This window comes from Phocaeicola acetigenes (assembly GCF_027529745.1).
Taxonomy (GTDB): Bacteria; Bacteroidota; Bacteroidia; order Bacteroidales; family Bacteroidaceae; genus Phocaeicola; species Phocaeicola acetigenes.
In genome coordinates this window covers 115344-173014 of record NZ_JAPZVM010000005.1, presented here as the reverse complement: position 1 = coordinate 173014, position 57671 = coordinate 115344, and the positions used below count along the sequence as shown (strand labels likewise).

Genomic DNA, 57671 nt, shown 5'->3' with positions numbered 1-57671 from the left:
TGCAGACATTTCAGTCAGACCAATGAGTATCTGAAAAGTCATCATCTGGCTGAGATTGATTGGTAACTTTAATATAATTTTCTTTTACAATGACAGAAAAACAGTTATTCGAACAGGTTCGATTTGACGAGGTAATGCTCGATACGGAATACAGCCAATGTACATTCCATGCATGCGACTTCTCTAAAACGAATCTTCAACGCAGCAGTTTTGATACATGTCGCTTTGAATCGTGCGACTTTAGTCTCACTAAGTTTGGACACGTGTTAAGAGATGTAGTATTCACAGACTGCCGCATGACTGGAGCCGAATTTACAGAATTAAACAAGTTTTCCAACGGACTGGTATTTGAGAAGAGCATGCTGAATTATGCCAACTTTGTGGGTATCAAGATACATAAAACCGTCTTTCGCGACTGCCTTCTACACGAAGCCTACTTCGACGACAGCGACCTGACCGCTTCATGCTTCGATCTGTGCGATTTGACTCGTGCTTCTTTTCATCGCACCAATCTGGAAAAGGTAGATTTCTTCTCATCTTTTCACTTCACCATTGATCCTACCCAATGTAAACTGAAAAAGACTATCTTTCCGGAAAGCGAATTAAGAGGATTGGTAGCTCATCTGAATATCATTATTAAATAATGAATCAGATTTCCTTTTCCATCATAATTACCGAAAAAAATCTATCATAGAGAATGCTCCTGCTAACTTATTCCATTTACCTGCATATCAAATAGTTCTTTTGTTGATATATTTATTTTGATACTCCAGTGGTTACTTCCACCGTCAAAAATAGATATTATATCTTCCGACAATTCGTTTTTATCTATTTCAATACCTTTACTTAAGTAAATATGAATGATAATTTTACCGTCTTCCGTTATATATCCAATATACTGACGTACATATTTTTTTAGTGTATTTTTATTAATAGGTGGTTTACAATGCGCTCTCTGATTGGATTTCACATAATCACTTCCGATACTGTCTTTCAAAATCTTTTCTGCTTGCGCAACATCCTCTAAACATGGTGTATAGCGGTTTGGTTCGGGTGGAAATCCCAGAACCGAATACTCTTTTGGAAATATATAACCCTTATATCCTTTTCCTTTCACATAAGCCACTTCCTGCGAGTAGATGTAACTGCATATAAATAAAGCTGTTACAATTACAAATATCTTTTTCATTGTCATAATGGTAATTAATTAGTAAAATCGCAGAACTACCACCCATATGATACATATACCCAGTACAAGTTCAACTATCATCTCCCAATAAAGGTCTGTAATTTAAAAATAATCATAATTTTCAAAAGCTCCGCATACTACTATCATTTTAAATGTATTATTTACGATTATTTATCCAATAATAAAACAATGGGATAACTATTATTTCAGCCAACACAGCAGGAAGAAAAATAAAATAAGACATTACATCAGTCTCGAAGTTCCATATTGCAAAAATAAAAAAAGACAATATGATGGTAATAAGATTATGTAAGATACAATATACAATTCTTTTTTGTTTCTTTCTTGGCTTCAATAAGTAATACAACAATACATCACTCACAATAAAGACAAAAGAACCTAAGAAACAAACTAATATAATTATATCAACAATTGTTTTCATAATTTATACCCTAAATACAGGAGAATTTCTGCCGCCATTCGGTAGCTTACCGACTGCCATACATAAAAATAATATAACCGCCTATCAAGGGTCGGACAACCCTCTGATAGGCGGCACAAGAGTCGTCCTACTCTGATTATTTACCAATACGACACAATGTAAAGCAGTCGATGTCCGGTGCCCAGCAGTACGCACTACCCATACGTACTACATTATATCCCGCATTCAGTGTTACAGGAAGGGTGATTCGGGAAATCCCTTTCTCCGTATCAGTTTCCAAATCAGTCAGTAAGGTCTTCTTTCCGTTTACTTCTACTTCCAGTTTACGATATTTTCCAGGCACATAAGAAACAGTCATTTCGTATTGTCCCCCCCTTTCACTATACACCTCACTCCATTCGGCATAATTTTCCGTACTACCTCCCACGTAGCTCACCGTCATACCCTCCGAAGCACCTTCTACCGGAGTATAAGCTACAGTTTTAGGATGCTTGGCCAAATCGTTAAAGCAAGGCAGATAAGCCCATTCAGCCTCATATACAGTAGGCTCAAGACGTGTTTCACCTTCTACCCGCAAAATCTTCACACTATGTGCCGGCAAAGTATAGACCAGTGCCCCTTTCAGTGTTCCTTCCGAACGGCGCTTCACCAAATCTCGTACTTTCAACTTCCCTCCTAATTCGAGAACCGAAGCAGGCACCGAAAAATGACACAACGTATCCGAAGGATTATAAAGCGCCACCGCACGCGCTGTTCCCCGCTTTTGTTCAATGTCTTTTACCAGTACATATCCATTCCCCTCATGCTGAACCACATAGGCTTGCAGGCCCAGCGGATCTTGATTCAAGGCGATAAGTTCCTTATTTTTCAGAAGTTCTAATGATGCTGCCGGAATAGTAGTCATGTCACACCCTATCAGCAATGGAGAACTCATGATACACCACATCCCGAAATGCACCTCTTCTTCTTCAGGCTTCAACCCACGCCCTATCTCCAGCATGTCCATATCGTTGTAATGTCCTCCTCCCGCATAAGCAGAAAGATACAGATTCTTACGTATAATATCGCGTACCGACCACCAGTTTGGAGTAATATCCGAACTGATACGCCATGAGCGGGCTATCTCTTTCACCCAGGTACCCGGATAAGCCCAACGGCAAATATTAACCGATACTTTGTGGCGGGCCACTTCTTCAATGGCCTTACAGATTTCTGTATAACGCTTCTGCTCTTCCAGTGCCAACTCCTGTCCGGCTCCGCAATAATCAATCTTGATAAAGTCGAATTCCCATTCATTGAACATCAGATCCGCATCCTGACGCTCGTGTCCATAAAGTCCTACATTGATACCGTTCACATCATTGTCCCAGATAGAGCCACAGGTATTACTACCGGCATCCGAATAGGTCCCTGCCTTGAAGCCCAGCGAATGAATATAATCCACTATACCTTTCATTCCATTGGGAAAACGCTGCGGATGTGTATGCAAGCGTCCCGTTTCATCGCGATAGCCAAAGAAGCCATCATCTATATTGATAAAACGGTAACCCACTTCCTTCAGTCCCGAAGCAGCCATGGCATCGGCCTGTTTACGTATAAGTTCCTCGTTAATATTGACACGATATGTATTCCACGAACTCCATCCCATAAGCGGAGTCTCTACCTGTTGTGCTTGAACAAGAACCGGCATAAAAGCCAGTCCTATCCCACAAACTGCCCGACAGCAACTGCTGATAAGTCTTATTTTTTTCATAGTATTACTCTTTCTTCCGGCAAATATACGACTATATCTGTTTTATCGCTATATTTGTCCCTATAAAATAAAAAACAGAAGATGGCAACAAGCGACAGTATAGTAATTATTCCTACTTACAACGAAAAGGAAAACATTGAGAACATCATCCGTGCAGTGTTCGGACTGGAAAAAGTATTTCACATTCTGATTATAGAAGACAACTCACCGGACGGAACCGCCGATATTGTCCGCCGTCTGCAAAAAGAATTTCCCGAACGTCTGTTCATGGTAGAGCGTAAAGGCAAACAAGGTTTGGGCACCGCATATATTGCCGGATTCAAATGGGCTATTGCACACGATTATGCATACATTTTCGAAATGGATGCTGATTTCAGTCATAACCCCAACGACCTGCCGCGTTTGTACAAGGCTTGCCACGACGAAGGTGGTGATGTAGCCATCGGCTCCCGCTATGTGAGTGGAGTGAATGTGGTAAACTGGCCGATGGGCCGTGTGCTGATGTCGTACTTTGCCTCAAAATATGTACGCATCGTCACAGGTATTCCCATTCACGATACCACTGCAGGATTCAAATGCTACCGTCGCGAAGTGCTTGAAACAATTCCATTGGACAAGATACGCTTTAAAGGCTATGCCTTCCAGATTGAGATGAAGTTTACTGCCTACAAGTGCGGATTTAAAATTATCGAAGTACCAGTGATCTTCATCAATCGCGAGTTAGGTACATCCAAGATGAACAGCAGCATTTTCGGAGAAGCCGTATTCGGTGTCATCCGCCTGAAATGGAACAGTTGGTTTAAGAAATATCCTCAAAAGAAAAATTCATAATGAAACGTACCCTCATACATCACGCCATTATTGTAAACGAAGGCAAGAAGTTTGCCGGTTCTGTAGTAATAGAAGGAGAACAGATAGCCGAAGTAATTGCAGGTGATGCACGTCCTGCACAGGCCTGCGACGAAGAAATCGACGCCAAAGGCTGTTACCTGATACCGGGTGTCATAGACGACCATGTACACTTTCGCGATCCGGGCCTGACGCATAAGGCAGATATGTCGACCGAAACAGCGGCAGCAGCGGCCGGAGGCGTCACCTCGTTTATGGATATGCCCAACTGCAACCCACAGACAACTACGCTGGAAGCCTTGAATGCCAAGTTTGCCGATGCCGCTCACAAGTGTATCGTAAACTACTCTTTCTACTTTGGGGCAACCAACAACAATGCCGACCAGTTGTCTCAGTTGGATAAGACGCATGTATGTGGAGTGAAGCTGTTCATGGGAGCCAGTACAGGAAATATGCTGGTAGACCGCATGGAGTCGCTGCGAAAGATTTTCTCCGAAGCAGGTATGCTGATTGCGACTCATTGTGAAGACCAGAATATCATCCGCCAGAACACGGAATATTATAAAGAGAAATACGGTGAAGATCTCGATATTACTTATCACCCGCTGATTCGCAGTGAAGAAGCCTGCTATCATTCTTCTGCACTGGCCGTACAATTGGCCAAGGAAACAAATGCACGCTTACATATTCTGCACATCAGTACTGCCAGAGAACTGGAACTTTTCGAAGACAAACCGATTGCAGAAAAACGCATCACAGCCGAAGCCTGCGTATCGCACCTGTTCTTCTGCGATGAAGACTACAAAACATTGGGAGCACGCATCAAATGCAATCCCAGCATCAAAACTGCACACGACCGTGATGCACTCCGCCAGGCATTGACAACCAACCGTATCGATGTCATCGGCACCGACCATGCCCCACATCTGCTCCGTGAAAAAGAAGGAGGAGCCTTGAAAGCTGTATCCGGTATGCCTACATTACAGTTCTCATTGGTCAGCATCTTCGAACTGGTACATCAAGGTGTACTCACTGTAGAACAACTGGTACAAAAGATGTGTCATGCCCCAGCCGAACTGTATCAGATAGCCGGACGTGGATACATCCGCCCTGGTTATAAGGCCGATCTGGTACTAGTCAATCCGGAAAGTGAATGGACAGTAACCCCGGAGTGTATCCTTAGCAAATGTGCATGGAGCCCGATGGAAGGACAATGTTTCCATGCACAGGTAGAGAAAACATTCGTCAACGGTACTGTTGTATACGAGAATGGAAAAGTAAATACAGCACACCGTGGACAAGCATTGACGTTCGACCGATAAGCCATCATAATTTATGCAGACAGATATCACTGTAGTAACATACGATATTCACGACCTTACCGAATACATCAACTGGATTTATTTTTTCCATGCATGGGGATTCCAGCCACGCTTTGCAGCTATTGCTGATATCCACGGATGTGACTCCTGCCGTGCCGGATGGCTGGCTTCTTTTCCCGAGAATGAACGTGCCAAGGCTGCAGAAGCCATGCAACTGCATAAGGAAGCCAACCGAATGCTGAATGCAGTAGACGGACGTTTCAAGGTATATGCGGTATATCGTCTGATGGATGCCAATGCCGACGGTGACAATCTGCTCCTGAATGGTACACGCTTCCCGTTGCTGCGCCAGCAGACACGCATTAAGCCGGAAGACCCGTTCCTGTGTCTGAGCGATTTTGTACGCCCGCTTGCATCGGGTATCACTGATACAGTGGGAGGATTTGCCACAACCATAGACGAGTGCATGGAAGAGGAGTTCAAGGAAGACGACTACAAGCATCTTCTTATCAAGACACTGGGCGAACGACTGGCAGAAGCAGCAGCCGAAAAGATACACGAAACCATACGCAAAGAAGTTTGGGGATATGCCAAAGACGAACAACTTACCATGAAACAATTGCTCAACGAAGACTATCAGGGTATCCGTCCGGCAGTGGGTTATCCCTCACTTCCCGATATATCCGTCAGCTATCTGCTTGATGAATTGATTGACATGAAACGAATTGGTATTCGTCTTACGGAAAACGGTATGATGCAACCGCACGCTTCGGTATGCGGACTGATGTTTGCACATCCGGCCTCCCGTTATTTTGCCGTGGGGAAAATTGACGAAGACCAACTGGCAGACTATGCAAAACGGAGAAATATTCCCATCGGACAAATCAGAAAATATCTGACCGCAAACCTACAATATTAACCTTGTATAAAGACCAAACATGATACTGCTAAGAGTTACCATATTCTTCCTTTTGTTACTGCTTCTGCCAGACTGGTACATTTATAAAACATACCTGAAACCGCTTGGCCGTAAAAGCTGGAACCGCTTGTGGTGGACTCCTACTGTTCTGTTGCTGGCAGCTTTAGCGGCATTCCTTATCGGAGGTGAAGCGTTGCACAGTTATCTGGGAATTTATCTGGTAACAGTAATCTGCATCAGTGTACCCAAAGCATTTTTTGCCCTTCTGGCCTGGCCGGTACGATTGCTTCGGAAACGCTTTACAAGCTCTCCCATAGAAATCCCCGGACTTTGCATTCCCAGCTTACTGCTGTTTGGCTATCTGCTGTTTGGTGCCATCAAAGGAAAAGAACATTTCCAGGTAAGGGAGGTTACATTCTCCTCTCCCGATTTGCCTGAAGCATTCGACGGATACCGCGTTCTACAGATTTCCGACTTGCATGTAGGAAGCTGGAAAGGAAATGCGACAGCCATGCAGCGTGCCATCGACTTGTGCAATGCACAACAGGCAGACCTTGCTGTATTTACCGGAGATTTGGTCAACAGCCGTGCCAGTGAAATGGAAGAGTTCATACCGGTTCTTTCCCAACTTCACGCCAAAGATGGCGTGTATTCTGTGTTGGGAAACCATGACTATGCGACCTATGTGAAATGGAACAGTGAAGCAGAACGACTGGCCAATATTGATACCTTGATAGCCAGACAGAACGGAATGGGATGGCAGATGCTGATGAATGAACATGTCAACTTATACCGCGGCAACGACTCGATAGCACTTGTAGGAGTAGAAAACAGTGGTAATCCGCCTTTTCCGAACAAAGGCGATCTGCCCAAAGCAATGAAAGGTACGGAGGGAATGTTCAAGGTACTGCTGAGCCATGATCCGACTCACTGGCGACGCGAGGTACTCCCTAAAACAGATATCCAACTGATGCTTGCCGGACATACACACGATATGCAATTCCGCATTTTCGGCTTTTCGGCTTCCCGTTTCTTCTATCCGGAGCATAACGGGCTATATCGGGAAGGAAACCGGGGATTGTATGTCAACATCGGATTGGGATACGTACTCTTCCCGATGCGCTTGGGAGCCTGGCCCGAAATAACTGTTCTTACGTTACGAAAAAAATAATCATTACATAAAAACATTATCGAATATGAGATTGCTATACATTATCTATCAAATCTGTATCGGACTGCCGATTTTCCTCGTGCTGACCATCCTGACTGCACTGACTACCATGGTGGGCTGCTGGTTAGGAAACGGACACTTCTGGGGATATTATCCCGGTAAAATATGGTCGCAACTGACCTGTTATCTGTTTTTACTTCCGGTAAAAGTAACCGGATGGGAACACATCGACCACAAGACTTCGTATGTATTCGTTGCAAACCATCAGGGAGCATTCGACATCTTTCTGGTGTATGGCTTCCTGAAACGTAACTTCAAGTGGATGATGAAAAAAAGTCTGCGGAAAATACCTTTCGTAGGAAAAGCATGCGAATCGGCCGGATTCATCTTTGTAGACAAATCCAGTCCACGCAAAGTGTACGAAACCATTAAACATGCACAAAGTGTGTTGCAGGGAGGTACTTCGCTGGTAGTATTCCCTGAAGGAGCACGAACCTTTACCGGACATATGGCCGACTTTAAAAAAGGAGCCTTCCAGCTGGCCGACCAGTTACAGCTTCCTGTAGTACCACTGACTATCGACGGTTCGTTCGAAATCCTGCCTCGCACAGGTAAACTGCTTTCCTGGCATCGGATGAAACTCACTATCCATAAACCGATATACCCTATCGGTAAAGGAAACGATAATCTGAAAATGCTGATGGAAGAATCGTACAAGGAAATAGAAAAGGATCTTCCTGAAAAATACAAAGGCAAAGTAAAGAATCCAGATCAATAAACACTGGATTTCCGGATAAAAACAAAGTCGTTAAAGAGAATTGAATGCTGTCGGCATGACATTTACACTCTCTTTAACGACTTTGCTGTTTCAGCAGGTTTCCGTCCCTCTCGCTCCGACTTATTCCGGATCCAATTCGTGAGCCGACGGCAATTGCTTCCATCCCTCTCCAAATGTATCGTACGCATCGGTCACTACCACAAACGCACGCGGATCGGCCTCTTTTATCTTCAATTTCAAACCGGCTACTTCCTTATAACTGACTACCATGAAAATCATCTCCTTATCCTCCCGTGTGTAAAGTCCACTACTTTTGATATAGGTAGCTGTACGGTCCAAGTCCTCCAGAATATACCGGCGAAGCTCTGGCAGATTCTTGTTGCTGATAATAAAAATCAATTTGTCGTTTTTCTCTCCATTAATGACATAAGCGATGACACGTGAAATCACGAATATGGATATCAGTGAGTAAAAAGACAAATGCCACGAAGGCTGGGTAGAATCATTGGCACTTCCTATTCCGAACCCTATGACCAACAACCCGAAACATACTACCGTAGCATCGACCAGCAGAATTGCCCGGGAAAAACGTATGTGGCAATATTTCTGAAGCAACATGCCAACAATATCACTGCCTCCTGTGGTAGCCTGATTGCGGATTACAATCCCCGTACCTATTCCAATTACCGTAGCTCCAATGATACTTGTCAGCATCAGGTGCTCGGACATATTCATTGTGCCACCCAAAAGCTGTGTCGGGTCCAGGCGTTCCAGTGCTTCCTGGGTAGGATAGACAAAACGCGACACAATATTCATCAGCAAAGGAGTAATCAGTGCCGCCGCTATGGTGCGTGTTCCCAGTTTTGCTCCCAGCAAAATAACCGAAAGAATGAGCAAGGGTATATCAAACATATAACCGAACGTACCGACCTGAATGGAAGGAAAGAGGTTGTGCAACACGATACTTGCCCCGTACACACCTCCCGGAACAATATTATAGGGATTAATAAAGAATACAAAACCTGCGGCCAGAATGGTACATCCTAAAAGGATACTTGCCCATGCATAGATTGTCTTTTTCATACTACTATCTTATTTTTATTCAGCAAATATACAAAATTTCAGTTAAACCAGCCTTGTTTCATGCCAAAATGTCGGTCTGTGTCAGTCTTTTTCCGCGTATAACAGTAAACAAAGTTTACAAAAGTTTAATATCTGCCTGCGATAGTTTAAGAAGGTTTTCAAAGGGTTAAATAGCTCCTTTCCCTATCTGACAAAAAGGCTTGCTGGTATACTCTTTGCTTACATGTAAGTGACCGCAGGTTGAAAGACCTACGGGAAGAAAAGATAAAAATAAACAACTTAATTATAGGAGATTACAACTATGATGCCGATTAGAAAGTACAACAATCAGAATTGGTTACCGAGTATTTTTAATGATTTCTTTGACAACGACTGGATGGTAAAAGCCAATGCTACCGCTCCTGCCATTAATGTGATAGAAAGCAATACGGATTACAAGGTAGAAGTAGCAGCTCCAGGTATGACTAAAGAAGATTTCAATATCCATCTCACCGACAATAATGAGTTGGTGATCAGCATGGAGAAGAAGAACGAAACCAAGGAAGAGGATAAAGAAAACAAGAAATACTTGCGGAGAGAATTCTCATACTCCAAATTCGAACAGGCTTTGGTTCTTCCGGACGATGTAGAAAAAGAAAAGATCTCAGCCAACGTCAACGACGGTGTATTGAGCATCGTTTTGCCGAAACAGACAGCCGAAGAAAAAGCAAAAGTAAACAGAGTCATTGAGATTCATTAAACAAATAGTAACCTAACTTTTAATCCTCTTTCCCTCTCTACCCAGACAGGAAAGGGGATTTTTTATTGAATTCATCCGAAAAAACAATATACATATGTCATTCATCGATTATTATAAAGTATTGGGTGTAGACAAAAATGCCACACAGGAGGAAATTAAAAAAGCCTTCCGTAAACTGGCACGTCAATACCATCCGGACCTGAATCCGAACGACGAATCCGCCAAGGATAAGTTCCAGCAAATCAATGAGGCGAATGAGGTATTAAGTGATCCGGAAAAACGAAAGAAATACGATGCTTACGGTGAAAACTGGAAGCATGCAGAAGAATTTGAAGCACAACAGCGCCAGTATCAGGCTCAGCAGGGAAACCGCAGCCAATATTGGTACAGTGGAAATGGAAGCGATTTTACTTCCGGATTCGGAAGGAATGCAAGTGGGTTCTCCGATTTTTTCGAAGAGCTGTTCGGACATGGCGCAGCTCATTTCAGCACTCATCCTATGCAAGGAGAGGACATCCATGCGCACATGCCATTAAGCCTTCGTGAAGCGGCTGTTACTCATAAACAGACTTTCAGTATCAACGGACAAAATATACGTATCACCGTTCCTGCCGGAGTAAAAGACGGACAGACTATCCGCTTGAAAGGATATGGAGAAAAAGGAGCCAACAACGCCCCGAACGGTGATTTGTACATCACGTTCCAGATAGCAGACGATCCGTCATTCCGACGGGAAGGAGATGATTTGTATACCGATGTACAGATAGATCTTTATACAGCCGTACTGGGAGGTGAAGTACTGGTTCACACACTGAACGGACAAGTCAGACTGAAAGTAAAACCGGGTACACAGAACAATACAAAGGTACGGTTACGTCAGCAAGGATTCCCGGTATACAAAGAGAACCGTTGTGGCGACCTGATTGTAAATTACCAGGTTACAATTCCTTCTCAGCTTACCGAAAAACAAAAAGACTTGTTCCGCCAGCTTCAAAACAGCTGACACGACAAGTCCTTTGCTTAAAGTTCTACATATTGCTATACAACCCGTACGATACTGGTTTTCCGGCGCAGCGTAACCTGTATCCTGTTTCATCCGACGACGTCGGCTGTACAATCGGCGGCGTTGACTCTACAATCGACGACAACGATTGTACAGCCGACGTCGCCGATTGTAGTATAATACAGTTTCTATCCCCTTCTATTGATTATTCTTTATCACGGTCTGGCGAAAAGCGGACAGGATCATTATATTGCTCCTGCAACTGAAGCAACTGTTGTTTCAAGTCGGCTACAACGGCTTCGTATTCTTTCTGCCCGTACAGATTATGGAGTTCTTGCGGGTCGTTCTGCAAATCGTACAATTCCCACACATCTATATCATTGTAGAAATGAATCAGTTTGTAACGGTCGGTACGTACACCGTAATGGCGTTTTACCATGTGTTCGGCCGGATATTCGTAGAAGTGATAGTAAAGGGCCTTCCGCCAGTCTTTGGGATGCTCACCCCGAAGCAACGGAAGCATAGACTGCCCGTGAATGTCCGACGGCACTTCTACTCCAGCCAGTTCGAGAAAGGTCGGTGCATAGTCGATGTTCTGTACCAGTTCTGTAACATCACCTCTGCGGTCGAAGCCGGCAGGCAGACGCATAATAAGTGGAGTATGCATGGATTCTTCGTACATAAAACGCTTGTCGAACCAGCCATGCTCACCCATATAGAATCCCTGGTCGGAAGTGTAGACTACCAGTGTATTATCCAACAAACCCTTTTCTTTCAAATAATCGAGCACACGGCCCACGTTCTCGTCAAGCGATTTCACAGTCTTCATATAGTCGCGCATATAACGCTGGAACTTCCATTCTGCAAGTTCTTTTCCCTGCGGATTTTTCTTGTAGAAATCTTCGATTACCGGACCATAGAACTTATCCCATGCCGCACGCTGGGCCTCATCCATACGACCGAGGAATCTTTCGTACATTGTCTTCAGACGGGACTGTTTGTCCGGACGCAGCATCTTGAGGTCGTAAATCATATCCATATCTTTCACAATACTCATTTCCTGGGCTGCAGCAGCCGGACGGCCTTCGTAATCGTCGAAGAAAGTTTCGGGCAGCGGGAAGGTCTTGTCTTCATACAGATTCAGATGACAGGTATCTGCCATCCAGTTGCGGTGAATCGCTTTATGATGGATGAGCAGACAGAAAGGTTTCGACTTGTCGCGTCCGTTTTCCATCCAGTCGATGGCATCATCGGTTATCAGGTTGGTAATATACCCGTGACGATGAACCGTATCGTTGTTTTGTGTAATGAAATCCGGATTGTAATAGTCGCCTTGTCCCGGCACAATCTCCCAATAATTGAAACCGGTAGGAAGACTTTCGAGATGCCATTTACCGACTAAGGCAGTCTGATAACCTGCCTTCTGCAACAGCTTCGGGAAAGTTTGCTGGGCAGAATCGAACACACAGGTCGTATTGTCGTAAAACTTATTGGCACACGAATGTTTGCCGGTAATCATACATGCACGACTCGGACCACTCAGTGAATTGGCTACAAAGCTATTGGTAAAACGGACTCCATCTGCCGCAATACGGTCCAGATTGGGGGTTTCCATATAGCGCGTGTCATAGCAACTCATCATCTGGGCCGTATGATCGTCGGTCATGATGTAAACGATATTATATTTTTTCTGTTCTTCCTGCTTCTGCTGACAGGAAGAAGCTACAGCACTCAACGCAGCAAATCCTGCCACTGAATAAAACAAACTTGTATTCTTCATCTTAAATCATTTATTATAGAAGGTATTTTTTTAATATAAAGGAAGTCCATAGCGTCCGTCTACGATATCTTCCAGCTTTTCACTCATCACTTTCAGTATTTCCGGATACTGAGTCGCCACATTGTGCTTCTCCTGAGGATCTTGCTTCAGATTATACAACTGAGGTTCTTTACTGTTTCCCAGTTCGATGTTTACATTATACTCATACGCTGCACCTCCACCCGGACGGATGTATTTCCACTCTCCGGAAAGTAAAGAAAGATTGTTGGCTGCATTTTGGGTAACCAGTGTTTCACGTCCAATTTTATCCTTGCCTGTCCATGCATCCAGCTGTGGCCGACTGTCGGGAGCTGCACCTTGGGGGATATCCGCTCCAACTACTTTTGCCAAAGTAGCCATCCAGTCTATCTGGCTGACCAAAGCATCGGAAACCTGTCCGGACTTAATCTGAGCCGGCCAGCTCCAGATACAGGGGACACGGGTTCCGGCTTCGTAGGCACTATACTTTCCTCCTCTGTATATTCCTCCCGGCTTATGATTGCCCAACAATTCTACCGCCTGGTCTTTATATCCATCGTCTACTACCGGACCATTGTCGCTCGAAAGAATGACCAAAGTGTTTTCATCCAGTCCCAAACGCTGTAAAGCATCGAGTACCTGCCCTACCGTCCAGTCGAATTCAAGCAGGCAGTCGCCACGAGGCCCCATTCCACTCTTACCGGCAAACTGCTCTCCCGGTACACGGGGAACATGGGCATCTTGTGTAGCCAGATAAAGAAAAAATGGTTTATCTTTCTGCTGTTCGATAAAGCGGATGGCCTTCTCGGTCAAGGTTTCTGCAATTTTCTCGTCTTTCCAAAGTGCTTTCTTTCCCCCTTTCATATAGCCGATACGGGAAATTCCGTTCACAATGGTCATATCGTGCCCGTGCGACGGATGCATACGCAACATTTCAGGGTGTTCTTTTCCGGTAGGTTCACCGGGGAAATTGGCTTCGTAACTGACTTCTATCGGATCCGAAGGGTCCAGATTGTCTACCCGGTCATTTTCTACAAACACACAAGGAACACGGTCGCCTGTAGCAGCCATAATATACGAATAATCGAATCCCAAATCGCGTACACCGGGAGTAAGGGTTTCATTCCAGTTTTGTGTACCTTGCTTATCTCCTAAGCCTAAATGCCATTTACCGACTACTCCGGTCGTATATCCTACACTTTTGAAAAGATCAGCCATCGTATAACGTTCCGGACGGATAATCATACCGGCATTACCGGCAGCAATTCCGGTCCCCTGCCGACGCCACGCATATTCCCCTGTCAGCATGGCATAGCGAGAAGGCGTACTGGTAGCTGCTGCAGCATGCGCATTGGTAAAACGGATACCGTTTGCAGCCAAACGTTCCACATGTGGAGTATGAATAGTAGTCGCTCCGTTACAGCTTAAATCACCGTAACCAATATCATCGGCATAAATAAATACCACATTCGGTCTGTCGGACCCTCGATTGGCTCCATATACATTGGCTACTGTAGCCATAATAGTCATAGGAAGTAAATAAGAATATTTCTTCATAGATTGTTTTTTAAAGTAAAACAAAGAGAATTGTATCACTAAACACAGATAGGGATACAATAATAGCTATCGGAAAATCCGCGCTAAAATACGAATTATTCCCGATAACAAAAGGATGTAGGTCTGTTTATTTATTCTTTCGGAATAGTGAGTTGGAGCAGCTCTTCCATATTTCCATTGAATACATTCAAGTCTACCGATTCATCGATTCCCGGCAATGTTCCCACATCGGTATGCTGCCAGAACTTCCACTGCCCTTTGTATTCCACTGAATCTACATAATAATGGGCTATCCAATATGGATATGAATCGAATATCGAATCGTTGAGATAACGGTTCTTGAACTTATAAGAAGTATAAAGAATAGGCTTTACATGATAATGTTTCTCAATCTTGTCAAGCCATATTTTCAAATCGCGACGTAGCTTGGGAACGTCCTTGCTGCGTGTTTCAATATCAAGAACAGGAGGTAAATCTCCGGGTTCAAGTTTTACCGAACGGATAAAGAAATCGGCCTGACGGGCTGCATCGGTCTTTGGATTATAAAAATGATAAGCACCGCGAATAAAGCCATACTGACGGGCCATATCGAAATTGCGTACGAAAGCTGTATCACTGAAATCGCCTCCTTCGGAAGCTTTCATAAAGACAAAACGAACGGGGAAAGGAGTTTGTTGGGTTTTATGTAATTCTTCCCAATCTATTTTCCCCTGATGATGTGATACATCGAACCCATGTACGCTATATCCTTGAGGCAAACATACACCATAGGCTTTCACACCATAACAAGGTTTCCACCGGTAAGTATAGGGACGAATGAAAAAGTAATAAAAGACAATCACAAACAAAGCAGCAGACACTCCCAGAATCACATACTTCAGCCACAAGGGAATAGAAGAATATTCAGAGTCTTTCTTCTTTTTCCGGTTTCCTGAAGCAGCAGATTTGGAGCGTACAGTCTTTGTGCGCTTTTGTTTCACTGTCTTACGCGTTTTATTTACCACCTGTATGGGCGGTTCTTTCACCATATCGTCTCTTTTTTTACATTTAAAAATGTCATCCCGAACAAGAGGAAATACATCCGGCACGCATCGCATGCCCTGTCTCCCCATGTTCAGAATGACATTACTTATTTATTTCGCTATCAGAAACAATTCTTATTTAGCTTGTTCCAACTGCAAAGTCTTAGTCGGCTGGTCGCAAACTTCTGTAGGACCGAAGTACTGGATAGGACCCGGATATACATAAGCAGTTTCCTTAGCCCAAGTTTCACGCTGTGCAGCGAAAGCCTTGAATGGAGCACCATCCAATTTAACCAATGCTTTCTGGATAACTGGTTTCATTTCGCCGTGACGACGTTCCATGTTCATCATCATTGTGATAGGCACACCACCTGCAATCCATTCTTCAGCAGGAGCAGTTGTGTTGCGTACAGATGACATATAACCAGTCTTACCAGCAGCCATCAACATAGAAGCTGTGTAACCCAATGCATAGCAGTAGTCAGCATCGAAGTTAGAAGGAGCAGCACAACGACCTTCGTAACCGAAGAAGTGGTGCTGAGCAGCAAACTTACCTACGTATTTACCTTCTTCTTTCCATGCAGCCAACTTAGTAGCAACCATTTCAGACAACAGTTTTTCAGTTTCGATCAAAGAAACCTGTACGTTTCCGTGTGGGTCACGATCCAAAGACAACTGACGAGCTACACCTTCTGGCAGAGAAGCGTAGATAGCAGAGTTAGCCGGAGACAACTTGCTGATGATGTATTCACGCTGTTTAGAACGTTTGATGTTGTTGAATTCTTCACCATTGTGAGCCAAGAAGTCGTTCAATTCAGCAATCAAGCTCTTCATAGCCGGAATGAATTCGATCAAACCTTCCGGAATCAATACTGTACCGAAGTTGTTGCCAGCAGCAGCACGGTCAGCTACTACCTGAGCGATGTAAGTCACTACATCGTCCAAAGACATATTCTTAGCTTCAACTTCTTCAGAGATGATACATACGTTAGGCTGAACCTGCAAAGCACATTCCAATGCAATGTGAGAAGCTGAACGACCCATCAACTTGATGAAGTGCCAGTATTTGCGTGCTGAGTTACAGTCGCGCTGGATGTTACCGATTACTTCAGCGTAAGTCTTACAAGCAGTATCGAAACCGAATGAAGTTTCAATCATATCGTTCTTCAAGTCACCGTCGATAGTCTTAGGACAACCGATTACCTGTACACCATAGTTCTTAGCTGCATAGTATTCAGCCAATACACAAGCGTTAGTATTAGAGTCGTCACCACCGATAATAACCAAAGCTTTGATACCCAGCTCTTTCAAGATTTCATAACCTTTTTCGAACTGTTCTTCTTTTTCCAATTTAGTACGGCCAGAACCAATGATATCGAAACCACCAGTGTTACGGTATTCATCGATAATGTCAGAAGTCAATTCAATATATTTGTGATCAACCAAACCGCCAGGACCCAAGATGAAACCGTACAGTTTGTTAGCTGGATTCAATTTCTTGATACCATCGAACAAACCAGAGATTACGTTGTGTCCGCCCGGAGCCTGACCACCAGACAAGATTACACCTACATTCATAGGAGCATGTTCAGTAGCTTCACCTTCTACAAACTTGATCAACGGCATACCGTAAGTATTCGGGAACAAAGCTTTAATAGCTTCCTGGTCAGCTACAGACTGAGTCGGTTCTCCTTCCTGTACCTTTACTGCACCTTTCAGCGCTTTAGGCAATTTAGGCTGATAAGCAGCTCTTGCAATTTGTAATGCACTTTTTGTCATAATTGTATTATTATATAATAAGATGTAAATAATTCTACGTCTGTGCAAATTTCGTGTTTTTTTCGGAAATATAAAAGAATCCGAAGAACTTTTCTTCAATTCAAAAAAGCCGTTACAAAGGTTTCCTGCCGAAGACATTTTATATCCTCTTTATCCCTACATCATACAAAATCAGAATAACAATCAGATTCTTTCCTGCTACATACCGTCTCCAATTATAAAAGCACATGGAAAATACAAGCATATAAAACTGTAATTAATAGGAATTGTCGAGCAAAAAGGTTATCTTTACCCCCGAAACAAACTTATTATAAACTTCTAAAAACTTACAACTATGGCTAATAGAAGAAACTTAAAGAAAAATGTTAACTATATCTCAGACCTGGTAGCAGGCTTATGTATCGTAGAAAGCATGAATGCAAAAGAAGAAAACAGAGAAGCAATCAGCCAGCTGTTTTTGCAAATCGTAAACTTAAGAAGAGATATCATCAGCCGTATCAGCCATACTGAACCGGGAAGTGTAAAGGTATTCTACAAGAAACTGAAAAGCGACTTCAATACAGAAGTGGAAGCAATATTCAAAAAATTAGAAGAATTGGGTAAATAATACGAATGAAACAAACTATTTGCCGGTTTATCTACCAAAAAGTGTTAGGCTGGAAAGCTGAAGTCAATGTTCCGGACTTCGACAAGTGTATTATCTGCGCAGCTCCTCATACCACCAATTGGGACTTGTTCATCGGCAAGCTTTTCATTAGCTCGATAGGGCGTGAATCCGGCTTTATGATGAAGAAAGAATGGTTTTTCTTTCCTTTGGGAATTCTGTTCCGATGGATGGGGGGAATACCTGTACACCGCAGCAAACGCACTTCGATGGTAGATCAGATTATCCAACAAATAAAAAAGAGCGAAAAGTTTCATTTAGCAATTACACCGGAAGGAACACGTTCTGCAAATCCAGAATGGAAAAAAGGCTTTTACTACATTGCATTAGGAGCTCAGATCCCCATTGTCCTGATTGGTATCGACTACGAGAAAAAATGTATTTCTGCTAATAAATACTTGATTCCAAGTGGAGATATTGAGAAAGACATGCGAGAAATAAAACTCTACTTCAAGCATTTTAAAGGTAAGCATCCGGAGAAATTTGCATTAGGTGAAATTTAACTTGTTCATCCGTACACTAACTTAAAAACTGAAAAGTCATGTACACAATACAAGCCAATCCATCGGGTACACGTTCCATCGAGGTATCGGATGCCCATCTGCAGACCATCGAGAAGTATTCTCTGTTCCAACAGTTGATAGACAGCAATGGTATTGTAGACGAAAGCGTGCTCGACAAATTAAAACTGAACATACGTTCTCTGATTTCATCAATGGAAGGAAACAGCAAGGATTTGCTGGACTTATGCATTGATGTAATTTACCATAACAATATGAAAGCATTCGGCTTACACCAACTGATTATGCTTTATATTAAATGGGAAGAAGAAAAGGAAGACAATAATACTGCTTCTGCCACAGAGTAAAAGAAATACAAAAAGATTAAGGAGTTAAGAAAAACAAGCAGTCAGAAAAGAAAAGAGAAACACACAGTGAGACCAATACATGGCACAAAGCAATGTATCGGGAAATCCAGTTGTTCACCTCCTTGCTTTTTGACTACTTCAAATTCTTAACTCCTTAATTGCTGAAAAGATATTCAGGATATTCATCAACCTTCAAACAATCAAAACATTGAAAGAGTATAAGCTAACCGACTGGTTGCCTACAACCAAAAAAGAAATAGAGCTAAGAGGATGGACAGAACTCGATGTCATCCTGTTCAGTGGAGATGCTTACGTAGACCATCCGTCGTTCGGAGCAGCAGTTATCGGAAGAATGCTGGAATCGCAGGGACTGCGTGTAGCCATTGTACCCCAACCTAACTGGCGAGACGATTTACGCGACTTCAAAAAGCTGGGACGCCCCCGTCTGTTTTTCGGTGTATCTGCCGGATGCATGGACAGCATGGTCAATAAATACACAGCCAACAAACGACTTCGAAGCGAAGATGCTTATACTCCCGACGGACGCCATGACATGCGTCCGGAATATCCGAGTATTGTCTATACCCAAATACTAAAGAAACTTTACCCGGACGTACCGGTTGTATTGGGAGGAATAGAAGCTTCCCTGCGCCGACTGACTCATTACGACTACTGGGAAGATAAAGTACGTCCTTCTATCTTGCTTGAATCGGGAGCAGACTTGCTGATTTATGGCATGGGAGAAAAACCACTTACCGACTTGTGCAAGCATCTGCACCATTCACCGGAATTACCGAAAGATTTACCGCAAACAGCTTATCTGTGTCCGAGCAAGGAATTCTCTCCACAAGAAGGAGACCTGCGTCTTTTCTCCCACGAAGATTGTTTGAAAGACAAGAAGAAACAGGCCGAAAACTTCCGACACATAGAAGAAGAGTCCAACAAATACGAAGCGGCTCGTATCTGGCAGGAAACCGGCAATCAGGTAGTGGTAGTGAACCCTCCTTACCCACCGATGACACAAGGTGAACTGGATATGTCATTCGACCTTCCTTACACCCGCTTGCCGCATCCAAAATACAAAGGAAAGCGGATTCCGGCTTTCGAAATGATTAAATTCTCCGTCAACATTCACCGTGGATGTTTCGGAGGATGTGCTTTTTGTACCATCTCTGCACATCAGGGTAAATTTATTGTCAGCCGCAGCAAGGAAAGTATCTTGCGCGAGGTAAAAGCTATCACCGAAATGCCCGACTTCAAAGGCTATTTGAGTGATTTAGGGGGACCGTCTGCCAATATGTACATGATGCGCGGACGAGACGAGAAGATGTGCCGGCGCTGCAAGCGTCCTTCGTGCATTCACCCGAAAGTATGCCCTAACCTGAATACAGACCACCGCCCGTTGCTCGACATTTACAAATCGGTAGATGCATTACCCGGTATCAAGAAGAGCTTTATCGGAAGCGGAGTACGCTACGACTTACTGCTTCACGAAAGCAAAGACCCCGCTGTAAACCAAAGCACTGCACAGTATACCCGAGAACTTATTGCCCGCCACGTGAGCGGACGACTGAAAGTGGCACCGGAACATACAAGCGACCGTGTTTTGTACCTCATGCGAAAACCGCCTTTCGAGCAGTTCCAGCGGTTCAAACGAATCTTCGACAAGCTGAACAAAGAATTAAATCTGCGCCAGCAGATTATTCCCTACTTCATCAGCAGTCATCCCGGATGCACGGAAGAAGACATGGCCGAACTGGCTGTAATTACCAAGCGGCTGGATTTCCATCTGGAACAAGTACAGGACTTTACTCCTACTCCGATGACCGTAGCCACCGAAGCATGGTATACCGGCTTCCATCCTTACACACTCGAACCGGTATTCTCTGCCAAGACTCCCAAAGAAAAGCTGGCACAGCGCATGTTCTTCTTCTGGTACAAGCCGGAAGAGAGAAGAGCCATTATCAGCGAACTTAAGCGCATTGGCAGAAGCGATCTGATAGACAAGCTGTACGGAAGATAAATATCCCCTAAATAGGGTATTTCCATTCCCGGCAAAGTAGTGTACCTTTGCGGCTAACAAAAAACAGATTTATGAATATAGCCGCACTTATTTCTGGAGGTGTAGACAGCGCCGTAGGGGTACACTTGCTTTGCGAACAAGGTTATAAGCCCGACCTTTTCTATATCAAGATAGGAATGGATACCGACGAGAGCTTAAGTTGCACAGCCGAAGAAGACATCGAACTGGCTTCGGCAACTGCAAGAAAATACGGGCTGAAATTCGACATCGTAGACCTCCAGAAAGAATATTGGGAAAATGTAGTTGCATACACTATCGATAAGGTAAAGCAAGGCTTTACCCCAAATCCGGATGTGATGTGCAACAAACTTATAAAATTCGGATGCTTTGAAAAGAAAGTGGGATATGCCTACGACCAAACCATGACCGGACACTATGCCACAACCTGTAGGATAGACGGGCGCACATGGCTGGCCACAGCAAAAGATCCGGTAAAAGACCAGACCGACTTTCTTGCACAGATAGACTACTTGCAGGTTTCCAAACTATTATTTCCTTTAGGAGAATATACCAAGCAAGAGATACGCCGCATAGCCCAACAGGTCAAACTGCCCAGTGCACAGCGAAAAGACAGCCAAGGCATCTGTTTCCTGGGAAAAATCAATTATAACGACTTTATCCGCCGTTTTTTAGGCGAACGTCAGGGAGATATCATTGAGTTGGAAACAGGAAAGAAACTGGGTACACACAAAGGATTTTGGTTTCATACCATCGGACAAAGAAAAGGACTGGGATTGAGTGGAGGACCTTATTTTGTAGTCGACAAAGATACCACCCAAAACATACTCTATGTATCGAAAGGATACGATACAGAAAAACAATACGGCCATCACTTCAAACTCCAGGACTTCCATTTTATTACCTGCAACCCGTTTACCCCCGACAAAGAAGAAAGAATCTGCTTCAAAATCCGGCACACGGATACATTCCACACCGGCAAGCTCATCAAGTCCGAACACGGCTACCTCGTAGAAAGCGACCAGAAACTTCAGGGTATTGCTCCCGGACAATTCGGAGTGGTATACGATGCACAGGCACACTTATGTATCGGCAGCGGAGAAATCAGATTATAATATCCGCAGCACACGACACAGGGAAAAAGCTTCAATCGCCACCGTCGGCTACACAGCCACCGTCGGCGAATCCAAATCCGACGACGTCGATTGTACAGCCAGCGTCGTTGATTACAGAACAAGAACAGCATTGCACATACTTCCCATTAAAGATACAATGCAAACACTTATTCCATAAAAAAAGTTGAAACAATAAAGATCCGGCTGTTCCAAAATCGCCAGCCTCAATCTTCATTGTTTCAACTCCTTACTATATTATCTATCGTTTATTCCTCTGAGAACGTTTTGATACGCTGCTCCTCGGTCAGACGGCAAATCAGCAAAGTATCATTTTTCTCTGCTACAATATATCCGTCTAATCCCTGAATGACAACTTTTTTCTCCTGAGTAGTATGCACAATACAGTTACGAGTTTCATGCAACTTGATATTCTCTCCTACACATACATTATTATGTGCATCCTTTTTGGAGTTCTCATGCAGCGAGCCCCAGGTTCCCAAATCACTCCATCCGAATGAAGCAGGAAAAACGAATATCTCATCAGCCTTTTCCATTACCGCATAGTCTATAGAGATATTCTCACACATCGGGAACAGTTCATTCACCATTTCCTGCTCTTTTTCTGTATGGTAATAAGGAATCATCCGTTCGAATATCTCTGCAATAGGTGGCTGATACACCCGCATTGCATTGACTATGGTATTCACATTCCATATAAAAATTCCGGCATTCCAGAAGAAATTGTTATGCTGCACATAACGGCGGGCAGTTTCCAAATCCGGCTTTTCCTTAAAGGCATCTACACGATAAATTTCTTTATTCGAAGGAGAAGCCATCGACATATCCGCTTCGATATATCCATATCCGGTTTCCGGTCGTGTAGCCTTCATTCCCAAAGTCACAATCGCATCCGAATCGGCAGTAAACTTCATGGCCGAAGTTATCACTCTTGCAAATTCTCTGGAATCCATTACGATATGATCGCTGGGAGTCACCACAATATTGGCTTTAGGATTCAAGGTTTTGATTTTCCAGCTGACATAAGCAATACAAGGAGCCGTATTTCTGCGGCAAGGCTCCAGCAAGACATGACCTTCCGGCATATCGGGCAACTGTTCCTTTACTATATCTTCGTATTGGGCAGAAGTGACTACCCATACATTTTCAGGTAAACAAATTCCTTTAAAACGGTCTACAGTAAGTTGAAGCAGAGTTTTTCCACATCCCAATATATCAATAAACTGCTTGGGAAGTTTTTCTGTACTCATCGGCCAAAACCGGCTGCCAACCCCTCCTGCCATTATTACCAAATGATTATTGTTCAAGTTCATATAAGCTATATTCTTTTGGTTTTTGCAAATATAGAGAATTATTGATTAGTTTTCCTTTTTTTTACATTTTTATTCGTGACTCTCACTCAAGATAAGGTTTACCTTGCAAAACTTACACATTCTTTTTACTTTTGTCTTTCAACTATAAAGAAAAAAACATGCTACATTATCCTTGTATATTAACAATTGCAGGTTCCGACTGTAGCGGCGGAGCCGGCATACAGGCCGATATCAAAGCCATTTCTGCGTTGGGAGCTTATGCTGCCAGTGCCATCACAGCCATTACCGTACAAAATACCTGTGGAGTATCCGACATACATCCCATTCCGGCACAATATGTAAAAGGACAAATCGATGCCGTCATGACCGACATTCGTCCGCAAGCTATCAAAATAGGAATGATTAATGATGTGGAAATTGTAAAGGTAATAGCCGATGCCATCCGCAAATATAAGCCTGCCCACGTGGTACTCGATCCGGTCATGGTATCGACAAGCGGCTGCAAACTCATCGAAGACAAAGCCATAGAGGCACTTACCCGCGAACTGATTCCACTGGCTACTCTTATCACCCCCAATCTGCGCGAAGCCGAAGTACTTGCCGGCTGTCCGATAAAAACAGTAGAAGATATGAAACAGACAGCAGACCGCCTGCTGGAATATCAATGTCAGGCCGTATTAATCAAAGGCGGACATCTGGAAGAAGGAGACATGTGCGATGTGCTTAAGACTAGTCAACAGCCAGAGCCGTATCTTTTTACAGCCCCTAAAGTAGAAAGTAAAAACACCCATGGCACCGGATGTACGTTATCGTCGGCCATTGCAACCTTCCTTGCTTTAGGAAATTCCACGGAAGAGGCTGTAAAGAAGGCAAAAGAATATGTGTATCAGGGAATTGTATCTGGAAAAGATATTCACATCGGCGAAGGACACGGTCCTCTGAATCATTTCCACTCCCCGGTGGCAATGCACATTTTAAGTCAAAATGAGTAATTATTCAAAAGAATCATTACCTTTGCAAGTAGTATAACTTTAATTAAAAACAAAAAACTTATGAAAGCATTTGTATTTCCCGGACAAGGTGCCCAGTTTGTAGGAATGGGAAAAGACTTGTACGAAAACTCACCTTTAGCTAAAGAATTATTTGAAAAGGCAAACGATATTTTAGGTTACCGCATTACTGATATCATGTTCGAAGGCACAGACGAGGACTTGCGCCAGACAAAAGTAACACAGCCTGCAGTATTCCTTCACTCAGTAATTTCTGCATTGTGCATGGGCGACAAGTTCCAGCCTGAAATGACAGCCGGCCACTCTTTAGGAGAATTTTCTGCATTGGTTGCAGCCGGAGCATTGTCATTCGAAGATGGGTTGAAACTGGTTTATGCTCGTGCAATGGCTATGCAAAAAGCATGCGAAGCACAACCATCTACAATGGCAGCTATCATCGCATTGCCTGATGAAAAAGTAGAAGAAATCTGTGCATCAGTAGCAGCAGAAGGTGAAGTTTGTGTTGCAGCCAACTACAACTGCCCGGGACAGATTGTTATTTCAGGTTCTATCGAGGGTATCAACAAAGCTTGCGAACTGATGAAAGCTGCCGGAGCAAAACGTGCACTTCCTCTGAAAGTAGGTGGTGCTTTCCACTCTCCATTGATGGAGCCTGCAAAAGTTGAGTTGGAAGCAGCAATCAATGCTACAGAATTCCACACTCCCAAATGCCCTGTTTACCAGAATGTAGATGCCAAACCTTATACAGACCCAGCTCAGATTAAAGCGAATCTGGTAGCTCAGCTGACCGCTTCTGTACGTTGGACACAGACTGTACAAAACATGATTGCCGACGGTGCAGATGAATTTACAGAATGCGGACCGGGTGCCGTACTGCAAGGTCTTATCAAGAAAATCAATAAAGAAGCTAACGCACACGGTATCGAATAAATTTAAGACATGCACTTATAATTTATAAGCATACAATCTTCAGAACTCCTCTTGTCTGTGAGTAAAATCCATTTTTCAAGCCCCAGACAAGAGGAGTTTTTTATTCCAATTTCAATTTGAAAGTATTGCTTTCTTGCATTAATTTACCTTTCATATACTCCTCTTCCACATCCTCCATTATCTTCTATACATATCTCCTTACTTCGCCATAGTTCTAACCGGTAAATCATTGTCTTTACAGACATACCTATACATTTTTCATACAAATGTGTATACAATACGCTTACATAGTTACATAAACAATCTTTCCAATTGCAACATTTCACCGGTATATACAAACATTTATAATACAATATATTACAATCATTGACTAAAATTATTTTCCAGTTTTCAGGAGGATTTTACCAGAAAAAATCATTTTAGTAAAAAATAAAACATACCTTTGTAAGGAAACAAACTAACGGTTTCATAACCATGAAAGAAAGATTGCAACAGCTCAAAACACTGATTAATGAAGGACAAACCGAAGCCGCCATCAGCGAGCTCAACCTACTGACAACTTCAGCTTCTGATACCATCGCTGCAGAGGCTTACTATCTGCTGGGAAATGCCTATCGAAAGCAAGGAAACTGGCAACAGGCTTTAAATCATTATCAGGAAGCAATTCATCTGAATCCGGAAAGTCCTGCTATGGAAGCACGCGCAATGGTTATGGACATCCTTAATTTCTATAATAAAGATATGTTTAATCAATAAGAAAGGTAATCTTATGGCTAAAATGAAAGGTGTGGTAGTAGTGAATACCGAACGCTGCAAAGGATGCAACTTGTGTGTTGTGGCATGTCCATTGCATGTATTATCACTCACCGCCAAAGTAAATCAGAAAGGATATAATTATGTTCAGCAGGTAGTAGAAGATACTTGCAACGGATGTACTTCATGTGCAATTGTATGCCCGGATGGCTGTCTGACGGTATACAGAGCAAAAAGTGAAGAATAGTTTTCTTACGTTTTACTTCCCTGTATGAATCTGCATAGAAATCGGATAGTCCCCATGAAATACAGGAACAGACCTAAGAATCCAATAACTTTAAAACTATAACTAATAAACTCAAAAATATGGCAGAAGAAGTAGTTCTAATGAAAGGTAACGAAGCCATTGCTCATGCAGCTATACGCATCGGTGTAGACGGCTATTTCGGTTACCCTATCACTCCCCAATCAGAAGTATTGGAAACTCTTGCCGAACAGAAGCCTTGGGAAACCACCGGAATGGTCGTTCTTCAGGCCGAAAGTGAAGTTGCAGCAATCAATATGGTATATGGAGGTGCAGGAAGCGGAAAAATGGTCATGACATCCTCTTCAAGCCCTGGTGTCAGTCTGAAACAAGAGGGTATCTCTTACATTGCTGGCGCCGAATTGCCTTGTCTTATCGTCAATGTCATGCGTGGAGGTCCCGGACTGGGAACCATTCAGCCCAGTCAAGCCGATTATTTTCAAACTACTAAAGGAGGAGGTCACGGCGACTATCATCTGATAGCACTGGCTCCGGCATCGGTACAGGAAATGGCAGACTTTGTAGGTCTGGCTTTCGACCTTGCTTTTAAATATCGTAATCCGGCAATGATTCTGGCCGATGGAGTAATCGGACAAATGATGGAAAAAGTAGTATTGCCAGCTCCCCGTCCACGCCGTACAGAAGCAGAAATCATCGAACAATGCCCATGGGCTACTACCGGATGCAACAACCGTAAACCGAATATCATCACTTCATTGGAACTTGATCCTGCTATCATGGAACAACGCAACCTCCATCTACAGGAAAAATACGCTGCTATCGAAGCTAATGAGGTTCGCTACGAAGAATTGAACTGCGAAGATGCCGAATACCTGATTGTGGCTTTTGGTTCATGTGCCCGTATTGCGCAGAAGTCTATGGAACACGCTCGTGAAGAAGGTATCAAAGTAGGTCTTTTCCGTCCCATCACTCTTTGGCCATTCCCAAGCAAAGCACTGCAAGAAAGAAGCAAACAGGTGAAAGGAATTCTTGTAGTAGAATTGAACAGCGGACAGATGATTGAAGATGTAGAACTGGCTGTAAGATGCAATGTTCCGGTTGCACACTTCGGACGTTTGGGTGGTATTGTACCCGATCCGGATGAAGTAATCGATGCACTAAAAGAAAAATTCATTAACAAGTAAGACCCATGAACAACATCGACAAAATCAGAAACGTTTTGAACATCTTGTTCATGATTGGAGCAGTTGCTTCCATTATACTCTATTTTTCCTTGGGAGACGACAAAAGCATCTTTTTCTACGTATGCGGTGCTTCTTTATTCCTAAAAATGATGGAATTTGTACTCCGTTTCTTACTACGATAACTCAGGAGGTAAAAGTATGACAAAAGAAGAAATAATGAAACCCGAGAATCTGGTTTACCAGAAGCCTCGCTTGTTAAACGATAATCCCATGCACTACTGCCCGGGATGTAGCCACGGCGTAGTACACAAACTTATAGCCGAAGTAATTGAAGAAATGGGTATGGCCGACAAAACTGTAGGTATCAGTCCTGTAGGTTGTGCCGTATTTATGTATAACTACTTGGATATCGACTGTCAGGAAGCAGCTCACGGACGTGCACCGGCTTTAGCTTCTGCCATCAAACGTCTGTGGCCGGACCGCCTTGTCTTCACTTATCAGGGAGACGGTGACTTGGCCTGCATCGGTACAGCAGAAACGATTCATGCACTGAACCGTGGAGAAAACATCACCATCATTTTCATCAACAATGCAATCTACGGAATGACCGGTGGACAGATGGCTCCTACTACACTATTAGGTATGAAGACTGCGACTTGTCCTTACGGACGTATTCCGGAAATTCATGGTTATCCGTTGAAAATGACAGAAATTGCTGCCACATTAGAAGGAACCTGCTATGTTACCCGCCAGTCTGTCCATACAGTTGCTGCTATCCGAAAAGCCAAAAAAGCCATTCGTAAAGCCTTCGAAAACTCCATGCAAGGCAAAGGCTCTAACTTGGTAGAAATCGTTTCAACTTGTAACTCAGGATGGAAGATGACTCCGGATGCAGCCAATAAATGGATGGAAGCAAATATGTTCCCATTCTATCCATTGGGCGACTTGAAAGATACAACTCTGTAAACTTGTATTTGACATAGACGCGCCAAGAACATAACCTAAAAAATCAAGAAGTATGAAAGAAGAAATTATCATAGCCGGCTTCGGAGGGCAAGGAGTCTTGTCGATGGGAAAGATACTGGCATACTCCGGACTGATGGAAAACAAAGAAGTAACCTGGATGCCTGCTTACGGCCCTGAACAACGAGGCGGAACCGCCAATGTAACAGTTATCGTAAGTGATGAACGCATCTCCTCTCCTATCCTCAGTAAATATGATACTGCCATTATCTTGAACCAGCCTTCACTGGCCAAGTTTGAAGACAAGGTTAAACCAGGCGGAGTACTGATCTACGACGGATACGGTATTATCAATCCTCCTACCCGTAAAGATATCCATGTATACCGCATTGACGCCATGGATGAAGCCAATGAACGTAAAATGGCCAAGACATTCAATATGATTGTGTTAGGCGGATTGCTGAAGATACGTCCAGTAGTATCTATTGAAAGTGTAATCAAAGCATTACATAAAACCTTACCGGAACGTCATCATCATCTGATTCCGATGAATGAAGAAGCCATTCACATTGGTATGGATATCATCAAAGAAGTGTAAAAAGACTTTATACAATCATTAAAAAGTGACCGTTTTATCATCACATAAGAGTGAGGAAACGGCCACTTTTCTTTTAAAAAGCACACACATCATTCTATCCTCCTTATCTTCTCTCCTGCTCACTCTTTGTGTTTTTTCATAGATAAAATACAATTATTTTGTCTACAACACAACAACTACATCTCTTCTCTTTCAGTTTCATTTGTTTTTTTATATTATTACTCTGCTATTCACCTATTTCTTTTCATTTTTATATTGTATCTTTGTCAACATTATGAGGAAGATACTTTTTATAACCCTATTGATATTGATTAGCGGAAAAATTGCCGCACAAGTTCCTGTCCAAAACCAATTCAGTCAGTTTGGTAGTTCTGCTTCAGGCATGGACGGAAATCTATATGACCGTAACGGAAATCCTATAGATACCACAGCTGTGATTGATGCCAGCACTATACCTATCGGACTTTCTTCGTGGACTATTGACGAGCGATTCGGAATCATCACAGAAGTTCCGGTAGATACTTTGTTGTATAACTTCCAGAATACAAACGATACTGGAGGTCCAACAGGACATTACACATACTTAGGAAACTTAGGTTCTCCACGCATCTCTCATGTCTTTTTTGAACGTAAAGACCCCAGCCAACTGTTCTTTACCGACCCGTATGACTTTACTGTACGGACTCCACAAGATGTAGTATATACAAACACAAAATCTCCTTTCTCCAATCTGACCTACTACAAGCAAGGAGGTGGAGAATATGGTGAAGAACGTTTCAAAGCTTATTTTGCAGTCAATGCCAACAAACGTTTGGGATTCGGCTTTAATATCGACTATACGTACGGACGAGGCAAATACCAACACCAGTCTACAGCTCTCTTCAACGGAAATCTTTTTGCATACTATAGAGGAGACAAGTATAATATGCACTTCAGTTTCATCAACGATAATCTGAAAGTGGCAGAAAACGGTGGTATTACAGACGACCATTACATCACCAAGCCGGAACAGATTGGAGATGGCCAAAAACTTGATGCTTCAGAAATTCCGGTCAATTTTGAAAGTATCTGGAACCACAACACAGGATATCATGGCTTTTTAACCCACCGCTACAACCTTGGGTTCTACCGTGACAATCCAGATAAGAACGATACAATCAACACTGAGATTTTTGTGCCTGTAACCAGCTTCATACATACATTGAAGGTGGACATGAATCGTCGTAAATACATTTCTCAAGACGAAACTAAAAATCAGTCGTATTTTGAAAACAACTTCCTCAGCCCGGACAACACAGATATCACCAAACAGCTGATTGTAAAAAACACATTAGGATTATCACTTCTAGAAGGCTTCAATAAATGGGCAAAAGCCGGACTAACAGCCTTCGTAAGTCACGAATACCGTCGTTTTACCATGACAGATACCATAGCAGACAATCCCGGACAGCGTATTCAAACCGATTACGTGGAAAATGTCGTATCTGTAGGAGGACAATTAATAAAAGAACAAGGAAAGACACTTCATTACAATGTAACCGGTGAAGTAGCTTTATTGGGTGAAGATATAGGACAATTCCAGATAGAAGGAACCGGAGACTTGAATTTCCGATTGTTCAATGATACAGTACGCCTGGAAGCCAATGCCTATATAAAAAATCTGAATCCGGTATTCTACTACCGACACTTCCACTCCAAACACTATTGGTGGGATCAGGATTTGTCGAAGATTATGCGTACACGTATTGAAGGTAAACTTAGCATAGACCACTGGAAAACCCAGTTACGTGCAGGTGTAGAAAACATCACCAACTATACCTATTTAGACAACACATCAGTAAAATATACAGCAACCACTGAAGAGAAAGAAACCGTGACATACAAAAATGACTTGGCTGTCCGTCAGCACTCTGGAAATATTCAGATTCTTAGTGCCAGCTTACGCCAAGACTTCAAATGGGGTATCCTGCATCTCGACAATGAAATTACTTATCAGAAATCGAGCAACCAAAATGTACTCCCTTTACCCGACCTGTCACTATACCATAACCTTTACCTCCGTTTTGGCCTTGCCAAAAAGGTATTAAAGGTAGAATTGGGTGCCGATGTACGCTATTTCACTAAATACTACGCACCCGATTATGCTCCGGCAATCGGACAGTTCTATCTGCAAAATCCGGAAACACGCTATAAAGTGGGGGGATATCCTTTGGTAAATGCCTATTTGAACCTGCACTTGAAGCGTACACGTATTTTCCTGAATATGTACAATTTGATACAAGGAGATATGGGTGGAGGCTATTTCACAGCTCCTCATTACCCATTGAATCCGCGCTCACTCAAATTTGGACTTTCATGGAATTTCTTCGACTAAGCAGTATGTACTATGAACAAAAAATTACTGAAATATATCCTGATAGGTATAACCATATCAATATGTATTATCTTGCTGGGTACGCGTAAAGAAAGAAAAGAAAATTCTCCAGCCCCACGAGATTATGCAGAAATTATAAAAGAAGGTGTACTCCGTGCCGTTACAGAATATAATTCGGTAAGCTATCATATTATAAACGATACGATAGAAGGATTTGACTATGCACTGCTTCATGCCTTTGCACAAGACAAAGGCATAAAGTTGGAGATTACTCCCGAAATGAGCTTTGAAAAAAGATTGCAAGGCATACTTGAAGGAAAATACGATCTACTTGCCACAGGTACATTAGTCAATACCCAGTCAAAAGACTCCCTGCTTTTTACCCAAACACTGATACTAAGCAAACAAGTGCTGGTACAACGGAAGAAAGAAACAGACAGTCTGTATATAGACAACCAACTGGAACTGGCACACAAGACTTTGCACGTGATCAAAAACTCTCCGGCTTTGCTTCGCATTCACAACCTGATGGAAGAAATAGCCGACACAATCTACATAGAAGAGGTTGAACTCTACGGTGCAGAACAACTGCTGGCTATGGTCTCCGAAGGTGACATCGATTATGCCGTATGCGATGAAAACATTGCGAAAAGTGCGCTTGCCGATTTTCCGAACCTCGACATCAGCACCTACATCAGTTTTACTCAATTTTATGCCTGGGGAGTAAACAAACATTCCCCCGTCTTACTCGACAGTTTAAACAGTTGGCTGAACAGCTATATGGAAACTAAAGAGTACCAAAAGCTTTACAAAAAGTATTTTCATTAAACATTCTTGTTACTATGATAAGTCTGAAAACCGTCAATTGGGGATTCATCGGATGTGGTGAAGTAACCGAGAAAAAAAGCGGCCCAGCCTTCAACATGATTGAGGGTTCCAAAGTAGTGGCTGTGATGAGTCGTGATGAAGAAAAAGTAAAATCATATGCACGCCGGCACAATATCCCCCGCTGGTATACCGATGCACAAGAACTGATAGGCGACGAAGATGTAAATGCCATTTATATCGCTACCCCTCCCTCCTCTCATGCAACATTCGCCATTATGGCCATGAAAGCAGGAAAACCGGTATATATAGAAAAACCGATGGCTGCCAGCTACGAAGACTGTGCACGCATCAACCGTATTTCGAAAGAGACAGGTGTACCTTGCTTTGTAGCCTATTACCGACGCTACCTCCCTTACTTCCAAAAAGTACGTGAACTGGTAGAAAGTGGAGAAATAGGCAATGTAATCAATATTCAGATTCGCTTTGCCCAACCTCCGCGCAACCTCGACTACAACAGTACCAACCTGCCCTGGCGTGTACAACCAGATATTGCCGGAGGAGGTTACTTTTACGATTTAGCACCACACCAGCTGGATATGCTGCAGGATATGTTCGGCTGTATTCTCGAAGCCGAAGGTTATAAAAGCAACCGTGGCGGATTGTATCCTGCAGAAGATACCATCAGCGCCTGTTTCAAGTTTGAATCCGGATTGCCTGGTTCCGGTTCATGGTGCTTTGTAGCTCATGATTCGGCCAAAGAAGACAGAATTGAAATCATAGGAGACAAAGGTATGATTTGTTTCTCGGTATTTACCTACGAACCAATAGCACTACATACCCAGCGAGGAAGGGAAGAAATTCTTCCTCCCAACCCACCGCATGTACAGCTTCCGCTTATCAAAGCAGTAGTAGAACATCTGCAAGGAAAAGCCATCTGCACTTGCGACGGTATCAGTGCGACTCCTACCAACTGGGTAATGGACCGTATTTTGAATAAACTGTAAAACATGAAACTGTTTTTCCGATACATTGGAATTTTTCTGTTTCTCTGTCAAAGCCTTCATGCTCAGACAGAGAAACGGAAGAGTTTTGCACAATGGCTCGAAAAAACATTCAGCGAAACAGATACAACCTATATTTCGCCCAATAAATACAACCTGACATTCATGGTGGAACAAAGTTTCTGGCACGAACGGTACAGTCTGAAAGGCGATATAGGAGATGGTAAACAAAGCATCAGTTTCGCCCCTAATGCGACCCCTAAAATCGGAGCATATTTTGGCTGGAGATGGATCTTTTTAGGATTTTCATTCAGTATCCCGGATTTAATAAAAAAGAATAAAAACGGAAAATCGAAGGAAGAATACGTCTTCAACCTGTACAGTTCGCGCATAGGACTGGATCTGTACTACCGAAAAACAGGAAACGACTTTCACATTACTTCTTACTCCAATTTCGATATTCCTTCCGACTACATCGGACAAGACTTTGGAGGATTTCAAAGCAAAATTGTAGGACTCAACACATACTGGATATTCAACAATAAACATTTTTCCTACCCGGCAGCATACAGCCAGTCCACCAACCAACGCCGCAGTTGCGGCTCGTTTATGGCCGGATTCTCATACTCACACCACCAGATTTCGTTCGATTATACCCAACTTCCGGACGAAATGATTACCCACATAGCACCTTCTCTTATCTTTAACCGGCTGCAATACCACGACTACAATTTAAGTGCAGGATATGGATATAACTGGGTATTTGCAAAAAACTGTCTGCTGAATGTTTCTCTCATGCCGGCAATTTCTTACAAACGGGCTAAGATAAACGGAAAGCCTGCCAATCTGGATGACAGCTGGACCGGATGGATGAAGGATTTGAACTTCGATTTAATAACCCGTGCCGGTATTACCTGGAACAACAGCAAATATTATGTAGGAGCTTCACTCATTGTCAATACATACGACTACCGCCGTACCCGCTTTGCCATGACCAACTCCTTTGGTAGCTTGCGCATCTATGCCGGATTCAACTTCTGGAAACGAAGGGAATACAGAGAAAAATAGAACTTTACCACGATATACAGTTGCTCTTCTCCGAACCCAAATCTCATGCTACCAATAAAACCGTTCCCTTCTATCTGTCTTTTTCTATATCCGACGACGTCGGCTGCATAATCGGCGTCGCTAACTATACAACCGGCGACGCTGACTGTATAAACGACGACGGCGGTTACACCACATTCTATGTTGTAATACGCTACAATACCCTCATACAACAGAAACAAGAACAATGCTTTTCCGATAAAGCCGTCAAAACATAAAATTAGGGCTGACTTCGTTTTTACAAAGCCAGCCCTAAACAGAAATATCTCTTTTCTACTTTTTATCAGACAGTAAGAATCAGAAATGTACTCCCAATGTCATCAGCAACTGATGGCGTTTATTGTCTACCTTTGTTGCAGTCAGCGAAGTATCACTGAATGCATAGAAATCGGATTTATACATATCATATTTATAAGCCAGATCGGCATAAAAGCGATTGCCGCGATATCCAAGCCCTACAGTAACCGTATTACGGCCAAAGTCGTTAAAATACTCCGTATCGGTACGCATATCACTTGCTCCCAAAGCTTTATAAGCCGATTCTTTAAAAACAGAAGAACTGAAATTATATCCGGCACGTACGCTTAATGAAGGTAAAATACGAGCTTCTGCTCCTACACGTACAGTATGTACCCCCTTCAAATCGTCCTTTGCATAACTGTTTTGTTCCTCCATATCGTAACCGTCAGAATATTTCAACTTGGCAGAAGCATAATTCATAAATTCATATTCGGCTCCTAATGCAATGTTTCCGGCCACGACTGTTCCCATACTTACATTGAAACGCCATGGAGTCACCATCTGATAGTCGCGAAGTACATCTCCATCGGTATAATATTGAGGAGATTCCTTAAAATCCACATGAATAGGCTTTCCTGTACTACTTTCTCCATCCAAACGTGTATACATCATAGAAGAATAAATATCGGTCAGTGCATACCAGATAGGTGTATGAACAGCTATTCCAAAACGGAAAGGCGATTCTTCAAAAGGACGGAATATCGCTCCAAATTTAAAGTCAAATCCCGTACCGTCTGTACTGAAAGTATTATTAATTTCGTAATAACCGCTTGCGTTCTTATCCGTTACGTCTTCCGTATAATACGAAGTACGACGGTAGCTCACATCATGTACACCTATAGTGGCTCCAAAATACATGCGGTCTTCCACATTGAATGATACGTTGAAATCGTAATCGCTAATACCTCCTTCTTCCACACTACGATAACCATTGGCAATACCATTCATATAAGCAAGATAATCACCCTGCTCGTCTGTTCCCACATAAACCAGCTCACTGCGTACTCCCATCACGCCCAGATACGGATAAGGAGACTGAGTAGGATGATATGGATTAGGAAGATCGTACCCTTGCATTCCGTAATTGTATATATCACCAATTTGCTTATCCAAGGTAGATGGACCATCTATCCAGGCATTTATCATATTAGCCATCTGTCCGGTTTGTGAGATTCCCCCCAACATACCTCCCGAAGCAAACTGCCGGTTAAAGTTTTTACTCTTATGATAATTGAATCCAAAGTTTACATAACGCAGTTTGGTACGGTTTCCTATCTTACTGGTATATACAAACCCAATCTGGTCGAACGAAGCACGGTTGCGTTTTTCGTTCATTGTATTTCCTCCGAAATCGCTTGCAGTCTTCGTTGCATTAAATCCGAAGGAAGCCGTAAAATCATGCCCTCTGAACAGACCGATACCAGCCGGATTCGAGCCAATCACAGAGATATCTGCCCCCAATGCACTCATGGCACCTCCTATTCCCACAAAACGGGCTGTTCCATTCAGTTCATTACCACTAAAACGAGCTGCATCATAGGGTGTCTGTGCCGTTGCCCCTATGAATGACAACAGCAGAGAAGCAGTTGCTATAGTCTTTATATTTTTCATATCCATTTCTATTTTTATTATCTTCTATGTGAACCGCTACGTACGTTTCCACCTCCACCGGAAGCACCTCCGGAAGAGTAATTTCCGCGGCTTGAACCACTACTGTAGCTCCGGTTTGAACCAGAATTACGCATACGTTCGTATGCATTGGTATTGCGGTAAGAGTTACTGTTCGATGCAGGACGAGTGGTAGTAGTAGGACGAGTGGTAGTAGGACGGGTATAACTGTTTCCTACTCTGTTACCTCCAGTACTTGGACGAGTATATACTGCATTATCTCTGCCTACACGTACCCCATTACTGCGTACCGATGTGTTTGCATCGCGGCTTCCAGCCACCACACGTCCTCCCGTACGTCCTCTATTATCAAGAGCCCGACGGTATGAGGAAGAAGAAGGGCGAGCATAGCGTACACTTTCGCGACGGTTATTGTAATTATAAGAAGGACCAGCCCAGCCATGATAAGGATAGTGATGGTGATGATGCCATCCCGGTCCCCAATAACCTGGTCCCCAGTAACCACCCCAATATCCACCATACCAATATGGAGAATACCAGCTGCTATACCAGGGTGAACCCCATCCGAAACTCCAGTTAGGTCCATAGAACCCGAATCCCCAACTTGGTCCGTAGAATCCCCAGTTCCAACGCCAGTTCCACCACATCGGATTGCTGTAGGTAGGAAATACATAAGCATACATTCCGTCATCGTATACATTCCAATCCCATGACGGGTAAACTCCCGAAACTACTTCCCAATACAACGGACTGCTTACAGGAATAGCATAACGGGGACTCCGGAAACGTACGATACGCATGGCATATTCATAATCGTCCTGCGAACCTTCAAATCCATTCACCCACTCTCCACGTTCGCTGTAAGGTTTTTCCTCTATGTAGAGTGTATCATTTTCTACCGAAAAGGTATTGTCGCGTGAAGTATACCGACGATTATACTCATCTACATCCCTCACTTGTCCGGTCACATCTTTTACCACTATCTTTGTAGGAGTGGTTGCTGCATACATAGCCACAGTATCTGTGCTTTGTACTTTCTTTACCTCCTCTTTTTGTTCTACTTTCTTTTTCTTCTTAGGAACAAAGTACAAGTCATCATGACTCTGCGCCATAGCCAACGCCGGTAAGACGGCAATCAGCAATAAAGTAATAAATCGTCCTTTCATAGGCGTCTTATTTTTAAATTTTCTTCTTTATCCAATTGTTCTTACTTACAAAAATAAACAGATATTTTCTTCCTGCAAGTGGAAATACGCAATTTCGGCCTCAGGTTTTTCCTATTTTACTTATATTTGTAGAAATTAAAGATTCCTATATATGAAATACTTTGAAATTACTTTTACTGCACAGCCTTGCAATGAAATTGTTACGGATGTGCTATCTGCCCTGATTGCGGAGATAGGCTTTGAAAGTTTTGTAGAATGTGAAGGAGGTATACAGGCATATATTCAGCAAAGCCTTTTCGATGAAGAGGCACTAAAAAATGTATTGGCCGACTTCCCCCTGCCCGACACAAATATAACTTACAGTATTTTTGAACCGGAAGATAAAGACTGGAACGAAGAATGGGAAAAGAACTTTTTCCAGCCTATAGTAATAGACAACCGTTGTGTAATACACAGCACGTTCCATAAAGATTATCCGAAAGCTGAATATGATATTGTAATCAATCCTCAGATGGCTTTCGGTACCGGACATCACGAAACAACCAGTTCCATTTTAGGCGAACTGCTGGATGCGGATCTGAAAGGTAAATCTGTCCTTGACATGGGATGTGGTACATCTATTCTTGCCATTCTGGCAAGTATGCGTGGCGCCGACCCGGTAACAGCCATCGATATTGACGACTGGTGTGTAAACAACTCACGTGACAACATTGCACTGAACAACATTCATAATATTACAGTAGAGCTGGGAGATGCTTCCTTACTTGAAGGACGCCAACCATTCGATGTGATTATTGCCAATATCAACCGCAACATTCTGATGAACGATATGGCAGCTTATACAAACTGCATGCATAGTGGTTCGGAGATTTACATGAGCGGATTCTACGTTGAAGATATACCTGTTCTGAGAGAAAAAGCAGAAAGTTTGGGCTTGGAATTTGTACATCACCGCGAAAAGAACAACTGGGCAGCAGTGAAGTTTATAATGAAATAAGCTACATGTGATATAAAAAACGTTACTTGTATCGTGTATTCACGTTATTAGTAACGAACCACAACGATGCTTGTATCGGAAACCAACGATACAAGCATCGTTGTTTTATACCATACCACAAAAAAAATCCCTATCCGGAAGTGAAATATCACTCTTCGGACAGGGATTTTCCAAAACTATAAACTAATATTATTTACTTGAAATCTCCGGTTCACCGGCCTGTTCAAACTGACCTCCACCCAAGCTCTTGAACTTGAATGTATAAACGAAGTAACCGCCATCGTATACAGTGGTTGATACAACATAGTGTACATCGGCTCCGTTCATTTGAGCATCAGCATTCGGATATTTCAATTCCAAAAGCTTCTTGGCACCCTCAGCAACCATGTTTGCAAGGTATACTTCAGCCTCCTCGTCACTCTTGTCTGTCAGTACACCATCCGGGTCGTTAGAACGACGTTTCGGCAAACTAACGTTGAAGTTTGAATAGTTTACACTAGCACCAAACCAATATTCAGAGTCTTTGTATTTAGCATCAATGTATCCCGGATGATTTTCTGCCACCCAGTCTACCAGAATCTGATAGTCATCTTTGGTCATTGACACATTTACAATCGGGCTAAAGATCCACTGGCCACTTACCACGATATAAGTCTCCTTGCTCTTGGTCACAATGTTCTTATTAAGTGTCCAAGCAGTATCGTACTTATATTCGTCGCCAATCATAGTGGTAGTCTTATTGGTACTGTCATAATATTTATAAAGAACTACCTTGCTATCGCCTTGCTGTGCATAAGGATATTTACCTGCCAGGAATTGTGGCAAATAGTTTTCAGGCTTATCAGAAGAGCTGAAATTGTCGTGAGAACCCGGAGCACCCATCGCATCATAATCTGCCGGAGCTACCAATATAGCCTCACTACCCTTATAAGCTTTCCACTGAGCGCCATCGAACTGATACAACGCATTGTATGGTTTTTCGTTTGTTTCAGACATGCGTGATGTAGTCACTTTTACATTGTCAATCTGTATGGTAGTAGTTGCTACACCGTCTTCGCCACGATAACGGAATGCAAAATAAACGGTCTTTCCATTGTATGCAGCCAACGAGTAAGTTCCCACATTTGCTTCATCTGTATATCCACCAGAATTTCCTTCCGGAAAATTCAAAGATGAAGTAATTTCTGTCCAGTTGGCTTCAGAGAAAGCATCTCCACCATCATATGAATCCGATACATAAACAGACAAACAATCGCCTTTGTAATATCCCATCGCCAAGTCGAAAGTAAAACCGGCATCAGCACTTGTAATAGCTACAGCAGGAGTAACCAAACAACGGTCCAATTTACCACCAGCTTTATAAGCTGACAGTTCGAAACATCCGTCTTCCTTGTATACATTAGCCTGCCATCCTTTTGTACCTTCCACAATTAAATCTTTCCAACCGGGCAATGCATCTACATAAGCATCATTTTCCAATGAATTGAAATCTTCAGAGAACAAGTCTTGACCCTGTACGTATTCCGGATCCTTTTCATCGTACTTATAGTCTACTGCAACAAAACTACCTGCAGAAGCATCCGACATACTAGCCTTCAACACTTCCGGTAATACTGTTTCGGGAGCATGTTTAGGACTCAGGAAAGACATTGTTTCTTCTTCACCCCAAACTTTTGCATAGTCATCGTCTGTCAACTCATAGATAGCAACATTAGCAAACTGTTTTACTTCCTCTGAAATTTCTTCCTGGAAATTATATGTAACCCCTACAGTAGAACCTTCTCCCCACGAAGGATATAAAGATTTCAATATAGCAGGCACATACTTATCTGCAGTAGCAAACGAGTTCAAAGCCAAATCAGTCTTTACCTTATTAGCCAAAGCCTTATTGGTTTCATCTTCTCCTGCATCAGCCAACGCTGCTTTTGCGATGCTTTCATAATCGGCCTTTGTCAAGACATATTCTTCTTTGCTTTTGGTTACATCAGAACCCTGAGCATCTATTTCCTGATAAATGTCGCCTAAGGGATCGCACGAAACCATCATGGTTCCCAATAACGACATAGCAATTAAATTATATTTGAATTTCATATTAATCATTCTTTTATCGATTAAAACATTACTTTAAAACCGGTTGACCAAGTAGTACCAAATCCGTAATATACCAATGCTGTATCCCAGTTATGGTTTGCTCCATCTTTGGCATCAGCAATATAGCATGTATTTGTTACGTTGTACACATTACTATATACTACAGCTTTCAAGCCCTTGCATAATTCGAAGCGATAGCTCAAGCCCAAATCGATTGTATAGAAATCAGGCAACTGCCATGCGTCTATACCTGCATCAGATTTACTGGTACGGTTTGCCGGATCGAAATCAGCGTAGTTCTTACCAGCATAGTTATAATCGACATTCAACTTAAATCCTTTGAACATTTCCCAAGATGCAGATAAGGCACCTGTCATCTGTGCAGAATTTCCTACATGTACATCTTTTACATATGCATTGTAAGTACCTATAGGCTTATCCATATCATCGTATAAAGTAAAGCTTACATCATCAGCCCATCTCCAGTCACCATAAGAGAACATACCTTTCAGTTCCAGGTTCTGTACCGGTTTGTAAGTAGCTTCCAATTCAACTCCCATATGTACGGCATCCAAACCGGTAATATTAGCAGATTCACCAGCTGTAATCTGTCGGCGTAAACTCTTATCGTTCCAACGAGTATAATAACCGTTTAAAGCCAAGTTGAAATTTTCAGTGCTGAAACCATAACCTAACTCGAAAGTCATAATCTTTTCGTACGGAGCATCTGCATTTGCTTCAATGGTATTATTGGGGAATACAGAATTGAAGAATGGAGCACGTGTAAAGTAACCAGCATTAAAGAATGCATTATGATTTTCTGTAAACTTATAGTTAAATCCACCTTTCACACTCCAAGGCAAGAAGTGATAGAAGTCTGAGATTTTCTTTCCGTCAATAGGCTTTCCACCACGATCGTGATAACGATAAGCTTCTTCAGTCAATGAAGCAGAAGCGAAAGCAGACCATTTTTCTACAGAATATTCTGCCTGAGCAAACAAACCTGCCCAAACAATTTCACCTATGCTATAATACTGTACATAATCACCTTCTTTCAGTTTCTGGTTAGGTGACTGGAAATCCAAAGCCTTACTTCCCGGATAATAATATTCTCCACCCAGCAAATTATCAATCTTTTCAGCGTGATAACCTCTATAGTAACGTCCGTCGAAACCACCAGTGAAAGTAAAATGCTCAGTAAAGCGATTCTTATAAGAACTCAATATTCCATACCACTTATGGTCGTTAATGGCATTGGTAAAGATAGCCTGAGAACCATTTTCAGATTCAGCATTAGCCTTCATAGCCGAATCGTAATCAATCAGTCCATTAGCTGTCATCATCGCTTCTTCTTCCGGACGACCTGTATTATAATTAATGGTCAACCAGTCGCTATGATTACCGCGAACACGGCGTCCACCACCAGTAGCAATTGATGCGTACAAAGAAGTAGACAAAGAAGAATTTTCATCAATAGTCCAGTAATGGTTCAATGAAATCTGAGGTTTGTGATAGAAATTATAACCATATCCACTACCTGTCAGTTCACCATTAATATATCCGTAACCATTATTAAATCGACCGCCGTCGGGACTGTTTTTATAATCTTCAATCTTATGCATAGTGCTACGCTGATTATGCCACTGAGGAGCACCAAATGCAGTAAGAGACAATTTATGATGAGCATTGATTACTTTCGAGATATTTCCAAAATAAGTCCATCCTTCATAATTTGTTCCTTTTACATAACCATCACCAGTATTCAAAGCTCCCATCAAAGTAACAGCCCAACCATTATCCATCAAACCGGTAGACAATGAAACTGAATACTTGCGATAGCCATCATTACCAATACCAACATAAGCAGAACCTCCACGTTTTGCTTCTGTACTCTTAGTTACCATGTTCATGGTACCTCCTACAGAAGAAATACCCAAAGCAGAAGCTCCCAGACCACGCTGTACCTGAATGAATTGGCTAACATCAGACAAACCAGACCAGTTTGACCAGTAAACTTTACCGTTTTCCATACCATTGATAGGTACACCATTAATCAAAATACCTAAATTTGAAGAATCGAAACCACGCATATTGATACGTGAGTCACCATAACCTCCACTTTCACGAGTTACGTATACAGACGGAGTAGACTTCAGCAATTCAGGGAACTCCAAGTTACCTACCTTCTCTTCAATTGTAGCCAATTTCACATTTGAAATAGGAATAGGTGTTTGACGGTCACTCTTGATAATGGAAGCAATGACACTTACTTCATCCAAGCCAATAGCATCCGGTTTCATGGCAATCTCTCCCAGATCCACCGTTTTTCCCGAGAGTTTTACCTCCCGACGTACTTCATTGTAACCTACATAGCTAAAAACCAAAGTAGCTTTCGAGCCTTTTACTTCGAAAGAAAAATTACCGTCTACATCGGTAATAGTACCTAAAGAAGTTCCACTAACAGATACAGTAGCACCAATCAATGGCTCACTGTTATCAGCATCTACGACCCTACCTTTCAATGTAGCCTGAGCTACAGCTGTTGCAATACTACATACAGTAAGCACTGCAAACAAAAGGAAATGTTTCAGATGTTTTTTCATACGTCTCTCTAAATGTTTAATGAAATTTAAATATGTTTATAGACAAATATAGTAAAATTATATAATAATATCATATTTATAATTAAGCAAATCAGATATTTAACAGCTTTATGTTAATAGCTTATCCTATTAACAATACATTCTCATAAAGTGAAATAAGTTTAATACTTTAGAAACGGATTCCTCTTGAAAGTTCTTATAATTAACACATTATAATTTATTAGCACCAACAATAATCTAGTTTCAGTTCTTTGTTATTCAAATTCAATGCAAATATAAGTTTTTTAACTCATATTTATATTACGAAACAATTACAAATTGTCAGAAGAGAACAAAATAAATCCAATTTTCGCCCCATTATCCAATCGTTTTGAGCCTGTTTTCAATTATAAACATTATATAAAATAAAAAATTTATAGCAAAAGTATTATGCTGACAATACAAAGCAAGACAAAACAGAAGATATGTTTTTAGCAGAAAATAACACATCCGAAGAAAATAATACGTTGCTTTTTACGGCTCTTCCATTTTTTTCTTAACTTTGCGCTGCAACTGATAAGATAAAATACGGAATTATTTTAAACAATAAAATATAGAGATTATGATGACTATTGACAAATTCAACTTTGCCGGTAAAAAGGCAATCGTTCGTGTGGACTTCAATGTTCCTTTGAACGAAGAAGGTAAAATTACTGACGATACTCGTATCCGCGGTGCACTGCCTACTTTGAAAAAAGTTTTGGCTGATGGTGGCGCTTTGATTATCATGTCACACATGGGTAAACCTAAAGGCAAAGTAAACGCTAAATATTCTTTGAGCCAGATTGTAGACGCTGTATCTGCTGCTTTGGGTGTAGCTGTTAAGTTTGCTCCAGATTGTGCAAAAGCTTCAGAAGCTGCTGCTGCTTTGAAACCGGGTGAAGTTCTGTTGCTGGAAAACTTGCGCTTCTATCCTGAAGAAGAAGGTAAGCCTGTAGGTATCGAAAAAGAAGATCCTGCTTACGAAGAAGCTAAGAAAGCAATGAAAGCTTCTCAGAAAGAATTCGCTAAAACTTTGGCTTCTTACGCAGACTGCTACGTAATGGACGCATTTGGTACTGCTCACCGTAAACATGCTTCTACAGCTGTTATCGCTGACTACTTCGATGCTGACCACAAAATGTTGGGCTACCTGATGGAAAAAGAAGTACAAGCTGTTGACAACGTTTTGAAAGATATCAAACGTCCGTTTACTGCTATCATGGGTGGTTCTAAAGTTTCTACTAAGATCGGTATCATCGAAAACTTGATGGACAAAGTAGACAACTTGATCTTGTGTGGTGGTATGGCATTTACTTTCGCTAAAGCTCAGGGTGGAAAAATCGGTAACTCATTGGTAGAAGACGACAAATTGCAGTTGGCTCTTGACATCATCGCTAAAGCTAAAGCTAAAGGTGTAAACTTGGTTTTGGGTTGCGACTGTATTGCTGCTGACAAATTTGCTAACGATGCAAATACTCAGGTTTGTGACGACAAGAACATTCCTGACGGATGGATGGGTCTGGATGCAGGTCCTAAGACTCAGGAAGAATTCAAAGCTGCTATCAAGGGTGCTAAGACAATCTTGTGGAACGGTCCTGCAGGTGTATTTGAAATGGATAACTTCGCTGCTGGTTCTAAAGCTATTGCAGAAGCTATCGCAGAAGCAACTAAAGAAGGTGCATTCTCTCTGATTGGTGGTGGTGACTCTGTAGCTTGTATCAACAAGTTCGGTATGGCAGATCAGGTATCATACATCTCTACTGGTGGTGGTGCTTTGTTGGAAGCTATCGAAGGTAAAATCCTTCCGGGTATCGCAGCAATCCGTGGTGATAAATAATTTATTTCCACTATATAATTATAAAGGACGTACTAATCAGTGCGTCCTTTTTTATATCTGTTCCTGCAGATAACAGAAAATAATTCAAGGTACCCCGATTATTTCTATCTGATTATTTCTTTATCAAACGAAAGTTTATCCCTGTTTATCCTATAACTTTATAATCCCAATCGTATTCTTCTGATATTCATACTAAGACATAAAAAATAAAATCTATAGTAATTTTAAATCATATTACTATCTTCTAAGGAAACAGTTCCCAAACATCAAAACAAAAGCTCCCGCACAACTCCTTACCAGATTATAGCCCATGAAACTAATAGATTGACAACAAAAAAGTTGAGCCAAAAACGATGCATTCATTTACATCATCATTGACTCAACCTTCTATTCGTTTTCTACTCAGATAAAAGCAAATCAATCTGTTGTTTCCAAAGGATTATTCTTACGATAAAGACAGTCTATAATACCATCCGACAATCCAATAATAGGAACATAAATATAAGTAGAATGAAGAATATCAGCAATAGTCAGGAATATATCCCCAGCAGGTACAATTACGTCTGCACGGTCGGGCTTCAAACTATACTGTTCCATCCTTTCTTCTACCGACAAAGCTTTCAGTGCATCGTGCAAATGATGTAATGATGCAACCGACATCCTTTTCTGTTTTTTATCTTTCTTTTCTATCAAACGATACAGTTTATTGATGTTTCCACCAGAACCAATGATATTAATCTGAGGATAAGAACGAGAAAGTTCTTCCATATCCAGACGCAATCTGTCCCATTCCGTATCTTTTACAGCATTATTCAGAATACGGACTGTACCAATATTATACGAACGACTACACATCAGTTCCCCTTTCGACAGGAAATTAATCTCCGTACTGCCTCCACCTACATCCACGTAAATATAATTACCCTTACGGTCTTCCATATATTCCAGATGGTTGTTATAGATAATTCCAGCTTCCTCCTGCCCATCAATTATCTCTATCCGGATTCCAGTTTTCTTTTCTATTCTTTTTATGATATCCTTTCCGTTTCGGGCATCACGCATAGCCGAAGTTGCACAAGCACGATAATCCTGCACATCGTATATTTTCATCAGATTACTATACGACTTCATTAAACGGACCATATTCTTCTCTTTCTTTTCCGATATTTCTCCTTTAGAAAAAACGTCAAATCCTAAGCGCAAGGGCACACGCAACAGCAATTCCTTAAACGAACAAAGTTGTTCTCCTTCCCGCTCAACTCGCTTTATCAACAACCGAACAGCATTCGAACCTATGTCTATCGCAGCATAATTCAATGCTTTCTCCTCTTTATCCTGTGTTTTCATTTCCACTTTATTTAAAGTTATATTTTCTCATTCTCTGCCAAATAATATTTATACAAAGCCTCTTGTGAACGGAAATCCGACTCTCCGGAAGCTTCCCAAAAGCGGTTTTCTCCTGTTCCATCTACAATACGACCTTGCACATTATCCAACAGTCCATATTCCACGATACGCTTCATTTCTCCCTTTATCACCGGATCGTATACCGGAGTTATCACCTCAATACGATGATCCAAATTACGCGGCATCCAGTCGGCAGATCCCAGGAAGACTTTTTCATCACCACCGGCAGCAAATACAAAGATACGAGAATGCTCCAGATAACGGTCGATGATTCCATGAATTCTGATATGATCACTCACTCCATGAATACCAGTCATCAAAGAACAGTTTCCACGAACTACCAAATCTACATCGACACCAGCCTGTGAAGCCTCATAGAGCTTCTCTACCATCACCGGATCTGTAATGTGGTTGATTTTTATTTTAATATAAGCCGGCTTTCCTGCCCTCTTATTCTTAATCTCCTCATTTATCAGTGCAACAAACTTCTTCTTCATCTCATTAGGAGATACAAGCAAATTTCTAAAGCGAACAGGACTATACGGACGTTCTATAAAATCGAATACAGTATTCACCTCTTTCACCAAGGAAGGAAGAGCAGTCATCAGCACACAGTCTGTGTACATACGTGCATTCCCTTCGTGGAAATTACCCGTACTGATACAAGCAATATCCGGTCCTTTTTTCATTCCGATATGTGTGATTTTAGAATGCACCTTCAGTCCTTCCACACCGAAAATTACCTTAATACCGGCATCCTGCATTTTCTTTGACCAGGTAATATTTGAAGCCTCATCAAAACGAGCCAACAATTCGATAACCACAGTTACCTTCTTTCCGTTACGGGCAGCAGCAATCAAGGCTTTTACCACCTTCGACTCTTTTGCCAAACGATACAAAGTAATCTTGATACTATGGGTTTGCTTACTTACGGCAGCTTCCTGCAAAACACGAATAAAAGAATCAAAATGATGGAAGGGAACATGGATAAAGCGGTCTTTCTGACGAATCTTTTCCAGCAGACTTTCTTCTCCATCCAATTCCTTCTTCAGCACAGGCGGCCAGGCAGGATATTTTAATTCAGAATGTCCGCAATCCGGAAATCCCATCAAGTCTTTGTGATTCTGATAACGTCCACTGCTTAATACTGTATCCAGACTGTCCAAATCCAATTTCTTCAATACACGCTTCAGCAAATCTTTCGGCATACTTCCATCATAAAGTACACGTAAAGGTTCACCACGCCGGCGGCTCTTTACACCTTTCGAAATCTTCTGAAGTGTACCCGAACGCAAGTCATTATCAATTTCCATCTCTGCATCGCGGGTAAACTTAAAGGCATAAGCTTCAAAGTCTGTATACCCCAATCCTTCGAATACCAATGGGAGACAACAGCGAGCTACATCATCCAGATACATCAGATAACTCTTTCCATCCGAATCCGGCAAACGCACAAAACGCCCACATACATTTACCGGTAGTTCAATATACGCATAATCCACCGAACGTTTGTCGTCACCATCAGCTACTTTCACAGCAAGATAAATATTCTCATCATTCTCACTGTCGAGCAATTTCACAGCAGAGAACCATACCGGAATCATCAATCCGCTAAGATTCTTTTTATAATAAGCACGTATAAAGTCCAGCTGCTCCGGAGAGACCTCCTTATCCGAAACTAAATAAATATTGTTTTTACGAAGTTCTTCCGTAATACGGTCTACAGTTTCCTCATACTCCTTTACATATCGCGCATTCAGTTTACTGATTTGCTTAATCAGTTTTTTAGCATGCTCACGCTCACGCACTGCCGATCTGTCCATACATTCTGCAATGCGGTTTTGAGTAGCCATACGTACACGGAAAAACTCATCGAGGTTATTTGAGTAAATCCCCAAGAATGTCATACGTTCCAGCAAAGGCACATGCGGACGTGTAGCCTCCTGCAAGATACGACGATTAAAATACATCCAACTAATATCTCTCTCAAGATAATAATCTTCTTTTTTCTTTTTCTGAGCCATGATACAATTTTTTTGTAAAGAAAGAGAATCCATGTTACAAGACTATGTCAAAAAACATAACTTTTTATCTTCTGGCTCATAAAGATAAAAAGTTTTTTTCATTATTTATACAAATTCCTCTACCATATACATATGATGTATCTGATTTTGAGGAATAAACTGTTCCAATTCGTCCAACATGACATAACGTGAAGATTGAACCCAACGAACAAAATCAGGATTAGGGCGGTAGTTCTCTGCAAACGCCAGCAAATGATCCAAATTAAAATCCGTACTTACAATACCTGCTCCGTTTTTTACAGCATCAAAAGCATTACATTCCTGTTCAATATGTGCCGGAACCATCAACAGAGGTTTTCCCAAATACATGGCTTCACATACCGATTCAAAACCTGCTGTGCTGGCATAAGCCTTACAGCCTGCCATCTGACGTAAGAATTCCACATCGTCCAGCTGATAGAAAGACAAGGTATCATCGACTTTCTTCACCGGTTCTTCCCCCCAGCTATCCCAAAAGAAGCGAAGAGGCACTTCCGGATGTTCGTTATGCCATTGGCACACATTTTCGGCAAAGCCCACATTCAGCATATATCCGTGGATATAGTTTCCGGAAGATACTTCCTGTGTAAAGACATCTTCTCTCAACAGTGGAGGTACGACATGTGTCTTTCCATCTTTAGGCATAGAACGGAACGACAGGGCCAGTCTGCATTTTGCTCTCAACGAAGTCAAACGGCTAAACACATTCATCAGAAACAGACTGCAACGATTCTGTTTAGGTAATTCAAAATCTTTATGGAGGAACAGATACTGATGTCCCAGACAGATTTGCGGAACAGACGGGCGGAAGAAGAAATAAGTCAAGCCAGTAAGTAATTCATAAAAATTGATTACAATATCGGCACCGCTTTCCTGTATTCTCTGGTTAATATAGCACATGCTTTCCACATATTCCGGCAAGCGAAGCATATTATAAAAAACACTGCGAGGCAAGTTCATATATGTTTTAGCTCTTGACGGCAGGAAGTTAGGACTCAGAAACTGTTTGACCGGTGCGTGTACGCTTCTATGGAAAAAGCCCGGCAAACGACGTGTTTCACTCTTGCCAACCAGAATCTCTACGACTTCATGTCCGTTATCACGCAACAGTTTCTCTAACGAAATAGCTTGGGTAAGGTGACCTCTTCCCTCTCCCTGCACAATAAACAATGCTTTCATAATGCTATATTAAAATAATATTTTTTATATTTACCCTATTGATAGTAAGTGTTTCAGGCGATATCCTCCAACTCATACACAGCAGATATTTCACAAAAGAAATCTTCTGCCATAGATTCTACACGCTCTATTACATCTTCTACCGTTTCACCATAAGCACAACACTGATCATATCCCATCAAATAACCATAGTAATCGCCCGAAGGTGTACACTCTACCATATATTTTCCATTTACAACTTCCATAATATTGCTCCTTTTTAAAAACTACTCAAAATACGACAATCCATATTTCGGGAAGATGTACAAACAGTTACTTTTCCATTAAAAATCAATATTTATCGCATACCAGACAAAAAACATTAATTTTGCAGCCGAAACAACATGAAAGAATATGAAACGTTATACTACTTACCTGTTCGATTTTGACTATACACTGGCCGATTCATCCAAAGGTATTGTGCTCTGTTTCCGCCATGTACTCAACCTTCATGGTTACACTGGCATTACAGATGAAGAAATAAAACGTACTATCGGAAAAACTCTGGAAGAGTCTTTTTCAATACTGACCGAAGTTACCGATGCCGACACACTGGCAGCTTATAAAAAAGAATATGTAAAAGCTGCCGACCAGCATATGACTGTCAATACCTTTCTTTTTCCGGAAACCCTGTCCGTACTTACCCAACTAAAGAAAGATGGTGCCCGGATTGGCATTATCTCAACCAAATACCGCTATCGGATTATGGAACTGCTTTCCCAGAAACTCCCGGCTCAGTTTCTTGATATTATAGTAGGCGGAGAGGATGTAAAGACTCCCAAACCTTCACCCGAAGGACTTCTTTTTGCTATCGAACATCTCTCTGTGCCAAAAGAAGAAACCTTATATATAGGAGACAGTACAGTAGATGCAGAAACAGCCCAAGCAGCCGGAGTCGATTTCATGGGAGTCTTACATGGGGCTACAACCCGCAGTGAACTGGAAGCGTACCCTCATGTTGGAATTGCACCCGACCTTACTCTTCTGACAGAATAAAAATCCGGACAGAAAGAAAAGAATATTACCATTCAGAAGAGATAAACAAAGAAAAATCGCTATATTTGTTACAAACAACTAAACCTCATACACTATGAATGACCATTATGTAATTAATCTTGGACGTCAGTTGGGTAGCGGCGGAAAAGAGATAGGAGAAAAACTGGCAAACGATTTGGGTATTGCCTTTTACGACAAAGAACTGATCAATCTCGCTTCCGAAGAAAGTGGTCTGTGCCGTGAGTTCTTTGAAAAAGCCGATGAAAAAGCTTCACAAACCTTGTTGGGAGGACTGTTTGGAACACGCTTTCCTTTTATAACAGAAGGAGCTTATCCTTATAATTCTTATCTGAGCAACGATTCTTTGTTTAAGATACAAAGTGATGTCATCCGTCATTTGGCTGAGAAGCAGTCCTGCCTTTTTGTAGGACGCTGTGCGGACTATATTCTGCGCGACCATCCGCGTTGTGTCAATGTTTTTGTTTCCGCTTCGCCTGAAGCCCGTATCGAACGTTTGACCAAACTTCATCACATCAGTGAAGAAGAGGCAGAAGAATTAATGGAAAAAGCCGACAAGAAGCGTTCTTCTTACTATAACTACTACAGCTACAAGACTTGGGGAGCAGCTGCCACTTACCATCTTTGCATCGACTCTTCTGTTTTGGGTATTGACGAAACAGTGAAGTTTATCAAACAATTTGTCAAACAGAAACTTCAATTGCCTTAATCCTGATTGGAATACATTGGTAATGTAAACGATAAAACATCCTTTCTCTTTCTACTATAATCCTATGCAGAAAAGAGAAAGGATGCTTTTTTATCTTGAACGTTTAGGCAACTTATTTTTCAGATACTGATAAAAATCATATTGCGCACGCCGCTTAGGCTCATCAGGGTTACGTTTAAACCGGTTATTCAGCTGACTGTCTACCCAACAAGCCTTCCAGTTGGCATTCAACTGAATCCGAAGCATATCAATCAGTTCCTGTTTCAAATCCTTATCCAGCACGGGAGTTACCGCCTCAATACGCCGGTACAAGTTCCTCCGCATCCAGTCTGGTGAACCCATATAAACCAACGGATTGCCATCATTGCCAAAATACCATACACGTGCATGCTCCAGAAAACTGTCTACAATACGTGTAATCCGTATATTACGGCTGAATTCCTCACCCGGAACCAGACAACAGATTCCCCTTACTATCAAATCAATCTCAACTCCTGCCTCACTGGCCCGATACAGCTCATCTATCATGGCTATATCCTGCAGTGCATTCATCTTAAGCACAATGCGACCTTTTTTCCCCTTTTTAGCCAAAGCAATCTCGCGATGTATCCGCTTCTTCAGTTCGGGCAACAAGTTGAACCGGGCAATAAGCAAACGATGAAACTGAGGTTCCTCTTCTTCTTTCTGCAAAACCCGAAACAAATGATGCATATCTTCTACAATCGTCTTGTTGCAAGTATACAGAGCAATGTCTGAATAAATCTTGGCAGTCTTCTCATTGAAATTACCGGTACTCACATAAGCATAACTCCGAATCTGTTCTCCTTGTTTGTTATACCTCAAAACCAGTGCTACCTTAGCATGAACCTTCAAGCCCGGAATACTGAAAATGATATGAATACCCGCCTTACGCATCAGTTCGGCTGTAGCCAGATTGTTTTCTTCGTCAAAACGTGCTTTCAGTTCCACGAAAACCGTCACCCGTTTTCCATTCTGTGCTGCTGCAATCAGTGCATTAATCACCTCCGAATGCTCTGCTACACGATACTGGGTAATCATAATCTCACGACACATGGGATCGTGTACCGCCTCGTACAGAAAATGAATAAAATGGTCGAAACTATGATACGGATAATGCAGCAACAAATCCTTACGGGCAATCCTGCGGTACATGAAATGAGGTTCTTCCAGTCCCGGCAAACGCATGGGTACCGGCTTCTGCATCGGCTTCAGGTCGGGATTCGGATTAGGAAGCTGAGCCAGATCCTCCAGATTCAGATGCTTGTCCCCCTCCACCAGTTCTTCCTCCGTAATAGAAAAGACATCCATCAGAAAGCCCAAAAAGTCGGCAGGCATCTTGCGGTCGTACACAAAGCGGGCTACAGCCCCTATCTTGCGTTTCTTTACCTTCTCCTTCAATTTCTCCACCATATTCTCAGGCGGTACATCGTCTACAAACACATCCGCATCGCGCGAAATCTTACAGCAGAAACTACAATCCACCTCATATCCGGTAAAAACTTCCTTCAGATTATCCTTGATAATATCTTCCAGAAACATCAGATAGTACGTATCCCCCTGCTTGGGAAGTTCCACAAAGCGCGGCACCTTGCTGTAAGGCATCTTCACGATAAAATACTCCGCTTTCTCTTTACCGAGCTCATGCACCCTCACAGCCAGATACTGACGGTTATCGCGTAAAAACATACGTACCTTGTCCTTCTCTACCTTTACCGGTTGCAGATAAGGAAAGACTTCCTCCATAAAGAAACGATGCACAAACTCTCTGTGGAAAGGTTCTACCTCCTGCCGAGACTGATAAAAGACAATATGATTCCGGCGCAAAGCCGGAAGAATCTTCTGCTCGTAGATACGTACGCGCTCCTCAAGTTGTGCATTCACAATCCGGGCTATCTGCTGAATCAGTGTGTGTGCCTCGTCCACGGTCATATCTTCGCTCTTTCCACCCGAAGCCACAGCCCGATGCTCTGCCACACGTACTTTATAAAATTCTTCGAGATTCGACGAATAGATAGAAATAAAGTTGATACGCTCATACAGGGGAAGATCATCGTCGTCGGCCTCCAGCAAGACACGGAAATTGAAAGACAGCCAACTTATATCGCGGTTAAAATACTTATATTGCTTTTCCATGACGTATAGCATTCAAGGTTTTCTCAAAAATAGTACCTTTGTATGACAAAACAAAGAAAAAATGACAAGAATCGGACTATTATCTGACACACACGGCTACTGGGACGACCGGTATCTGAAATACTTTGAACCTTGCGACGAAATATGGCATGCCGGCGATATCGGCTCTATGGAACTGATTGAACGATTACAAAGTTTCCGCCCCGTGCGGGCCGTATATGGAAACATCGACGGGCAGGACATACGGAAAGCCTTTCCCTGTATCAACCGCTTCCAGATAGACGGAGCCGATGTACTGATGAAACATATTGGCGGTTATCCCGGAAAATACGATCCGTCCATACAAGGCACTCTTCTTGTCCGTCCTCCCAAACTTTTCATCAGCGGACACTCTCACATACTAAAGGTAAAATACGATAAGACTTTGGGTATGTTGCACATAAACCCGGGAGCAGCAGGAAAATACGGCTTTCACAAAGTACGTACACTGGTACGTTTCTGTATAGATAATGGAAGTTTTTCGGACCTTGAGGTCATAGAATTAAGCGAATAATACTTGTTTCTTAGAAAAATCTTTCCGTACTTTGCAGCCTGAAAATATACAACAAACTGAATATGAAAACTTATTTAGTTACAGGAGCGGCCGGATTCATCGGCGCGAATTATTTAAAATATATCTTAGCAAAACATAACGATATCAAAGTAGTAGTTCTGGATGCACTGACTTATGCCGGTAATCTGGCTACTATCGTAAAAGATATAGACAATGAACGCTGTTTTTTTGTAAAGGGGAATATATGCGACAGAGGATTGGTAGACCAGTTGTTTATAGACCACAAATTCGACTATATCGTTAATTTTGCAGCAGAAAGCCATGTAGACCGAAGCATCGACAATCCACAATTATTCTTGCAGACCAATATCTTGGGTACACAAAACCTGCTCGATGCAGCACGCCGTGCATGGGTTACCGGAAAAGACGAAAACGGATACCCTACATGGAGAAAGGACGTACGTTTCCATCAGGTTTCTACAGACGAGGTATATGGCTCACTGGGTGCAGAGGGATACTTCACCGAGGAGACACCGCTTTGTCCTCACAGTCCGTACAGTGCCTCAAAGACCAGTGCAGACCTTATTATAATGGCTTACCACGATACTTATAAAATGCCGGTTACCATTACACGCTGTTCCAACAACTACGGACCGTATCATTTCCCGGAAAAACTGATTCCTTTGGTCATCAAGAACATTCTTGAGGGAAAACGGTTGCCGGTCTACGGAAATGGTTCGAACGTACGCGACTGGCTGTATGTGGAAGATCACTGTAAAGCAATAGACCTGGTGGTTTGCAAAGGAAAAAACGGTGAAATATACAATGTAGGCGGACACAACGAGAAGCAAAACATTGATATCGTAAAACTGACCATCGCTACGATTCATCGTCTGATGACAGAGTACCCTGAATACCGCAAGGTGCTGAAGAAAAAAGAACTCAACGAACAGGGAGAAATCTCTATCGACTGGATAAACGATTCTTTGATTACTTTCGTAAAAGACCGTTTGGGACACGACCAGCGATATGCCATCGACCCAAGTAAAATTACCCGCGAACTGGGATGGGAGCCGGAGACCAGCTTTGAAGAAGGCATTGTAAAAACCATCGAATGGTATCTGAACAATCAGGAATGGGTAAAACTTGTAACCAGTGGCGATTATCAGAACTATTACGAAAACATGTACAAAAACAGATAAGACAATCTTCAAAAGAAATATTCATTTTTCTCATCTTTATGATAAGAGATGAAATTCTTTTCTATACAAACAATATACATTTACATTTCTGAAAGAGTATTATATACGACGTCGTCGGCTGCACAGTCGGCGACGTCGTTTTTATAGCCTCCGTCGTCAACTATACGGACAGCGCCGCCGAATGAAACCCGATATCAGCCACAGCATTATTCCTTACAAGAAAAAGGAAAAGGCGTAAACCCACTTTCATGGACCTACGCCTTTAGTTATATCACGGATATTGATTATCCCAGGAATGAAATCAGCACACCGGCAGCTACAGCCGAACCGATTACACCCGAAATATTACTTGCCATACAATACTGCAAGACATGGTTCTTCGGGTCGTACTTCAAGGCTATCTCATTTGCCACACGGCTTGCCATCGGCACGGCACTCAATCCGGTAGCTCCAATCAGCGGATTAATCTTCTTCTTGGTAAACAGATTGAATACCTTTACAAACAGAATACCTCCGGAAATAGACAGTGCAAATGCAAGGAAACCACCTATTACAATACCGATGGTGGTCCAGTTAAGGAAAGCATCTGTCGTCATGGTAGCTCCAACCGAAATACCCAGGAAGATAGTTGCCGCATTCATGATGCTGTTTGAAGCCGCATCAAACAAACGGGAAGTATTGCTTCCGATTTCTTTGACCAAGTTACCGAACATCAGCATACCAATCAAAGGCACTGCACTCGGCACAAAGAGTGCTACGATAGTAGTAACCACAATAGGGAACAAAATCTTCAGTACCCGCAAGTTCTTGATTTCGGTAGACGACGGATATTTCTTTTCCTGCTCCTTCATATTAATGGAAAGTTCCTTCTTCGTACACCAGATACGTACTACCAAAGGCACAATAACCGGTACCAGCGCCATGTACGAATAAGCCGCAATAGCGATAGGACCCAACAAATGAGGAGCCAGCTTAATAGTAGTAAAGATAGCTGTCGGACCATCGGCACCTCCGATGATACCCAATGAAGCAGCTTCTTTCGGAGTGAATCCCATCAGAATTGCTACCAGCAATACGGCAAAAATACCCAACTGAGCAGCAGCTCCAAAGATAGACAAGCGGAGGTTACGCAACATCGGACCAAAGTCGGTCAACGCACCTACACCCATAAAAATAATCGGCGGCAGGAAGCCGGTTTTAATCAACATATAATAAATGAAGTTCATCAGTCCCAGCTCGTGTGCAATTTCATGCAAAGGCATTTCCCAAATGTTCTTCATTACTCCATTCACCATGACCATACCGTTCTCGTCGGCCTGTATCACTCCCATATCTCCTCCGGGGAAATTGGCCAGCAATACCCCGAAAGCAATCGGTACAAGCAGCAACGGTTCATATTGTTTTTTAATTCCCAGATAGAGCAATATGAAAGCAATGGCATACATGATGAGGAAACGCGGATCAGCCACAATGTTGCTGAACGCAGTCATATCATACAATTTTGCAAATATCTCTTCCATATTACAGAATCTTCATTAAAACATCGTCTTCAGAGACCGCATCACCGGAGTTAACACAAATAGCTGTCACCGTTCCGCTGAACTCTGCACGAATGGCATTATAAGTTTTCATTGCTTCTACATAACAAACTACATCTCCCTTCTCTACCTTATCGCCTACTTTCAAAGGAGTTTCCTGAGCACTCTTGGTCAGGAAGAACTTACCTTCCAGAGGAGAAGTGATTTCTTTGCCTTCACCGGCATGAACGGCAGCCGAAGTATCGCCTGCTGCCGGCTGTGCTGCAGCCAATGTAGCCGGATTTACATCACCGAAGGCTACTGTCACACGATAAGCCTGTCCGTTGACATCGACAGTCAGTACCTTGGTCGGTTCGTTTGCCATATGTACTTCTTCTTTTTCGGCACGGCGTTTCTTTACATCTTCCAGGAAGTCGGCCTTAGCCTTTCCGCTCTTATAGGCTTCGTACTGTGCCGGATGCATGGCATATTCGAAGAGTTCTTCGTCGTCCTCTCCTGTTTCCCATTTCTTTTCCCACATCATCTGGCGATATTTCTCCAGCTGGTCCGGGTAATTATCCTGCGGATTTCCGGTAAAGAACTTACGTCCTTCGCGTTCTGCCTTCTCTACAATTTCGGGAGCAAGTTTGCCAGGCAATTGTCCTGCCTTACCCAGAATCATATCCCAGATATCGTCGGCTATCATACCCCAGCGTTCCTTGCCTTTTTCCATCTGAATGACATTCATCATAGC

At 42.3% G+C, this 57671-nt stretch carries 51 protein-coding genes (2 of these 51 cut by a window edge); 31 read left to right on the top strand and 20 right to left on the bottom strand.

Annotated elements, in window-relative coordinates; translation table 11 throughout:
* Positions 1 to 66: the 3' end of a uracil-DNA glycosylase gene (gene ung / locus O6P32_RS08300; protein WP_269877887.1), read on the top strand. 597 nt of this gene lie to the left of the window's left edge; the window shows 66 of its 663 coding nt (coding positions 598–663); its start codon lies beyond the left edge, outside the window; the stop codon is at positions 64 to 66.
* A 23-nt stretch (positions 67 to 89) separates the two neighbouring features.
* Complete coding sequence (locus O6P32_RS08295; protein WP_269877884.1) at positions 90 to 644, top strand: pentapeptide repeat-containing protein; 555 nt, start codon at positions 90 to 92, stop codon at positions 642 to 644.
* A gap of 62 nt (positions 645 to 706) precedes the next feature.
* Here O6P32_RS08295 and O6P32_RS08290 read toward each other — a convergent pair whose 3' ends face one another.
* Entirely contained in the window at positions 707 to 1189 is a 483-nt protein-coding gene (locus tag O6P32_RS08290; protein WP_269877883.1) for a hypothetical protein, read from the bottom strand.
* Between the two features lie 578 nt (positions 1190 to 1767).
* Positions 1768 to 3321, bottom strand: coding sequence for an alpha-galactosidase D (locus tag O6P32_RS08285; protein ID WP_269877895.1), 1554 nt, complete (start codon positions 3319 to 3321; stop codon positions 1768 to 1770).
* A gap of 144 nt (positions 3322 to 3465) precedes the next feature.
* On the opposite strand from O6P32_RS08285, the gene O6P32_RS08280 reads away from it, so the two are divergent.
* From O6P32_RS08280 to O6P32_RS08260, 5 genes are read left to right on the top strand one after another with little or no spacing between them, the layout of a single operon-like run.
* Positions 3466 to 4215 (top strand): polyprenol monophosphomannose synthase, encoded by a 750-nt coding sequence (locus O6P32_RS08280; RefSeq protein ID WP_269877882.1) that lies wholly within the window; start codon positions 3466 to 3468, stop codon positions 4213 to 4215.
* On the top strand, positions 4215 to 5555 hold the full coding sequence (locus O6P32_RS08275; protein WP_269877880.1) for a dihydroorotase: 1341 nt from the start codon (positions 4215 to 4217) through the stop codon (positions 5553 to 5555). Before O6P32_RS08280 ends, O6P32_RS08275 begins: the two co-directional genes overlap by 1 nt.
* Positions 5556 to 5568: 13 nt before the next feature.
* Positions 5569 to 6474, top strand: coding sequence for a vitamin B12 dependent-methionine synthase activation domain-containing protein (locus tag O6P32_RS08270; RefSeq protein ID WP_269877879.1), 906 nt, complete (start codon positions 5569 to 5571; stop codon positions 6472 to 6474).
* A gap of 19 nt (positions 6475 to 6493) precedes the next feature.
* Positions 6494 to 7645 carry a metallophosphoesterase gene (locus tag O6P32_RS08265; protein WP_269877878.1) on the top strand — a complete coding sequence of 384 codons (1152 nt, stop codon included), beginning with the start codon at positions 6494 to 6496 and terminating at the stop codon, positions 7643 to 7645.
* A 25-nt stretch (positions 7646 to 7670) separates the two neighbouring features.
* Positions 7671 to 8423 (top strand): lysophospholipid acyltransferase family protein, encoded by a 753-nt coding sequence (locus O6P32_RS08260; protein ID WP_269877877.1) that lies wholly within the window; start codon positions 7671 to 7673, stop codon positions 8421 to 8423.
* Between the two features lie 120 nt (positions 8424 to 8543).
* Here the strand turns inward: O6P32_RS08260 and O6P32_RS08255 are convergent, their stop codons facing one another.
* Positions 8544 to 9506: a YitT family protein gene (locus tag O6P32_RS08255; protein ID WP_269877876.1), complete on the bottom strand. Its 963-nt coding sequence runs from the start codon at positions 9504 to 9506 to the stop codon at positions 8544 to 8546.
* 301 nt (positions 9507 to 9807) lie between these two features.
* Between O6P32_RS08255 and O6P32_RS08250 the strand changes: the two genes are divergently transcribed.
* A complete protein-coding gene (locus O6P32_RS08250) occupies positions 9808 to 10245 on the top strand; it encodes an Hsp20/alpha crystallin family protein (protein WP_269877875.1) in 438 nt (145 codons plus the stop codon).
* Positions 10246 to 10339: 94 nt separating this feature from the next.
* Positions 10340 to 11248 (top strand): J domain-containing protein, encoded by a 909-nt coding sequence (locus tag O6P32_RS08245; protein WP_269877874.1) that lies wholly within the window; start codon positions 10340 to 10342, stop codon positions 11246 to 11248.
* Between the two features lie 205 nt (positions 11249 to 11453).
* On the opposite strand, the gene O6P32_RS08240 is transcribed toward O6P32_RS08245, so the two are convergent.
* The 4 genes from O6P32_RS08240 to O6P32_RS08225 form a co-directional block, all read right to left on the bottom strand.
* Positions 11454 to 13028 (bottom strand): sulfatase family protein, encoded by a 1575-nt coding sequence (locus O6P32_RS08240; RefSeq protein ID WP_269877872.1) that lies wholly within the window; start codon positions 13026 to 13028, stop codon positions 11454 to 11456.
* A 30-nt stretch (positions 13029 to 13058) separates the two neighbouring features.
* Positions 13059 to 14576, bottom strand: coding sequence for a sulfatase-like hydrolase/transferase (locus O6P32_RS08235; protein ID WP_408636057.1), 1518 nt, complete (start codon positions 14574 to 14576; stop codon positions 13059 to 13061).
* Positions 14577 to 14734: 158 nt separating this feature from the next.
* Positions 14735 to 15631, bottom strand: a complete 897-nt coding sequence (locus O6P32_RS08230) for a glycoside hydrolase family 25 protein (protein WP_269877869.1) — start codon at positions 15629 to 15631, stop codon at positions 14735 to 14737.
* Positions 15632 to 15760: 129 nt separating this feature from the next.
* On the bottom strand, positions 15761 to 17404 hold the full coding sequence (locus O6P32_RS08225; protein WP_269877868.1) for a diphosphate--fructose-6-phosphate 1-phosphotransferase: 1644 nt from the start codon (positions 17402 to 17404) through the stop codon (positions 15761 to 15763).
* Between the two features lie 334 nt (positions 17405 to 17738).
* Between O6P32_RS08225 and O6P32_RS08220 the strand changes: the two genes are divergently transcribed.
* The 5 genes from O6P32_RS08220 to mnmA all read left to right on the top strand — a co-directional run bounded on the left by O6P32_RS08220 (position 17739) and on the right by mnmA (position 22092).
* Positions 17739 to 18011: a hypothetical protein gene (locus tag O6P32_RS08220; RefSeq protein ID WP_269877867.1), complete on the top strand. Its 273-nt coding sequence runs from the start codon at positions 17739 to 17741 to the stop codon at positions 18009 to 18011.
* Positions 18012 to 18016: 5 nt separating this feature from the next.
* Positions 18017 to 18571, top strand: a complete 555-nt coding sequence (locus tag O6P32_RS08215) for a 1-acyl-sn-glycerol-3-phosphate acyltransferase (RefSeq protein ID WP_269877866.1) — start codon at positions 18017 to 18019, stop codon at positions 18569 to 18571.
* 38 nt (positions 18572 to 18609) lie between these two features.
* Positions 18610 to 18936 (top strand): hypothetical protein, encoded by a 327-nt coding sequence (locus tag O6P32_RS08210; protein WP_269877865.1) that lies wholly within the window; start codon positions 18610 to 18612, stop codon positions 18934 to 18936.
* Between the two features lie 208 nt (positions 18937 to 19144).
* Positions 19145 to 20959, top strand: a complete 1815-nt coding sequence (locus O6P32_RS08205; protein WP_269877864.1) for a YgiQ family radical SAM protein — start codon at positions 19145 to 19147, stop codon at positions 20957 to 20959.
* 71 nt (positions 20960 to 21030) lie between these two features.
* Entirely contained in the window at positions 21031 to 22092 is a 1062-nt protein-coding gene (gene mnmA, locus O6P32_RS08200) for a tRNA 2-thiouridine(34) synthase MnmA (RefSeq protein ID WP_269877863.1), read from the top strand.
* Positions 22093 to 22123: 31 nt separating this feature from the next.
* On the opposite strand, the gene O6P32_RS08195 is transcribed toward mnmA, so the two are convergent.
* Both O6P32_RS08195 and O6P32_RS08190 read right to left on the bottom strand, forming a co-directional pair.
* Entirely contained in the window at positions 22124 to 22327 is a 204-nt protein-coding gene (locus O6P32_RS08195) for a hypothetical protein (protein WP_269877862.1), read from the bottom strand.
* 31 nt (positions 22328 to 22358) lie between these two features.
* Positions 22359 to 23423: a mannose-1-phosphate guanylyltransferase gene (locus O6P32_RS08190; protein WP_269877860.1), complete on the bottom strand. Its 1065-nt coding sequence runs from the start codon at positions 23421 to 23423 to the stop codon at positions 22359 to 22361.
* A gap of 158 nt (positions 23424 to 23581) precedes the next feature.
* On the opposite strand from O6P32_RS08190, the gene thiD reads away from it, so the two are divergent.
* From thiD to O6P32_RS08135, 11 genes are all read left to right on the top strand, one after another.
* Positions 23582 to 24415 carry a bifunctional hydroxymethylpyrimidine kinase/phosphomethylpyrimidine kinase gene (thiD, locus tag O6P32_RS08185; RefSeq protein WP_269877858.1) on the top strand — a complete coding sequence of 278 codons (834 nt, stop codon included), beginning with the start codon at positions 23582 to 23584 and terminating at the stop codon, positions 24413 to 24415.
* Positions 24416 to 24475: 60 nt separating this feature from the next.
* A complete protein-coding gene (gene fabD, locus O6P32_RS08180) occupies positions 24476 to 25363 on the top strand; it encodes an ACP S-malonyltransferase (protein WP_269877856.1) in 888 nt (295 codons plus the stop codon).
* A gap of 474 nt (positions 25364 to 25837) precedes the next feature.
* Positions 25838 to 26119 carry a tetratricopeptide repeat protein gene (locus O6P32_RS08175; protein WP_178265874.1) on the top strand — a complete coding sequence of 94 codons (282 nt, stop codon included), beginning with the start codon at positions 25838 to 25840 and terminating at the stop codon, positions 26117 to 26119.
* Between the two features lie 13 nt (positions 26120 to 26132).
* Positions 26133 to 26363, top strand: coding sequence for a 4Fe-4S dicluster domain-containing protein (locus O6P32_RS08170; RefSeq protein ID WP_178265875.1), 231 nt, complete (start codon positions 26133 to 26135; stop codon positions 26361 to 26363).
* Positions 26364 to 26482: 119 nt separating this feature from the next.
* Positions 26483 to 27565, top strand: a complete 1083-nt coding sequence (locus O6P32_RS08165; protein ID WP_178265876.1) for a 3-methyl-2-oxobutanoate dehydrogenase subunit VorB — start codon at positions 26483 to 26485, stop codon at positions 27563 to 27565.
* 198 nt (positions 27566 to 27763) lie between these two features.
* Entirely contained in the window at positions 27764 to 28531 is a 768-nt protein-coding gene (locus O6P32_RS08160; protein ID WP_178265878.1) for a thiamine pyrophosphate-dependent enzyme, read from the top strand.
* 52 nt (positions 28532 to 28583) lie between these two features.
* On the top strand, positions 28584 to 29126 hold the full coding sequence (locus tag O6P32_RS08155; protein WP_178265879.1) for a 2-oxoacid:acceptor oxidoreductase family protein: 543 nt from the start codon (positions 28584 to 28586) through the stop codon (positions 29124 to 29126).
* A gap of 274 nt (positions 29127 to 29400) precedes the next feature.
* Complete coding sequence (locus O6P32_RS08150; protein ID WP_269877854.1) at positions 29401 to 31500, top strand: putative porin; 2100 nt, start codon at positions 29401 to 29403, stop codon at positions 31498 to 31500.
* A 12-nt stretch (positions 31501 to 31512) separates the two neighbouring features.
* Entirely contained in the window at positions 31513 to 32328 is an 816-nt protein-coding gene (locus tag O6P32_RS08145) for a transporter substrate-binding domain-containing protein (RefSeq protein ID WP_178265881.1), read from the top strand.
* A gap of 14 nt (positions 32329 to 32342) precedes the next feature.
* Positions 32343 to 33332, top strand: a complete 990-nt coding sequence (locus O6P32_RS08140; RefSeq protein ID WP_178265882.1) for a Gfo/Idh/MocA family protein — start codon at positions 32343 to 32345, stop codon at positions 33330 to 33332.
* Positions 33333 to 33335: 3 nt separating this feature from the next.
* Positions 33336 to 34397, top strand: coding sequence for a DUF4421 domain-containing protein (locus O6P32_RS08135; protein WP_178265883.1), 1062 nt, complete (start codon positions 33336 to 33338; stop codon positions 34395 to 34397).
* 336 nt (positions 34398 to 34733) lie between these two features.
* Here O6P32_RS08135 and O6P32_RS08130 read toward each other — a convergent pair whose 3' ends face one another.
* Together O6P32_RS08130 and O6P32_RS08125 are read right to left on the bottom strand one after the other, a co-directional pair.
* Positions 34734 to 36347, bottom strand: coding sequence for a hypothetical protein (locus O6P32_RS08130; RefSeq protein ID WP_269877853.1), 1614 nt, complete (start codon positions 36345 to 36347; stop codon positions 34734 to 34736).
* A gap of 17 nt (positions 36348 to 36364) precedes the next feature.
* The gene (locus O6P32_RS08125) at positions 36365 to 37531 is read right to left on the bottom strand and encodes a hypothetical protein (protein WP_269877852.1); all 1167 of its coding nucleotides are present in this window, start codon (positions 37529 to 37531) and stop codon (positions 36365 to 36367) included.
* A gap of 151 nt (positions 37532 to 37682) precedes the next feature.
* On the opposite strand from O6P32_RS08125, the gene prmA reads away from it, so the two are divergent.
* Positions 37683 to 38528 (top strand): 50S ribosomal protein L11 methyltransferase, encoded by an 846-nt coding sequence (prmA, locus tag O6P32_RS08120; protein WP_178265886.1) that lies wholly within the window; start codon positions 37683 to 37685, stop codon positions 38526 to 38528.
* A gap of 189 nt (positions 38529 to 38717) precedes the next feature.
* Here prmA and O6P32_RS08115 read toward each other — a convergent pair whose 3' ends face one another.
* Both O6P32_RS08115 and O6P32_RS08110 read right to left on the bottom strand, forming a co-directional pair.
* Entirely contained in the window at positions 38718 to 40619 is a 1902-nt protein-coding gene (locus tag O6P32_RS08115) for a choice-of-anchor J domain-containing protein (protein WP_269877851.1), read from the bottom strand.
* A gap of 20 nt (positions 40620 to 40639) precedes the next feature.
* Positions 40640 to 43222: a TonB-dependent receptor gene (locus O6P32_RS08110; protein ID WP_269877850.1), complete on the bottom strand. Its 2583-nt coding sequence runs from the start codon at positions 43220 to 43222 to the stop codon at positions 40640 to 40642.
* Positions 43223 to 43823: 601 nt separating this feature from the next.
* On the opposite strand from O6P32_RS08110, the gene O6P32_RS08105 reads away from it, so the two are divergent.
* The gene (locus O6P32_RS08105; protein ID WP_178265889.1) at positions 43824 to 45080 is read left to right on the top strand and encodes a phosphoglycerate kinase; all 1257 of its coding nucleotides are present in this window, start codon (positions 43824 to 43826) and stop codon (positions 45078 to 45080) included.
* A gap of 417 nt (positions 45081 to 45497) precedes the next feature.
* On the opposite strand, the gene O6P32_RS08100 is transcribed toward O6P32_RS08105, so the two are convergent.
* The 4 genes from O6P32_RS08100 to O6P32_RS08085 form a co-directional block, all read right to left on the bottom strand.
* Positions 45498 to 46427: a Ppx/GppA phosphatase family protein gene (locus tag O6P32_RS08100; protein WP_269877849.1), complete on the bottom strand. Its 930-nt coding sequence runs from the start codon at positions 46425 to 46427 to the stop codon at positions 45498 to 45500.
* A gap of 17 nt (positions 46428 to 46444) precedes the next feature.
* Positions 46445 to 48511, bottom strand: coding sequence for an RNA degradosome polyphosphate kinase (locus tag O6P32_RS08095; protein WP_269877848.1), 2067 nt, complete (start codon positions 48509 to 48511; stop codon positions 46445 to 46447).
* 105 nt (positions 48512 to 48616) lie between these two features.
* Complete coding sequence (locus O6P32_RS08090) at positions 48617 to 49729, bottom strand: glycosyltransferase family protein (protein WP_269877846.1); 1113 nt, start codon at positions 49727 to 49729, stop codon at positions 48617 to 48619.
* A gap of 53 nt (positions 49730 to 49782) precedes the next feature.
* Positions 49783 to 49974: a type II toxin-antitoxin system HicB family antitoxin gene (locus O6P32_RS08085; RefSeq protein ID WP_178265893.1), complete on the bottom strand. Its 192-nt coding sequence runs from the start codon at positions 49972 to 49974 to the stop codon at positions 49783 to 49785.
* Positions 49975 to 50122: 148 nt separating this feature from the next.
* Between O6P32_RS08085 and O6P32_RS08080 the strand changes: the two genes are divergently transcribed.
* A complete protein-coding gene (locus O6P32_RS08080) occupies positions 50123 to 50764 on the top strand; it encodes an HAD-IA family hydrolase (RefSeq protein WP_269877845.1) in 642 nt (213 codons plus the stop codon).
* A 94-nt stretch (positions 50765 to 50858) separates the two neighbouring features.
* Positions 50859 to 51491: a cytidylate kinase-like family protein gene (locus tag O6P32_RS08075; protein ID WP_269877844.1), complete on the top strand. Its 633-nt coding sequence runs from the start codon at positions 50859 to 50861 to the stop codon at positions 51489 to 51491.
* 90 nt (positions 51492 to 51581) lie between these two features.
* Here the strand turns inward: O6P32_RS08075 and O6P32_RS08070 are convergent, their stop codons facing one another.
* On the bottom strand, positions 51582 to 53645 hold the full coding sequence (locus O6P32_RS08070) for an RNA degradosome polyphosphate kinase (RefSeq protein ID WP_269877843.1): 2064 nt from the start codon (positions 53643 to 53645) through the stop codon (positions 51582 to 51584).
* Between the two features lie 61 nt (positions 53646 to 53706).
* Between O6P32_RS08070 and O6P32_RS08065 the strand changes: the two genes are divergently transcribed.
* Together O6P32_RS08065 and rfbB are read left to right on the top strand one after the other, a co-directional pair.
* A complete protein-coding gene (locus O6P32_RS08065; protein ID WP_269877841.1) occupies positions 53707 to 54198 on the top strand; it encodes a metallophosphoesterase family protein in 492 nt (163 codons plus the stop codon).
* A gap of 62 nt (positions 54199 to 54260) precedes the next feature.
* The gene (gene rfbB, locus O6P32_RS08060) at positions 54261 to 55400 is read left to right on the top strand and encodes a dTDP-glucose 4,6-dehydratase (RefSeq protein WP_269877839.1); all 1140 of its coding nucleotides are present in this window, start codon (positions 54261 to 54263) and stop codon (positions 55398 to 55400) included.
* Between the two features lie 284 nt (positions 55401 to 55684).
* Here rfbB and O6P32_RS08055 read toward each other — a convergent pair whose 3' ends face one another.
* Both O6P32_RS08055 and O6P32_RS08050 read right to left on the bottom strand, forming a co-directional pair.
* Complete coding sequence (locus O6P32_RS08055) at positions 55685 to 56920, bottom strand: sodium ion-translocating decarboxylase subunit beta (RefSeq protein WP_178265570.1); 1236 nt, start codon at positions 56918 to 56920, stop codon at positions 55685 to 55687.
* Position 56921: 1 nt separating this feature from the next.
* On the bottom strand, positions 56922 to 57671 hold the end of the coding sequence (locus tag O6P32_RS08050; protein WP_178265571.1) for a biotin/lipoyl-containing protein. 1107 nt of this gene lie beyond the right edge of the window; 750 of the gene's 1857 nt are visible here — the last part of the coding sequence; its start codon lies beyond the right edge, outside the window; its stop codon occupies positions 56922 to 56924.

What these genes read in the sequence shown, in the direction of transcription:
- O6P32_RS08295 (WP_269877884.1), top strand. Translation starts at nt 90, where the DNA reads ATGACAGAAAAACAGTTATTCGAACAGGTTCGATTTGACGAGGTAATG.
- O6P32_RS08290 (WP_269877883.1), bottom strand. Translation starts at nt 1,189, where the DNA reads ATGAAAAAGATATTTGTAATTGTAACAGCTTTATTTATATGCAGTTAC.
- O6P32_RS08285 (WP_269877895.1), bottom strand. Translation starts at nt 3,321, where the DNA reads ATGCCGGTTCTTGTTCAAGCACAACAGGTAGAGACTCCGCTTATGGGA.
- O6P32_RS08280 (WP_269877882.1), top strand. Translation starts at nt 3,466, where the DNA reads ATGGCAACAAGCGACAGTATAGTAATTATTCCTACTTACAACGAAAAG.
- O6P32_RS08275 (WP_269877880.1), top strand. Translation starts at nt 4,215, where the DNA reads ATGAAACGTACCCTCATACATCACGCCATTATTGTAAACGAAGGCAAG.
- O6P32_RS08270 (WP_269877879.1), top strand. Translation starts at nt 5,569, where the DNA reads ATGCAGACAGATATCACTGTAGTAACATACGATATTCACGACCTTACC.
- O6P32_RS08265 (WP_269877878.1), top strand. Translation starts at nt 6,494, where the DNA reads ATGATACTGCTAAGAGTTACCATATTCTTCCTTTTGTTACTGCTTCTG.
- O6P32_RS08260 (WP_269877877.1), top strand. Translation starts at nt 7,671, where the DNA reads ATGAGATTGCTATACATTATCTATCAAATCTGTATCGGACTGCCGATT.
- O6P32_RS08255 (WP_269877876.1), bottom strand. Translation starts at nt 9,506, where the DNA reads ATGAAAAAGACAATCTATGCATGGGCAAGTATCCTTTTAGGATGTACC.
- O6P32_RS08250 (WP_269877875.1), top strand. Translation starts at nt 9,808, where the DNA reads ATGATGCCGATTAGAAAGTACAACAATCAGAATTGGTTACCGAGTATT.
- O6P32_RS08245 (WP_269877874.1), top strand. Translation starts at nt 10,340, where the DNA reads ATGTCATTCATCGATTATTATAAAGTATTGGGTGTAGACAAAAATGCC.
- O6P32_RS08240 (WP_269877872.1), bottom strand. Translation starts at nt 13,028, where the DNA reads ATGAAGAATACAAGTTTGTTTTATTCAGTGGCAGGATTTGCTGCGTTG.
- O6P32_RS08235 (WP_408636057.1), bottom strand. Translation starts at nt 14,576, where the DNA reads ATGACTATTATGGCTACAGTAGCCAATGTATATGGAGCCAATCGAGGG.
- O6P32_RS08230 (WP_269877869.1), bottom strand. Translation starts at nt 15,631, where the DNA reads ATGGTGAAAGAACCGCCCATACAGGTGGTAAATAAAACGCGTAAGACA.
- O6P32_RS08225 (WP_269877868.1), bottom strand. Translation starts at nt 17,404, where the DNA reads ATGACAAAAAGTGCATTACAAATTGCAAGAGCTGCTTATCAGCCTAAA.
- O6P32_RS08220 (WP_269877867.1), top strand. Translation starts at nt 17,739, where the DNA reads ATGGCTAATAGAAGAAACTTAAAGAAAAATGTTAACTATATCTCAGAC.
- O6P32_RS08215 (WP_269877866.1), top strand. Translation starts at nt 18,017, where the DNA reads ATGAAACAAACTATTTGCCGGTTTATCTACCAAAAAGTGTTAGGCTGG.
- O6P32_RS08210 (WP_269877865.1), top strand. Translation starts at nt 18,610, where the DNA reads ATGTACACAATACAAGCCAATCCATCGGGTACACGTTCCATCGAGGTA.
- mnmA (WP_269877863.1), top strand. Translation starts at nt 21,031, where the DNA reads ATGAATATAGCCGCACTTATTTCTGGAGGTGTAGACAGCGCCGTAGGG.
- O6P32_RS08195 (WP_269877862.1), bottom strand. Translation starts at nt 22,327, where the DNA reads ATGAAGATTGAGGCTGGCGATTTTGGAACAGCCGGATCTTTATTGTTT.
- O6P32_RS08190 (WP_269877860.1), bottom strand. Translation starts at nt 23,423, where the DNA reads ATGAACTTGAACAATAATCATTTGGTAATAATGGCAGGAGGGGTTGGC.
- thiD (WP_269877858.1), top strand. Translation starts at nt 23,582, where the DNA reads ATGCTACATTATCCTTGTATATTAACAATTGCAGGTTCCGACTGTAGC.
- fabD (WP_269877856.1), top strand. Translation starts at nt 24,476, where the DNA reads ATGAAAGCATTTGTATTTCCCGGACAAGGTGCCCAGTTTGTAGGAATG.
- O6P32_RS08175 (WP_178265874.1), top strand. Translation starts at nt 25,838, where the DNA reads ATGAAAGAAAGATTGCAACAGCTCAAAACACTGATTAATGAAGGACAA.
- O6P32_RS08170 (WP_178265875.1), top strand. Translation starts at nt 26,133, where the DNA reads ATGGCTAAAATGAAAGGTGTGGTAGTAGTGAATACCGAACGCTGCAAA.
- O6P32_RS08165 (WP_178265876.1), top strand. Translation starts at nt 26,483, where the DNA reads ATGGCAGAAGAAGTAGTTCTAATGAAAGGTAACGAAGCCATTGCTCAT.
- O6P32_RS08160 (WP_178265878.1), top strand. Translation starts at nt 27,764, where the DNA reads ATGACAAAAGAAGAAATAATGAAACCCGAGAATCTGGTTTACCAGAAG.
- O6P32_RS08155 (WP_178265879.1), top strand. Translation starts at nt 28,584, where the DNA reads ATGAAAGAAGAAATTATCATAGCCGGCTTCGGAGGGCAAGGAGTCTTG.
- O6P32_RS08150 (WP_269877854.1), top strand. Translation starts at nt 29,401, where the DNA reads ATGAGGAAGATACTTTTTATAACCCTATTGATATTGATTAGCGGAAAA.
- O6P32_RS08145 (WP_178265881.1), top strand. Translation starts at nt 31,513, where the DNA reads ATGAACAAAAAATTACTGAAATATATCCTGATAGGTATAACCATATCA.
- O6P32_RS08140 (WP_178265882.1), top strand. Translation starts at nt 32,343, where the DNA reads ATGATAAGTCTGAAAACCGTCAATTGGGGATTCATCGGATGTGGTGAA.
- O6P32_RS08135 (WP_178265883.1), top strand. Translation starts at nt 33,336, where the DNA reads ATGAAACTGTTTTTCCGATACATTGGAATTTTTCTGTTTCTCTGTCAA.
- O6P32_RS08130 (WP_269877853.1), bottom strand. Translation starts at nt 36,347, where the DNA reads ATGAAAAATATAAAGACTATAGCAACTGCTTCTCTGCTGTTGTCATTC.
- O6P32_RS08125 (WP_269877852.1), bottom strand. Translation starts at nt 37,531, where the DNA reads ATGAAAGGACGATTTATTACTTTATTGCTGATTGCCGTCTTACCGGCG.
- prmA (WP_178265886.1), top strand. Translation starts at nt 37,683, where the DNA reads ATGAAATACTTTGAAATTACTTTTACTGCACAGCCTTGCAATGAAATT.
- O6P32_RS08115 (WP_269877851.1), bottom strand. Translation starts at nt 40,619, where the DNA reads ATGAAATTCAAATATAATTTAATTGCTATGTCGTTATTGGGAACCATG.
- O6P32_RS08110 (WP_269877850.1), bottom strand. Translation starts at nt 43,222, where the DNA reads ATGAAAAAACATCTGAAACATTTCCTTTTGTTTGCAGTGCTTACTGTA.
- O6P32_RS08105 (WP_178265889.1), top strand. Translation starts at nt 43,824, where the DNA reads ATGATGACTATTGACAAATTCAACTTTGCCGGTAAAAAGGCAATCGTT.
- O6P32_RS08100 (WP_269877849.1), bottom strand. Translation starts at nt 46,427, where the DNA reads ATGAAAACACAGGATAAAGAGGAGAAAGCATTGAATTATGCTGCGATA.
- O6P32_RS08095 (WP_269877848.1), bottom strand. Translation starts at nt 48,511, where the DNA reads ATGGCTCAGAAAAAGAAAAAAGAAGATTATTATCTTGAGAGAGATATT.
- O6P32_RS08090 (WP_269877846.1), bottom strand. Translation starts at nt 49,729, where the DNA reads ATGAAAGCATTGTTTATTGTGCAGGGAGAGGGAAGAGGTCACCTTACC.
- O6P32_RS08085 (WP_178265893.1), bottom strand. Translation starts at nt 49,974, where the DNA reads ATGGAAGTTGTAAATGGAAAATATATGGTAGAGTGTACACCTTCGGGC.
- O6P32_RS08080 (WP_269877845.1), top strand. Translation starts at nt 50,123, where the DNA reads ATGAAACGTTATACTACTTACCTGTTCGATTTTGACTATACACTGGCC.
- O6P32_RS08075 (WP_269877844.1), top strand. Translation starts at nt 50,859, where the DNA reads ATGAATGACCATTATGTAATTAATCTTGGACGTCAGTTGGGTAGCGGC.
- O6P32_RS08070 (WP_269877843.1), bottom strand. Translation starts at nt 53,645, where the DNA reads ATGGAAAAGCAATATAAGTATTTTAACCGCGATATAAGTTGGCTGTCT.
- O6P32_RS08065 (WP_269877841.1), top strand. Translation starts at nt 53,707, where the DNA reads ATGACAAGAATCGGACTATTATCTGACACACACGGCTACTGGGACGAC.
- rfbB (WP_269877839.1), top strand. Translation starts at nt 54,261, where the DNA reads ATGAAAACTTATTTAGTTACAGGAGCGGCCGGATTCATCGGCGCGAAT.
- O6P32_RS08055 (WP_178265570.1), bottom strand. Translation starts at nt 56,920, where the DNA reads ATGGAAGAGATATTTGCAAAATTGTATGATATGACTGCGTTCAGCAAC.